The 57,671-nt window shown below is 43.3% G+C and carries 48 protein-coding genes and 1 tRNA gene (2 of these 49 running past the window's edge); 12 read left to right on the top strand and 37 right to left on the bottom strand.

Features of this window, described 5'->3' with window-relative positions:
* The 3 genes from DQQ10_RS13935 to DQQ10_RS13925 form a co-directional block, all read right to left on the bottom strand.
* A protein-coding gene (locus DQQ10_RS13935; RefSeq protein WP_112747486.1) for a RimK family protein crosses the window boundary here: on the bottom strand, positions 1 to 1,290 show its 5' portion. 153 nt of this gene lie to the left of the window's left edge; only the first 1,290 of its 1,443 coding nucleotides appear in the window; it begins with the start codon at positions 1,288 to 1,290; the stop codon falls past the left edge of the window.
* Between the two features lie 99 nt (positions 1,291 to 1,389).
* The gene (locus DQQ10_RS13930; protein ID WP_112747485.1) at positions 1,390 to 2,112 is read right to left on the bottom strand and encodes a C39 family peptidase; all 723 of its coding nucleotides are present in this window, start codon (positions 2,110 to 2,112) and stop codon (positions 1,390 to 1,392) included.
* 3 nt (positions 2,113 to 2,115) lie between these two features.
* Positions 2,116 to 2,907: an RMD1 family protein gene (locus DQQ10_RS13925; RefSeq protein WP_112747484.1), complete on the bottom strand. Its 792-nt coding sequence runs from the start codon at positions 2,905 to 2,907 to the stop codon at positions 2,116 to 2,118.
* Between the two features lie 94 nt (positions 2,908 to 3,001).
* Between DQQ10_RS13925 and DQQ10_RS13920 the strand changes: the two genes are divergently transcribed.
* Positions 3,002 to 3,766 (top strand): S1/P1 nuclease, encoded by a 765-nt coding sequence (locus DQQ10_RS13920; RefSeq protein ID WP_245970410.1) that lies wholly within the window; start codon positions 3,002 to 3,004, stop codon positions 3,764 to 3,766.
* Positions 3,767 to 3,837: 71 nt separating this feature from the next.
* Here the strand turns inward: DQQ10_RS13920 and pafA are convergent, their stop codons facing one another.
* On the bottom strand, positions 3,838 to 5,487 hold the full coding sequence (gene pafA / locus DQQ10_RS13915; protein ID WP_112747483.1) for an alkaline phosphatase PafA: 1,650 nt from the start codon (positions 5,485 to 5,487) through the stop codon (positions 3,838 to 3,840).
* A gap of 280 nt (positions 5,488 to 5,767) precedes the next feature.
* A complete protein-coding gene (locus DQQ10_RS13910) occupies positions 5,768 to 8,245 on the bottom strand; it encodes a WG repeat-containing protein (RefSeq protein ID WP_112747482.1) in 2,478 nt (825 codons plus the stop codon).
* A gap of 191 nt (positions 8,246 to 8,436) precedes the next feature.
* Between DQQ10_RS13910 and DQQ10_RS13905 the strand changes: the two genes are divergently transcribed.
* Complete coding sequence (locus tag DQQ10_RS13905) at positions 8,437 to 9,882, top strand: hypothetical protein (protein ID WP_112747481.1); 1,446 nt, start codon at positions 8,437 to 8,439, stop codon at positions 9,880 to 9,882.
* Positions 9,883 to 10,054: 172 nt separating this feature from the next.
* On the opposite strand, the gene DQQ10_RS13900 is transcribed toward DQQ10_RS13905, so the two are convergent.
* The 12 genes from DQQ10_RS13900 to DQQ10_RS13845 form a co-directional block, all read right to left on the bottom strand.
* Positions 10,055 to 10,462 carry a response regulator gene (locus DQQ10_RS13900; protein ID WP_112747480.1) on the bottom strand — a complete coding sequence of 136 codons (408 nt, stop codon included), beginning with the start codon at positions 10,460 to 10,462 and terminating at the stop codon, positions 10,055 to 10,057.
* A 106-nt stretch (positions 10,463 to 10,568) separates the two neighbouring features.
* The gene (gene amaB, locus DQQ10_RS13895; protein ID WP_112747479.1) at positions 10,569 to 12,110 is read right to left on the bottom strand and encodes an L-piperidine-6-carboxylate dehydrogenase; all 1,542 of its coding nucleotides are present in this window, start codon (positions 12,108 to 12,110) and stop codon (positions 10,569 to 10,571) included.
* A gap of 380 nt (positions 12,111 to 12,490) precedes the next feature.
* Complete coding sequence (locus DQQ10_RS13890; protein ID WP_112747478.1) at positions 12,491 to 13,927, bottom strand: trypsin-like peptidase domain-containing protein; 1,437 nt, start codon at positions 13,925 to 13,927, stop codon at positions 12,491 to 12,493.
* 182 nt (positions 13,928 to 14,109) lie between these two features.
* Entirely contained in the window at positions 14,110 to 14,562 is a 453-nt protein-coding gene (locus DQQ10_RS13885) for an Hsp20/alpha crystallin family protein (protein WP_245970409.1), read from the bottom strand.
* Between the two features lie 327 nt (positions 14,563 to 14,889).
* Positions 14,890 to 15,330: a peptide-methionine (R)-S-oxide reductase MsrB gene (gene msrB, locus DQQ10_RS13880; protein WP_112747477.1), complete on the bottom strand. Its 441-nt coding sequence runs from the start codon at positions 15,328 to 15,330 to the stop codon at positions 14,890 to 14,892.
* A 65-nt stretch (positions 15,331 to 15,395) separates the two neighbouring features.
* Positions 15,396 to 17,621 carry a glycoside hydrolase family 3 N-terminal domain-containing protein gene (locus DQQ10_RS13875; protein WP_112747476.1) on the bottom strand — a complete coding sequence of 742 codons (2,226 nt, stop codon included), beginning with the start codon at positions 17,619 to 17,621 and terminating at the stop codon, positions 15,396 to 15,398.
* A gap of 30 nt (positions 17,622 to 17,651) precedes the next feature.
* Positions 17,652 to 19,025, bottom strand: coding sequence for a glucoamylase family protein (locus DQQ10_RS13870; RefSeq protein ID WP_112747475.1), 1,374 nt, complete (start codon positions 19,023 to 19,025; stop codon positions 17,652 to 17,654).
* A 10-nt stretch (positions 19,026 to 19,035) separates the two neighbouring features.
* Complete coding sequence (locus tag DQQ10_RS13865) at positions 19,036 to 20,685, bottom strand: glucoamylase family protein (protein WP_112747474.1); 1,650 nt, start codon at positions 20,683 to 20,685, stop codon at positions 19,036 to 19,038.
* A 65-nt stretch (positions 20,686 to 20,750) separates the two neighbouring features.
* Complete coding sequence (locus tag DQQ10_RS13860) at positions 20,751 to 21,647, bottom strand: LamG-like jellyroll fold domain-containing protein (RefSeq protein WP_112747473.1); 897 nt, start codon at positions 21,645 to 21,647, stop codon at positions 20,751 to 20,753.
* Between the two features lie 124 nt (positions 21,648 to 21,771).
* Positions 21,772 to 23,277 carry a RagB/SusD family nutrient uptake outer membrane protein gene (locus DQQ10_RS13855; RefSeq protein ID WP_112747472.1) on the bottom strand — a complete coding sequence of 502 codons (1,506 nt, stop codon included), beginning with the start codon at positions 23,275 to 23,277 and terminating at the stop codon, positions 21,772 to 21,774.
* 10 nt (positions 23,278 to 23,287) lie between these two features.
* A complete protein-coding gene (locus tag DQQ10_RS13850; RefSeq protein WP_112747471.1) occupies positions 23,288 to 26,314 on the bottom strand; it encodes a SusC/RagA family TonB-linked outer membrane protein in 3,027 nt (1,008 codons plus the stop codon).
* Positions 26,315 to 26,641: 327 nt separating this feature from the next.
* Positions 26,642 to 28,552 carry a 7TM diverse intracellular signaling domain-containing protein gene (locus tag DQQ10_RS13845; RefSeq protein WP_112747470.1) on the bottom strand — a complete coding sequence of 637 codons (1,911 nt, stop codon included), beginning with the start codon at positions 28,550 to 28,552 and terminating at the stop codon, positions 26,642 to 26,644.
* A gap of 181 nt (positions 28,553 to 28,733) precedes the next feature.
* On the opposite strand from DQQ10_RS13845, the gene DQQ10_RS13840 reads away from it, so the two are divergent.
* Positions 28,734 to 29,621 carry an NAD(P)-dependent oxidoreductase gene (locus DQQ10_RS13840; protein WP_112747469.1) on the top strand — a complete coding sequence of 296 codons (888 nt, stop codon included), beginning with the start codon at positions 28,734 to 28,736 and terminating at the stop codon, positions 29,619 to 29,621.
* An 8-nt stretch (positions 29,622 to 29,629) separates the two neighbouring features.
* On the opposite strand, the gene DQQ10_RS13835 is transcribed toward DQQ10_RS13840, so the two are convergent.
* The 11 genes from DQQ10_RS13835 to ligD all read right to left on the bottom strand — a co-directional run bounded on the left by DQQ10_RS13835 (position 29,630) and on the right by ligD (position 40,418).
* A complete protein-coding gene (locus DQQ10_RS13835; protein ID WP_112747468.1) occupies positions 29,630 to 30,055 on the bottom strand; it encodes a hypothetical protein in 426 nt (141 codons plus the stop codon).
* A gap of 135 nt (positions 30,056 to 30,190) precedes the next feature.
* Entirely contained in the window at positions 30,191 to 30,556 is a 366-nt protein-coding gene (locus DQQ10_RS13830) for a hypothetical protein (RefSeq protein ID WP_112747467.1), read from the bottom strand.
* A 30-nt stretch (positions 30,557 to 30,586) separates the two neighbouring features.
* Positions 30,587 to 31,009, bottom strand: a complete 423-nt coding sequence (locus DQQ10_RS13825; protein ID WP_112747466.1) for a hypothetical protein — start codon at positions 31,007 to 31,009, stop codon at positions 30,587 to 30,589.
* A gap of 288 nt (positions 31,010 to 31,297) precedes the next feature.
* Complete coding sequence (locus DQQ10_RS13820; RefSeq protein ID WP_112747465.1) at positions 31,298 to 33,706, bottom strand: TonB-dependent receptor; 2,409 nt, start codon at positions 33,704 to 33,706, stop codon at positions 31,298 to 31,300.
* A 207-nt stretch (positions 33,707 to 33,913) separates the two neighbouring features.
* A complete protein-coding gene (locus DQQ10_RS13815; RefSeq protein WP_112747464.1) occupies positions 33,914 to 34,303 on the bottom strand; it encodes a nuclear transport factor 2 family protein in 390 nt (129 codons plus the stop codon).
* A 110-nt stretch (positions 34,304 to 34,413) separates the two neighbouring features.
* Positions 34,414 to 34,638: a hypothetical protein gene (locus tag DQQ10_RS13810; protein ID WP_112747463.1), complete on the bottom strand. Its 225-nt coding sequence runs from the start codon at positions 34,636 to 34,638 to the stop codon at positions 34,414 to 34,416.
* 234 nt (positions 34,639 to 34,872) lie between these two features.
* Positions 34,873 to 36,288, bottom strand: coding sequence for a SulP family inorganic anion transporter (locus tag DQQ10_RS13805; protein WP_112747462.1), 1,416 nt, complete (start codon positions 36,286 to 36,288; stop codon positions 34,873 to 34,875).
* A gap of 2 nt (positions 36,289 to 36,290) precedes the next feature.
* Positions 36,291 to 36,782: a hypothetical protein gene (locus DQQ10_RS13800; protein ID WP_112747461.1), complete on the bottom strand. Its 492-nt coding sequence runs from the start codon at positions 36,780 to 36,782 to the stop codon at positions 36,291 to 36,293.
* A 112-nt stretch (positions 36,783 to 36,894) separates the two neighbouring features.
* On the bottom strand, positions 36,895 to 38,259 hold the full coding sequence (locus tag DQQ10_RS13795) for a sensor histidine kinase (RefSeq protein WP_112747460.1): 1,365 nt from the start codon (positions 38,257 to 38,259) through the stop codon (positions 36,895 to 36,897).
* Positions 38,256 to 38,945: a response regulator transcription factor gene (locus DQQ10_RS13790; RefSeq protein WP_112747459.1), complete on the bottom strand. Its 690-nt coding sequence runs from the start codon at positions 38,943 to 38,945 to the stop codon at positions 38,256 to 38,258. The genes DQQ10_RS13795 and DQQ10_RS13790 overlap by 4 nt, the downstream gene beginning before the upstream one ends.
* A gap of 69 nt (positions 38,946 to 39,014) precedes the next feature.
* Complete coding sequence (gene ligD / locus DQQ10_RS13785; protein WP_112747458.1) at positions 39,015 to 40,418, bottom strand: non-homologous end-joining DNA ligase LigD; 1,404 nt, start codon at positions 40,416 to 40,418, stop codon at positions 39,015 to 39,017.
* Positions 40,419 to 40,687: 269 nt separating this feature from the next.
* Between ligD and DQQ10_RS13780 the strand changes: the two genes are divergently transcribed.
* Complete coding sequence (locus DQQ10_RS13780; RefSeq protein ID WP_112747457.1) at positions 40,688 to 43,024, top strand: mechanosensitive ion channel family protein; 2,337 nt, start codon at positions 40,688 to 40,690, stop codon at positions 43,022 to 43,024.
* A gap of 9 nt (positions 43,025 to 43,033) precedes the next feature.
* On the opposite strand, the gene DQQ10_RS13775 is transcribed toward DQQ10_RS13780, so the two are convergent.
* The 3 genes from DQQ10_RS13775 to DQQ10_RS13765 form a co-directional block, all read right to left on the bottom strand.
* Entirely contained in the window at positions 43,034 to 43,750 is a 717-nt protein-coding gene (locus DQQ10_RS13775; protein WP_245970408.1) for a tRNA pseudouridine synthase A, read from the bottom strand.
* Between the two features lie 368 nt (positions 43,751 to 44,118).
* On the bottom strand, positions 44,119 to 45,267 hold the full coding sequence (locus DQQ10_RS13770) for a WG repeat-containing protein (RefSeq protein ID WP_112747455.1): 1,149 nt from the start codon (positions 45,265 to 45,267) through the stop codon (positions 44,119 to 44,121).
* Between the two features lie 86 nt (positions 45,268 to 45,353).
* Positions 45,354 to 46,169, bottom strand: coding sequence for an ion transporter (locus DQQ10_RS13765; protein ID WP_112747454.1), 816 nt, complete (start codon positions 46,167 to 46,169; stop codon positions 45,354 to 45,356).
* 120 nt (positions 46,170 to 46,289) lie between these two features.
* Between DQQ10_RS13765 and DQQ10_RS13760 the strand changes: the two genes are divergently transcribed.
* The gene (locus tag DQQ10_RS13760; RefSeq protein WP_112747453.1) at positions 46,290 to 47,027 is read left to right on the top strand and encodes a hypothetical protein; all 738 of its coding nucleotides are present in this window, start codon (positions 46,290 to 46,292) and stop codon (positions 47,025 to 47,027) included.
* A 68-nt stretch (positions 47,028 to 47,095) separates the two neighbouring features.
* On the opposite strand, the gene DQQ10_RS13755 is transcribed toward DQQ10_RS13760, so the two are convergent.
* The 3 genes from DQQ10_RS13755 to DQQ10_RS13745 all read right to left on the bottom strand — a co-directional run bounded on the left by DQQ10_RS13755 (position 47,096) and on the right by DQQ10_RS13745 (position 49,494).
* Complete coding sequence (locus tag DQQ10_RS13755) at positions 47,096 to 48,214, bottom strand: CPBP family intramembrane glutamic endopeptidase (protein WP_112747452.1); 1,119 nt, start codon at positions 48,212 to 48,214, stop codon at positions 47,096 to 47,098.
* Between the two features lie 411 nt (positions 48,215 to 48,625).
* Positions 48,626 to 48,699: transfer RNA gene (locus tag DQQ10_RS13750), tRNA-Asn, on the bottom strand.
* A gap of 150 nt (positions 48,700 to 48,849) precedes the next feature.
* Entirely contained in the window at positions 48,850 to 49,494 is a 645-nt protein-coding gene (locus DQQ10_RS13745) for a GDSL-type esterase/lipase family protein (RefSeq protein WP_112747451.1), read from the bottom strand.
* Positions 49,495 to 49,585: 91 nt separating this feature from the next.
* Between DQQ10_RS13745 and DQQ10_RS13740 the strand changes: the two genes are divergently transcribed.
* The 4 genes from DQQ10_RS13740 to creD are packed head-to-tail and all read left to right on the top strand — an operon-like array spanning position 49,586 to position 52,566.
* Entirely contained in the window at positions 49,586 to 50,212 is a 627-nt protein-coding gene (locus DQQ10_RS13740; RefSeq protein ID WP_112747450.1) for a hypothetical protein, read from the top strand.
* Entirely contained in the window at positions 50,209 to 50,508 is a 300-nt protein-coding gene (locus tag DQQ10_RS13735) for a winged helix-turn-helix domain-containing protein (protein ID WP_112747449.1), read from the top strand. The genes DQQ10_RS13740 and DQQ10_RS13735 overlap by 4 nt, the downstream gene beginning before the upstream one ends.
* Before the next feature lie 39 nt (positions 50,509 to 50,547).
* Positions 50,548 to 51,105 carry a hypothetical protein gene (locus tag DQQ10_RS13730; protein ID WP_112747448.1) on the top strand — a complete coding sequence of 186 codons (558 nt, stop codon included), beginning with the start codon at positions 50,548 to 50,550 and terminating at the stop codon, positions 51,103 to 51,105.
* Positions 51,106 to 51,138: 33 nt separating this feature from the next.
* On the top strand, positions 51,139 to 52,566 hold the full coding sequence (gene creD / locus DQQ10_RS13725; RefSeq protein WP_112747447.1) for a cell envelope integrity protein CreD: 1,428 nt from the start codon (positions 51,139 to 51,141) through the stop codon (positions 52,564 to 52,566).
* A 71-nt stretch (positions 52,567 to 52,637) separates the two neighbouring features.
* Here the strand turns inward: creD and pruA are convergent, their stop codons facing one another.
* From pruA to DQQ10_RS13710, 3 genes are all read right to left on the bottom strand, one after another.
* Positions 52,638 to 54,269: an L-glutamate gamma-semialdehyde dehydrogenase gene (pruA, locus tag DQQ10_RS13720; RefSeq protein WP_112747446.1), complete on the bottom strand. Its 1,632-nt coding sequence runs from the start codon at positions 54,267 to 54,269 to the stop codon at positions 52,638 to 52,640.
* A 62-nt stretch (positions 54,270 to 54,331) separates the two neighbouring features.
* A complete protein-coding gene (locus DQQ10_RS13715) occupies positions 54,332 to 55,039 on the bottom strand; it encodes a YjjG family noncanonical pyrimidine nucleotidase (RefSeq protein ID WP_112747445.1) in 708 nt (235 codons plus the stop codon).
* Between the two features lie 8 nt (positions 55,040 to 55,047).
* Positions 55,048 to 55,437: an ArsR/SmtB family transcription factor gene (locus tag DQQ10_RS13710; RefSeq protein WP_112747444.1), complete on the bottom strand. Its 390-nt coding sequence runs from the start codon at positions 55,435 to 55,437 to the stop codon at positions 55,048 to 55,050.
* Between the two features lie 74 nt (positions 55,438 to 55,511).
* Here DQQ10_RS13710 and DQQ10_RS13705 point away from each other — a divergent pair, with 74 nt between their 5' ends.
* The 3 genes from DQQ10_RS13705 to DQQ10_RS13695 all read left to right on the top strand — a co-directional run.
* Entirely contained in the window at positions 55,512 to 56,174 is a 663-nt protein-coding gene (locus DQQ10_RS13705) for a carboxypeptidase-like regulatory domain-containing protein (RefSeq protein ID WP_112747443.1), read from the top strand.
* Between the two features lie 354 nt (positions 56,175 to 56,528).
* On the top strand, positions 56,529 to 56,780 hold the full coding sequence (locus DQQ10_RS13700; RefSeq protein ID WP_133259646.1) for a hypothetical protein: 252 nt from the start codon (positions 56,529 to 56,531) through the stop codon (positions 56,778 to 56,780).
* Between the two features lie 140 nt (positions 56,781 to 56,920).
* Positions 56,921 to 57,671 carry the start of a Na+/H+ antiporter gene (locus DQQ10_RS13695; RefSeq protein ID WP_112747441.1) on the top strand. The gene runs 860 nt beyond the window's last position, so 751 of the gene's 1,611 nt are visible here — the first part of the coding sequence; it begins with the start codon at positions 56,921 to 56,923; its stop codon lies off the right edge, out of view.

Below are 57,671 nucleotides of genomic sequence, written 5' to 3'. Positions count from 1 at the left end.
ATACAAACTCCGTCCGATCAAGGCTGTTGCTTTCATGGCCGTACGAATCAAACCTGATGGTGCTTGATCAACGGGAATCGACTCTACCTCCCCTTCTTGCGTTTGTTTATCGGATGACCAGTTTACGATTTGCCAATGTTTTGTGGCCATGAAATACTTACAAACGAAAAGCGGTTTACCATCCACGATACCTACACGCCAATCGAATGGCGTCGGTAAAAATTCTTGCGCGATCAACAGTTCTGACTTTTGAAACATACTTCCACACACCTGTTTATACTCTTCTTCATCATTGATTTTAAAAACTCCCTTACTGAATGCACCATCGGGCTGTTTGAGAATAAAAGGATAGGCAAGTTTTGTCGGCAGCGTTTTGTAATTTGATTTACTGATTACAAAAGATTTTGGTGTAAGAATCTTATTCGCATTCAATAGTTCAAACAGGTAAACTTTGTTCGTGCATTTCAATATAGAATCCGAATCGTCAATTACCGCGAGCCCTAATGATTCGGCCTTCTTTGCAAACTTAAAGGTGTGGTGATTGACAAAGGTCGTTTCGCGAATCAATAACGCATCGTATTTAATGAGGTCGGCAAAATCATTCTTCGTGATTAATTCCACCGTGAATCCAGCTTGATCTGCAGCCTTGATAAAACGTTGAATTGCTTTTTCATCTGAAGGTGGATTCGGGTCGTCAGGATCGACGAGAATTGCAAGATCATACTTCTTTTTATCGGGTTGTTGGACATCGCGCTTTCGAAGCAAAAATTTTTCCACTGCTTTACGCATGAGCGGACGATCATCGTCGGGAATTTCCTCTACACTCACCGGTCGAATACTTTGTAAAACCCATTTTGTCTTTTTAGAAAACACTACCGTAAGGCAAGGAGCCTGAACGTAAAGAAACAATTGCTTTGCGAGTCTATTAAAATGTTCCTTTCGCGCAATGCCGAGATAGATATCAAACTCAACTTTATCTTTGTCTTCATTCTTAAACGTCGTCTGAATTAATTGATCGAAATCTTCAAAGTCTTCTCTCAATATTGAGGGATACCTAAAATTCTGGAGCGTATAAATTTCCGGGAGCACATTGTGTTTGCGCGCCTCGGCAAGCAACGAAACATAGTAGCCAATACTTTGATATTGATAAGACTTACAAAGATTGAGGATACGCAATCCTTTCTCTTGCAATTGAGGCTCTGCAATATATTTGGATGGCGTTATAACCTGCACATCATCGAGTGTGAGGTTCCAAAACTCGGGATTCTCGACTATGATTAGCTTTCTCATTGAGTTATCGGATATCCGTTACCAGTTATCGTTATCTACTCCTCATTCAAGTCAACACCTGCAGCAACGACACGAAATCTTCGTGCGCTACGTTTGATTTCATTTTAAGCTTTTCTTCGGCTCGATTACAAGAAGGTTTGCATCATAGGTAACAATACCTAGCATGATGCTGTTGAGTAGTCTTGTAAAGGGAACGCTATAGTTTTGCCCTTTGCCTAACGGATTGGGTTCCATCGGATCGCTGAGATAAACGCAATCCTTTTCTTCATCGTAACCGCTGATCACAACAAAGTGTCCAGCAGGTTCTCCTTTAATGCTGTCATAAATATCGAATTGGGGAATCTCGCGTGGTGTTCCATAGAGGTAGGTAGCGCTAAGTCCGGTTAATATTGGTGTCGACTTTTTCAGATACTTCTTAATCAAATCCGAATCTAGCTCACCGTATTTCAATTCACCACCAAGTTCCAAGAATTTGATATAGGCATGAGACGCGACCAATAATTTCCTTCGCTTGTTCTTAAACATCATTTGTTCCTTCAAACATTTGATCATTTTTTTGGAAGGATACTTAAACCACGTGGGGTCGAATACATTTAGGTTGTAGGTATAGATTTGCGCCTTATACCCGCGACGAAGGGCGTGATTTCCCAACATAACCGCCAACGTACCACCAGTCTTCAATTGTTTTACTTCCCGGATTACTTGCTTTAACGGAATGTCATCACCGTAGTAATGATAGAGTGCCTGAAGACACGTTGGCCCGCAAGTCACCTCATCGGGCTGTGCTTGAATATCGAAGCCGAGACCAAGTTCTTTCCGCATAGGTCAACTCAAGATCTTAGTAATTAACAAATCAAAAACTTCTACAAGAATTAATATAATGATAATGTATTCTAGTAAGCTACTTTCTCTTTGGTGAATAATTTCTCGAAACACCGTCAAGTTATCCTCAATGATGCGCAGCATGTATTCTACTTCACTGAAGCGAACACGTAGATCGAAATGTTTTATTAAGCCCTGATGTAGCTTATCGAGATATTGATCGTCCCATACAAGGTCGGGTGCGTCAAAGATGTATATATTTTCTGCGATGTCGTTTTGCGTATTAAGGGCCTTCCCTAAAAAACGCATCATGTTTTTCCGGCTGATCTTCAGTTTGCCAGTAAGCTCAAGTTGATTTGCAAAACCTTTCACTTCTGTAAGTAGGCCATCGCTCACATCGTGATAGTGATCGAGTGCAACCGACTGTGCTAAGTTGAACATCGTGATGCGAATTACTTTCACATCCAATTTATCGACGACAACTTCATCGAATTCATAAGCCAAAGTTGCGCCATCCTGACATGAGATTTCATGATCGTCTCGAAGCCAATTGTTCACAGGATTTTTTTGATGTGCTAATACGGCTTTTACCGCCCACTTCATTTCGTCTTCCGTATATCCTGCAAAAACAACGACACCGAAGTTGAAATAATATTGAAATTTTCCGCCGCTAAAACTATAGAACAATTCAGATGATGAATCTGCCAAAGGTTTGATATCGAGAAAACTTTTGATTCCCTTAATATCAAGCTGACTTGCGACGAAGAGTGCAGACAATTTCACGCGTTGTGTCATACATGCGCTTTTACTAAATATATAAATTTAAATTAATGAACGATGCATGGCGGATTCAGTGAAATTTCAGGAAATTCGCACCGATTAATTGATTATGAAGAAAATATTGCTCATTGGTATCTTTTCGATGTACACCCTATCAGCATTTTCATGGGGTGCGACGGGACATCGTGTAACGGGCTGGATTGCCGAACAGTACCTTAATAAAAATGCTAAGAAACGTCTCGAACAAATTCTGAAAGGTCAATCGCTAGCCATTGCCAGTACTTGGATGGATGAAATTCGTTCTGACTCGCTCTATGACCACACGGCGGATTGGCATTGGGTCACTATTCAAGATGGACAGACGTATGCACAAAGTATCAAAAATAAGAATGGCGACGTTGTGCAAACCATCGAGCGAATCATTGCCGACTTAAAAAGCAAAAAGCTCAATATGAAAGAGGAGCAAGAGGCTGTCAAAATGTTAATTCACCTAATCGGCGATATTCATCAGCCACTACATGTTGGCGGTGGTAATGACCGCGGCGGTAATGATATCAAAGTGACATGGTTCAGAGAAGACAGTAATTTACATCGCATCTGGGACAGCGATATGATTGACGACACCAAACTGAGCTATACGGAATTCGCGCAGTCATTGGAACGCCCCGACGCCACCAGACTTGCTGTGATCCAAAAAAGCAACATCAATGATTGGGTTGCCGAAAGTATGAGCTACCGCCAACAAGTTTATAAAACTGGTAATGGAAAACTCGGTTATCAATACGCATACCGGAACATGAACATTGTAAGGGATCGATTGCTATTGGCCGGCATTAGAATCGCCACTGTATTAAACGAGCTTTACGGAAAATAATATCGATTGACATCTCGATAAAAAAAATACCTCAGTGCAAGCTGAGGTATTTTTTTATTTGATTGATGAGTTTATTCTTTACTCCACATCTCTTCGACAGGACTGCCTGTAGCAGCGCTTGGCAATTTGATATTTAACAACATTGACATTGTTGGTGCAATGTCTGTGATCGTATGATACTTCACCGACTCTCCATGCTTAACACCTTTACCAAAGAATAAAATGGGCACGTGCGTGTCGTAGGTGTATGTCGAGCCATGGGTTGAACCCGCCACGCGAGATGATTCGAACCAGCCTGGTTCAAGCACTACAAGGATGTCGCCTGATCGTTTTGGATGGTAACCGCGGATGAGCATTCCTTTGCTTCCGCCTTCTGTGAAAGAACCTTTACGCATATCACTTTCGGAATATACATTGGCCACACCTTCCATGGCCATAAGGTATTTGATGATCAATTCAGTAGCCACCAACAAATCTACGCTGGATGTTTTTGGATCGCCATTGAAGGCATTGACGTTAAGAAATATCTGTTCATTGCCCATGTCTTCGATGATGTCGCGACCTGGAAAAAACTTCAGCAAGTAGGCTTCGAGATTGGCACGAACATTCGCATCGTTAAAGTACCCCGCTGGCGTTTTACTATCGCGAAGATATTGTGGTACTTCGGCAACGGCATGATCGGCAGTTAAGAACACTGTGTAATTCCCTTTTCCTACTTTTTCATCTAGCGACTTAAGAATTGTCTCTAAGTTTCGATCAAGTCTGAGGTAGGTGTCTTCAAGCTCAACAGAATTTGGCCCTGCAGAATGACCGACATAATCGGTCGAAGAAAAAGACAAAGTAACAAAGTCAGTTATTTGATCTTTGCCTATGGCTTCGCCGTCGATGGTCGCGAGAAACATTTCTGTTAGCAAGTCGTTGCCAAATGGCGTACCGATCAACATGTCAAAGTCACCATTGGCTTTTCGAAGCTCCTTAAGATTATAAGGGAATACAGCTTTTGCTTTTCCTTTAAACTTCGATTCATAAGGAGACTCGTCGGGGCCGCTTTCGGTGTATTGTTCGATTGGCAACAACGTGTTCCATTCTTGATTGAGGTACTTATCTGCAAGTTTTCTTCCATTGAACTGATCAACCCAGGCGGGAAGCTTTGTCATGTAGTAACTGCTTGTGATAAATTTTCCAGACTTATCGTCGTACCAATATGCGGCATCGGCCATATGTCCTGCCGGTAAAACCGCGCCGCGATCTTTCGCAGAGATACCAATGACCTTTGATTTTTTTTGCGTAAACAATTTCAGCTCATCCGTGATGGTTGTTGATTGCAATCGCGAGGGCGCCACATCACCATTTCCATTATCGGTTCCAACGGGTTTGTATCGTCCGTCTTCGACGCAGTTTACTTTTCTACGCGCTAACCGGTCGTAGAAGTCATTAGCGATAATACCGTGATTCGCGGGCGTCGTTCCCGTGTAGATTGAAGCATGACCAGGCCCCGTGTAGGTCGGTGCGTAATTATAATGTGCATTCTTCAACATGAATCCTTCACCCATGAGGCGCTTGAATCCGCCATCACCGTATTTACTATAGAATCGATAGAGATATTCTTGTCGCATTTGATCAACCGTGATCCCTACAACAAGTTTGGGCTGTTCCGACATTTGAGCCATCGTTAGCAACGGCATCATCACCACCATACAGAGGATTACAAACCTTTTCATCTTATAAAATTAATAGGGCGTCAAGATAGAGTTTAATGCTTAAAGCAGAAAGCGTCTATGTTTAAGTTTGGGTTAAGCACGGAACAGCGGTAACATGCATGGATTTCCGTTGGAGCTATGTCAAATGGAGTGTGGAAGAAAGCCGCTATAAAAGTATTGAAAGCCCTGTCATAATCGTCGTAAACAGAATGGGCAAGCGATATATCAGCATAGCATTTGAAGATACAAAATGACACGCCAAAAGCCAGCGGCGCGAAACAACAATCAATTGCATCCTTTATTAATTCCCGCAGTATATTTTTTCGTAGTCATCTGCTTCGTAAACTTCCTTGCGAATGAATTTACCGTTTGCATCGTAGTAAATCACAACGAATACTGATGCCTCCTCCACATGCTTCTCAGTAAAAAATACCGGTACATCTGCCGATCCTACATTGATGACGTCGCTGAAGTTAAGGGGAATGATAACACCTTGCGTGCTGGACAACACACCATATTTTTTTTCATGATCGATGATCGCCAGCTTTTCCGTTGCCGTGTTCCGAATGTATTTGATCGATTTAATTCCATGTAATCGCGTTTGTTGCGCGGCGACTTGTATCATCGACCATTGCGTTTGCTTTCTCACAAAAGCGAGTGAATCATTCCAATATTGAATTTCGTCAAACTCAAATTTGCTGATCGGTTTATTATTCATGTCAACAAATCCCCAAGCGCCACTTTTATATGCTGTAAGAAACTTTTTATTGTATTGTGTAATATTCTTGGCGTATTCGGGATTGATCATTTTTTGTGTTTTGATCAAATAAGTACCAAAGCGCGTTCCTTTTAAAAGTGAAATTGTACCGTCGCGAACAGTTCCGATGGCATCGAACGCTATTGGTGTTAGCGCTTTTCCACCAGCACCCAATAAGCCCTTCTTGTCATTCTTGGTGATGATGAAATATTGACCACCGGCATGTTGAATTTTGTCGCCTGTAAAGACGAATTCTTTCTTTCCGCGTTCATTAAAAAGTGTTTTTGTTTTAGGCGTGGCAATGACAAAGAACGCCGAAGAATCTTGCCCTGGAATAAAGGTGAACGCCTCGGTAGAATTAAGTTTAACCTGGCGCGCTTTATTTATAATTATCGTGGTGCTATCGTGGCGTATCGCGATCGCGAAGGGACCTTTCACTTGAATCGTATCATAAGCAGGGGGCAGGATTGTATGGTCTTTGGTGTCGAAGATATGCCATTGCTGAGACTTCTTCACGAGTGCCCAAGGTTGAATCATGTGAACCGCATCGATCGCGTGGGTTTTATCTCCCCTTTCATCGTACAACTGAACGTGATCTGTCTTTCGGGACGCGCCGAAGTAGGTCTGTTCAAGTTTACCCTCTTCGAAGCCGATCACTACCTGAAGGTTTTGATCCATGACACCTTCGAATCTACCGGCTTTCAACCAAACACGCTGCTGTCGCCAGGGCGTACAAGCATCAAATGCATCAGATAATTTTAAAGGTTGCTGGTTGGCTGATCGCGCTATTGTTTGGGTAGTCGCTAGTCTGTACTTTTTATCCTTCTCGAACACTACTATTTCGCCTACGTTGGTGATGTTATCAAACGACTGCCCGATCATTCTTCTTCCATTCATTGCCCATAGCCCCCAGTATCCATTGCTCTTGAGTGCCAGATATTTTCCGGCAATGACTTTAGCATCTTCAACACAAGAATCACCGACCACAAAGCCCGAATGATGAATAACCTTGAAGCAATCGTCATTTCCGGCTAACCAAAATCCGTTACCGACCGGCTCAACAACGTCAATGGATTGGTTGCTGGCCACTACACCCTCGTGAGAAACTGCTTTTCCATCGAGTGCAAGGATCTTATCGGTAATATTGCCACATCTATAGCGCTTATCGATCTCTTCATAAAGGGGTTGAATAACTTCCTCACCCAACGCATTCATGAACCCAAATTTGCCATTGTGAAGTATCGGAACAAGCATCGATTCTCCGGTGTGCAGGGAATCAGCGTCGTTGATGTCAAGGTGATTGACTATGGCTTTTGCTTTTTTGCTTAAAAGATGATCACGGAAAAGCGCGATGAAGGCGAGGTAGTCGTCGCGTTCACCCGAGGCAGTCTGAATTTCAAAGATCTTTTGAATGGCTTCGTCGCGGTGCGGAGAGTTCGGGTAGTGCATCACGAACTGCTGAAAATCTTCGGCTCGCTGAGATTTTGTTTCATCGTCGAAGACCAACTTTTCATAGCGCGCCTGAGCCACCATCGCTTTCTGTGACTGAGGATATTGGTCGAGGTAGTAGCGAAATGCTTCGCGCGTATTTTCCTGAGAAGCTTCTTTGAAGGCTGCTTCATTTCTGAGTTCGACCGCTTCGTTCTTGGATATTGCCAATGGAAATTTTACGAGGAAAGTATTGTATGCAGCCGACGTGTTCGCGCGCTTGGCTCGCTCAAATGCGGCACTGTCAATGCGTTGGCGTAATGTGACCAGCACAACGCTATCAATCGGAAACCGACGCATTCGTTCCTGATTCTTGCTAGTGGCACCGGAAAAGTATTTCCATGAAGTCATGGTATATCGATACGCGGAGTCGATATTGTAGCCGGCATTGGCTGGAGAGAAGAAGTAGATCGCCACGAGGTAGTGTGTGACTGCGTTAGTCGAATCCCTATCGAGGAGCTTTCGAACTTGTTTGTTTGCTTTTTCAAATCGTGACGCGCGAATATTTTTAAGTGCACTTTTTTCGGACATCATCTGAGCTGTAGCCAAGGTTGGCAAGGCAATCAGAAGGTAAACCAGAAGAGATCTTGAAATCAATTTTTAAAACTTGTTTTCTATTCGGGTAAAACTACGAACTTCGCCGCAAGAATTAGTCTCATTAGGGGACATGCCTGTTGTGGGATGTAATAAATTTTGTAAATTTTCAGGAAGGTTAACTAAGTAGCATGGCCAAGCTTAAGAACATTATCAAGCAGCTCTCAGAGAAAGACTTTAAAGCGATATACGATTCGTTAATAGAAAGCAACGCCGAGAAGTCGGCGTATCTGTTAAAGTCACTTCGCGAGCGGGCACTTTCAGACAACAAGATCATGACCGAGCTTGACGTCAATGCCAATGCCTATTACACACTCCGATCGCGACTAAACCTCAAGATTGAAGAATATCTGATGGGCCAATTGGAAAGTCCACGCACCGATGTTCTTCGTAAAGTTGCCAACATCAACGAAGTCCTGTTCACCAAGAAACGCGCGATCTCCGTTGCTACCCTCAAGAAACTCGAAAAAGAACTGCTCGACTACGATCTCGCCAACGAACTCACGATCATCTACAAGTCGCTGAAGAAACTCAACATCAACTCGCCTGACTATTTTCAATACTCCCAGCTCTATAACCGCCACGTAGCCTATATGCTTGCGGTAGACAAGGCTGAGGATCTGCTCGCCGACTACTTCAAGAAATATGGTGACTACATGTTGAATGGTGGCGAGGTGGAGAAACTTGGTCTCGCGCTGCTTATGAAAGAAATGCAGAATGTAGCCAAACTATACGAGTCACATCGTCTGTATGTCTATCAAAGCTGCATGTACATCTTCCATCGCCTTTTCGTAGAGGTCGACGACAACATGCAACAAGACGGCGAATCTATCGAAGACATCTTCGAAAAGGTTCAGAAAATATTCGAAAGCTATCATCTCGACTCAATTTATTATCACCTCAACCTGGTGTTCGAATTCCTGAAACTCGAGTACTACAATCACTACAAAGTATATCGTCAGGCAGAGAAATACTACGAAGAAGTAAATGATGCTTGTGGTAATTTGATGGTGAACTATTCAACGTTTACATTCCCAGCGCAATTCCTTATTTCCAAACTGGAACGTCATCTTCGCACGGGCAACGAGCAAGATCTGTATGCCGAAAACGAAAGCATCTTCCTCGACTACGAGGTAGATATGATGGATATTCCAAAACACATCGTCTATACGATCTATCGCGCTTTATCTTCCTATTACAATGGAAAGTTCGAAGAATCAGCGAAGTTGATCAACGGACTTCTCAATGATGTGAGCTTGAAGAAGTATCCTTACGCGCAGCTCGAGATCAAGTCATTGCTCGCATTACAATACACATTACTGCGCGATTTCGAATTATTCAACCAATTATCAAATAGTATTCAGCGTCAAATCCGGTTATTCGGAAAAGATAGCTGCGAGAACATTCAGTTGTTTTTGAAGATCCTGAAAATCGCCACGAGTGAGGCCAAGAAAGAAAAAGCGAAGAAGATCAATGCCGTTATTCCAAGATTAAATGCGGTAACGGTGAAATACTTTGCGCCAACTAAACTTGTAAAGTTGGACGATCGCTTTGTGAACCTACTCACAGATTTCTAATCGCATTCGCCACGTCTAGATAAGCCTGGAATTCCTAGCGATTAGGAATTCCAAAATCATTACAGTGCGCTGTCGTGGATTCAATTTTTACGAACGCATAATGCCTCATCTACACGATAAACGTGTATGATCTTTTGATCTTGGCGTAGTACTGCAAATTAGGAGATGGTGCCTATACTTCCAGTTTCACGATGCTTTCGTGAGACAGTGGCTTGTTCAGGTAGAGCTTCACGTTCTCGTACTTTTTAGAACGATTAAAGTCCTGCGGATTGATTGACGAGGTGAGCATCACAATCTTACACTTGCGTTTAGCAACGTTAGTGAGTTTTTCGAATTCATCTAAGAATTGGAAGCCATCCATCAGCGGCATATCGATATCAAGGAAAATGACATCAGGCAAAACTTGGTCGGCTACGTCGAGCTTCTCCATGTTCTTTAAGAACTCAATCGCACTTTTGGCGCCGGTGTGTGTGTAGATGTTTTCTGTAACAGACGCCGCTTCAATCATTTTCTGGTTAATGAGATTATCGATCTCATTGTCATCAATCAACATTACCGTGCGATACTTTTTTCCTGCCATAAGAATAAGAATGGTCTATAAAAATACGGGATTGACGGTGATTTGCAAATAAATCTCAATCAAATACAGTTTCCGCTTTACCTTCGTTTTGAATTCGGCGCAGCCATTAGATATGAAACTTAATACCTTGCGCTAACGGCAGCGTGTTTCCGTAGTTGATCGTATTGGTTTGACGCCGCATGTACACCTTCCAGGCGTCGGAACCAGACTCGCGGCCTCCACCGGTCTCTTTCTCTCCACCAAAGGCGCCACCGATTTCCGCACCCGATGTTCCAATGTTAACATTCGCGATACCACAGTCCGATCCTTCGTGCGATAAAAAGTATTCCATGTCTTGCATGCTCGTTGTCATAATCGCCGACGACAGTCCTTGTTTAACACCATTTTGGATCTCAACAGCTTCCTCCAGTGTTTTGTACTTTATTAGATAAAGAATCGGCGCAAAGGTTTCTTGCTGCACGATTTCAAACTCGTTCTTCACTTCGGCAATGGCTGGCTTTACATAACAACCCGACTCGTAACCAACACCCTTCAACACACCACCTTCAATTAAGAATGTTCCGCCTTGCTCTTTCACTTTCTTCAGTGCATCCTTGTAAGATTTCACCGCGAGTGTATCAATCAAAGGCCCCACGTGAAAAGCAGGATCCAATGGATTTCCAATTTGAAGTTGTCCATAAGCGGCTTGCAGCCTATCGCGCACTTCATTGTATACTTTTTCATGAACGATCAATCTTCTTGTTGTCGTACATCGCTGCCCCGCAGTACCCACCGCCCCGAATACTGCACCACGAATTGACATGTCGAGGTTAGCATTCTCTGAAATGATGATCGCATTATTACCTCCGAGCTCTAACAGGGATCGTCCTAATCTCTCACTTACGGTACGCGCCACAGCTTTGCCCATTCGAACAGAACCTGTAGCTGACACCAGCGGTATACGCTCATCTTTCGACATCAATTGACCGATGGATGCATCGCCGTTGATCAACACCGATACACCTTCAGGAACGCCATTTTTTACAAACACCTCTTCTGCTATTCGCTGACAGGCAATACTGCACAGCGGTGTTTTCTCCGATGGCTTCCAAACACAAACATCTCCACACACCCAGGCCAACATCGTATTCCACGACCATACCGCTACCGGAAAATTGAACGCTGAAATAATTCCAACAATTCCGATCGGATGCCACTGCTCATACATGCGGTGACTTGGCCTTTCTGAGTGCATTGTCAACCCGTGAAGTTGTCGCGACAACCCGACAGCGAAATCGCATATATCAATAATCTCTTGTACCTCTCCCAAACCTTCCTGGTAGGATTTGCCCATCTCATAAGAGACAAGTTTTCCCAATGGTTCCTTGTATTTTCTAAACGCCTCTCCCATCTGACGCACAATCTCTCCGCGTTTAGGCGCAGGCCATTTACGCCATTCCTTATACGCTTCTTCAGCTTGACGAATTACTTGCTCATACGCCTTCTCATCGGTAGCAACTACACTGCCAATAAGATTGCCATCTACCGGTGAATACGATTCCAACGTTTTACCGGTAGAGCGATACCACTTGTGACCTGTAGATGTACCCGAATTGGATTTCTTGATACCAAGCGTAGATAACGCTTCTTTGATGCCGAATTTTTTCATGGTTGTTAATGAGTGTGGCAAAGCTAGAAAAATATGAATAGCTTTTTGTAATGATTAATCGTGCTCAGGAAAGTTTTGTTAATCAAGATGATAGTGACGTTAACATTTTTTTTGACAGTCCCATGTTTAGCGTTCGGTGTTAGTCAGCGCGTAGATCAAAGTAACGTCAACACATCAACACGCCAACACCAATGTCGTTGACTTAAGCACCTCCTTCAGGTATGGATTCGTCTCACCCCTGGCCCCTGAAGGGGAACTCAAGTTGCGGGCTGACCCTTTAGGGAATGAAAGGGTTACGGTGGCATTTTTTATGTCTCCGTAACTTAAGTCAATGACGCTGACGTCAACACATCAACACGCCGACACATCAGCACTCCCTCCTACCACTCAACACCATACGTTCCCTTACTACCATCTTCGTAACGTCCCTCGATCAGAATACCACCTTTCTTAAAGTCAAGAATGCTGTTCAGATCCTCCACGTTGTCGACCGGAATCTTATCAACATAAGCAATGATGAATCCCTCCCGTAATCCTGCATCCTTCCACTTGCCTGGTGATACATCCTTCACGCGAACACCGCCCTCAAGTTGCAGTCCCACCAATTTTTTGTATTCAATATCCTCCACAGACACGCCACCGAACTCATAGCGCACATCACGTTTCTCTACCGTTTCGTTGCCATCACTATTTTTTAACCGCGCAGAGGCATCAAGCATTTTTCCCTCATGCAAATACGAAACTTTGATTTTCGCACCAGGTCTATTTCGCGCGACCCACTCTTGTAATTCCGACACAGAATTAACCACGTGTCCTTCAATTCCGATGATTACATCGCCGACAGCAATACCCGATTCCTCCGCGGCACTGCCTTCGGTTACACGCGTAACAAGCACACCTTGATTTACCTGCAAGCCAAGGTCTTCGGCCACACGTGCATCGACATCAGTAATTTGTATTCCTAACAACCCACGCTGCACTTGACCAAACTCAAGCAAGTCATCAACAACTTTTTTCACCAGACTCACCGGAATCGCGAATGAATATCCCTGATAACTTCCGGATGACGTTGCAATCGCTGTGTTCACGCCAATCAATTCACCTTTCAAGTTCACCAATGCACCACCACTGTTTCCAGGATTGACAGCGGCATCAGTCTGAATGAATGATTCAATCTGAAGATTATTTTTATCACGAAGGATACCAATATTCCGTGCTTTCGCGCTAACAATACCCGCGGTAACCGTTGAGTTCAAATCGAAAGGATTACCAACCGCCAACACCCATTCACCAGGGGTAATGCCATCTGAGTTTCCATAACGAATAAAGGGAAGATCTTTTGCACGAATTTTTAACAACGCAAGATCAGTAGTAGGATCAGCACCAATCAATTTTGCGAAGTAGCGTTGGTTGTTATTCATCACAATCTCTATGCTATTTGCATCTTCAATCACGTGATTATTCGTCACGATAAATCCATTGTCAGAAATGATCACCCCAGAGCCCGAAGACCGCGTTGGCGCCTCAAGATAATTTTGCAGTGGGTTGATACTAAATTCACCAGGACCATAAGCGGTTTGAATATGCACTACCCCTTGCGTAACCTGCTTGGCTGGCGCTAAGAAATTTAACTCAGCGGGTATACGCACGATAGAGTCTGGTTTGAAACCCGCGAGTACGAGTTTCTGCCTCGCTTCGATCGATTCATACGTTGGATCGAGATAGACACTCAAAAAACGCATCGTAAAAAGTGACCCGACAATGCCACCCACACAAGCGGTGAGTACAATAATAAAAATGAATAAGGAGCGCTTCATACCCTTCAAGTCTGTTTGTAGTGAAGTTAAGCTTAATTGCCGAAAAAAAATTCCCCCGTATTGAAGGAGAATGTTTGTATAACGAAAGATTCGCCGATCGGCTCACGCGTAAACAAAAAAAGCGCCCCGAACCGAAAAACCGGACGGGGCGCTACACCTAACCCTAACCCTCTTTTAGATGCTTAGTTGACTTTAATAGTTGTCTTCACCACTTTCTTTTCATCTTTAGGAATGGTGATCTCAAGGATACCATTGTTGTATTTCGCCGCGATGTTGTTTACATCTACGTTTTCAGGCAATGAGAAAGAGCGACTAAAAGTGCCATACTGCGTTTCAATGGAATGGAAATTACTCTCCTTCTTCTCCTTTTGAAATTTACGTTCGCCGCTGATGGTAAGTAGATTATCATTCACATCGAGCTTAAAATCTTCCTTGTTCACACCTGGCACGGCCACATGGATTTGGAATTCCTTCTCTTCTTCAACGATGTCTACACGGGGTACGAATGAGTACGCAGATCCTCCCGCGCGACTAACAGATTCGTTGAAGAACCGATCGATCAAATTGCTGAATGAAGTTGGTACATAATCATTCAAAGCGGAGTTGTAACGGACGAGACTCATAGTTTTATTCATTTTTGGGTTTAACATTCATTTTTTGTTTGATGATTACCCTATTATGAAAAACTGTGCCGAGGCATTTTTAATGCCATTACGTCCGATTTCACCAAATTTTCGCTCAAAAAAAAGACATATTGACTTGATTGTGTCGCTAAAACGTGTCATTTTTAACGAAACGCATTGGACATAAGGAGTTTTGGGGGTTGCCCTCCTACCGTCGGGCCGGGCTATCCGCTTATACTCCTCGTGCAAACCCGCATGTCAAACCCAACTGCGGGGTAACGCTACTATCCCTAACCCTCGCTACTGCATAGTACATTTTGAAGTAGTTGTCGAAGAAGATTATTCAACCAGCTTAATCGATGCCGAGTTAATGCAATATCTCAAACCCGTCGGTGCCGGTCCATCAGGGAACACGTGGCCAAGGTGACCTTCACATACATTACACATCACCTCCACGCGATACATTCCGAAGCTATTATCTGCTTCGTACTTGATTACATTATCTTTTACTGGAATTGTAAAACTCGGCCAACCCGTACCTGATTCAAACTTAACACGCGAATCAAACAGCGGCGTACCACATCCACGACAAGCGTATAGTCCAGGGTCATGTGCTTCACAATACTCACCCGTAAAGGCACGTTCAGTACCTTTTTTTCGAAGTATAGAAAACTCTGCCGGCGAAAGAATTTTCTTCCATTCATCCTCTGTTTTTTCAACTTTATGATCGGCCGCTGGGGCTCCCTGCTTTGCAAACGTTAGTACATCAGACCATTTCATAATTCAATGTTTATTTGTCTAATAAACTTACAACGCTCGCATTCAGTTTACGAACCGCAAAGAAATTATTTCAAAACGAAAGTTGTAGACTTAGCATCGCGTGAGTTCGATCCGATAAACACATCGAACTTGCCGGGCTCTGTTCCCCAAGTCATGTCGCGACGATAAAACGACAAATCTTTAACCGAGAGCTTAAACGTTAACACCTTCGATTCACCTGGCTTCAATACAATTTTCTGAAACCCTTTCAGCTCTTTTACAGGTCGCGTTACGCTGCCAACCTGATCGCGCACATACAACTGAACAACTTCCTCACCTGTTGCTTTTCCGGCATTCGACACACTGCAAGACGCAACCAACGTATCACCTTCTTGCATTTCGTTTGTATTTAACGAAACGTCACCATAGTTGAACGTCGTATAACTTAACCCGTAACCAAAAGGATACAATGGCTCATTCGATTCATCAAGATACTTTGAGGTATATTTTTGATTTGGATCCATGGGCCGCCCTGTATTTTTCATGCTGTAGAAAATCGGAATTTGACCTACCGACCTTGGAAAAGTTACCGGCAATTTTCCCGACGGATTATAATCTCCAAAGAGAACATCAGCAATCGCCAACCCCGCTTGCGTTCCCGGAAACCATACTTCAAGGATAGCATCTGCATTTTTATCGAGCGAATTTATCGTTAGCGGTCTGCCGCTAAACAATACCACAACAATTGGTTTACCGGTCTTTTTAATTTCATCAAACAGTTTTTGCTGTACCCCTGGCAAATTTAAATCAGCGCGACTTGCCGCTTCACCACTCATCAATGCTGCTTCTCCCAAGGCCATCACAACAACATCCGATTGGCTTGCTGCACGTACAGCCTCCGAAAAATAACGTGTCGAGTCATCGTTAATATTACACCCTTTTGCGTAGTTGATTTGAACACCTGGAATCGCTTGTCGAATTCCCTCAAGGACAGAAATTGATTTCTGGCCATCGCCGGCTGCCGACCACGAGCCAATCATCTCACGTTTGTTATTCACAAGAGGGCCAATCAATGCAATACGTTTGCCTGTTTTCGAGAGTGGCAACACTTGACCGTCGTTCTTCAAAAGCACAAAAGATTTTCTCGCAATATCTCGGGCGGCATTCAGGTGGTCTGCTGTCATCACACTGCTCTTTTCCCTAGCAACATCGCTATATCGGTAAGGATCTTTAAACAACCCGAGCTCAAACTTCTTGCGTAAAATTCTTCGGACAGCAGCGTCGATGATGTGCTCTTTAATTTTTCCTGACTTGACCAACGCAGGAAGTGCTGCTTCATAAAAGCCAGCTTGCATGTCCATATCGACACCGGCTTCAATAGCCAATGCTGCGGCCGACGCTGTGTCTTCTGCTGCACCGTGTGGAATCATCTCCATGATTGATGTATAATCCGTCACCACAAAGCCATCGAACTTCCACTCGTTTCGAAGTAAATCCGTCATCAAAAATTTACTTCCTGAGGCAGGCACACCATCGTACTCGTTAAACGACGTCATCACAGTAGCAGCGCCTGCGTCGAGCGCAGCTTTGTATGGCGGCAGGTAAACTTCACGCAACATTCTGTCCGACATATCCACGGTGTGATAGTCACGACCAGCCTGAACAGCACCATAGGCTGCGAAGTGTTTTACGCAAGCCATCACGGAATTTAAATCGCCGAGTTTATTTCCCTGAAAACCGCGCACACGAGCCTCTGCCATCTTTACGCCGAGGTAAGTATCTTCACCCGCACCTTCAGCCATTCTTCCCCAGCGTGGATCGCGCGCAATGTCGCACATGGGAGCAAATGTCCAATGAAGTCCTTCTGCAGAAGCTTCAACAGCTGCAATACGCGACGAAGTATAGGCGGCATCTGTATCCCAACTTGCGGTTTCGCCCAATGGAATTGGAAATATGGTGCGATGCCCATGAATGACGTCGTAACCAAAAAGCAACGGTATGCCTAAGCGCGTTTCCTTCACGGCAATTTCCTGAAGTTTTCGTGTGTAGTCGGCACCGAACGCGTTGAAGATTGCCCCTACTCTTCCCTTCTTTATATCGTCTTTATAATTTTCGCGAATCGAAGGACCTGTAACGTCGTAGTCACTGGTATAAAGCGTCAATTGCCCAATCTTTTCCTCCAAAGTCATCAATTGCAGAACGGAGTCAACCTGATGACTGATATTGTCAGATTGTTCGTGTTCTGTTTTAGAACCGCACCCCGATAACATCATGGCAACAATAACGACAAATAAAAATGCTAGTCTCTTCATAACACACGATCTAAATTTGGAACACTACACTTAGTTTGTTTGCTGAACTGTAAATCCAAGTTTTTTCAGTCCTTGCGATATTTCCGGCGCTTGCATAAACAGTTTCCACAATAAGCCTGTCCGATAATTTTCCATCATCACAATAGCTGGGCCTTGATCAATAGCGAGGTACTTCTTCGGATACCAATTATGTTGTTCGCTGAAAGCATCGTAGAATCCATAATCGCCCAAAATCTGGTCGCCTAAATCCTCATAAAAATGACGCAGCACTTTCATCGATTCATCCGGTGTATATGGGAGTGACGACAATGCCGCTGTTGGAGAGATGACGCCTAGGTCCTCCGTTGGACTATGAGCCGCATATCCTTTCACGGAGTAACTCGCGGTAAGTCCCCAGCAGTTTTCTCCGTACCCTTTAAACTGTTTTGGATTCTCAATGCAATACTTCCGATTAATGAGTGTATGGTTTCTGTTGTGTTCCCAATAGTCGGCATAGCGATCGGATAAACCTTTTGGATTAAGGCCTAGAAAAGAATAGTGCGACCAAAAAAGAGGTCCACCAAATTGTTGCGCACTGTTGTGACGAAGGTCGAGGTGAAATCCATATTGCTCATGTGCAGGATCGTTTTTGATTCCGCCCTTTCTTGCCCACCCCTCATGATACACTTCTGCTGGTATGCTGTGCGTTGGTGATGCCGCGGCCAACACATACATAATCAAACATTCATTATACCCTTCAACAGCGAAATTCATTTTCCAGCCATTGTTAGGCGACCAATGCCAGTACAATACGTTCTTGTTATTGCGATGCCAATCAAATTCGATCTCACGCCACAGTTTGTCGATGCGTGAAGCAAGCTTCTTCTCCCCATCACTACCATCCTTAAAATATTCTCGAACACAAAGAAGACCCTGCGCCAAATATGAGGTTTCAACGAGATCACCCCCGTCGTCATTTGGACTGAACGGCTTTACTTTTCCGGTTTCACCATTCCACCAGTGTGGCCATACACCATGGAAGCGATCTGCTTTTTCTAACCAAGAAACAAACTTATCAAGATGCTGATAACCTTGTTCGCGCGTAATAAACTTCCGCTCAATACCAACAAGAATAGCCATCACGCCGAAACCTGTACCACCGGAAGTGATAATATGCTTATCATTTTGCGGATAAATATTATCGGCGTGGAATCTTTCTCTTGCTCCTCCTGAAACGGGTTCTGCTCCATCCCAGAAGTATTGAAATGTTTTATACTCAATGAGTGTCATGAGAGAATCGTTGCTGATTGCTACCGCTGATGAATCTTTCTTCGAAGTGGCATCAACAGTTTCGTGAGCATCACGCTTGCCACAGGCGCCAAGCGTAGTACCAACGAATAGAATGTAAACGAAACGTTTAATCATGATTGTAATCTTAATATGTAAATCCAAGTTTTGTTAAGCCCGCTTGTACTTCGGGCGCAGACATAAATAAATTCCAGAGCAACTGGGTGCGATGGTTCTCGATCATCACGATAATTGGGCCCTGGTCAATGGCCAAGTATGAGTTCGCAATCCAGCCTCGTTCCAAGCTGAAAGCATCATAAAAGCCATAGTCATCGAATAATTTATCGCCTAGTTTGTAGTAGAAAAATTTCATCGCGCGCATTGATTCTTCAGGTGTATATGGAAAAGAAGAAAGCGCGGCAGTCGGTGATATGACACTTAGATCATTTGTCGGTGAGTGCGCTGAGTAACCATTGTAATTATCACTGGCTGTTAGCCCCCAGCAATCTTCACCGTAGCCCGCATAATTTTTAGGATTATCAACGCAGTATGCGTAGTTAATCTTTGAATGATTCACATTTTGCTCCCAATAATCAGCAAACTGATCTTTTAGATTTTTAGGATTTAACCCCAAGAAAGAATAGTGTGTAAAAAAAAGTGGACCTCCATAATCGCTTCCGATCGGCAGGGTAATGTCATAAAATTTCTTCCCGTTTCTAATATTTCCATTCCTCGCATAACCTTCTGTGTAGACATCAGCATCGATGCTATGTTCAGGGGAAGCTGCGGCAAGCACATAAGTAATCAGGCATTCATTCGCTCCCCGAATTTGAAGGTTCATCGACCACGCTTTATCAGGTGACCAATGCCAATACAACACTTTTTCGTTGCCCTTCGTGTACCAGTCCCACTCTACGCCTTTCCATAATACGTTTATGCGATCAATCAATGCCTGTTCATTTTCATTTTCTGGATGGAGGTACTGACGAAAGGCGATCAGCCCCTGAACAAGGAGAGATGTTTCGACCAGGTCACCACCATTGTCATTGGCACTGAACGGAATGACTTTGCCCGTTTGTCCATCAACCCAGTGCGGCCATGCACCATGAAATCGATCTGCTGTTTCGAGGAAAGCAAGAATTTTGTCAAGGCGTTCCACACCCTCCGCTCGTGTTATAATTTCTCTTTCTATTCCTACAATAATGGCCATCAGTCCAAATCCTGAGCCACCAGTCGTAACTGTATTGCCGGAAGAATTTCTTTCGCGCGCCATACCACTGGCAGGATGCGCGAAATCCCAGAAGTACCGAAAAGTTTTTTCCTGGACAAGATCAAACAACGCATCGTCACTGATGGATGGGAACTTATCTGCAGGGTCGTAGGTAGTCACGACTTTAATATCAATAGTACTTCCGTAAAGCTGTTCTTTTTGAGATGCGAGTGCGGTAGAAACGAACAGAGAGTAAGTTGTTAAATAGTTTAAAGGCTTGACCGGTTTGATCACGATGGTACTATCACCTTTCTCGAAGGTGATGTTCAAAGCAAGAGGCCCCGTTCCTCTTCCCATCGTAATATTGGCAAGCGCGGATTCATGATCGATCGGTGCATCGAACGATAATTTGATCTCAGGTTGGATAGACGTACTGGCATACACAAAACTCAATGGCCGACCATCGAGTGAAATATTAGTCAACGCGAAGTTTCTTGGAATCGGGGGCTCGGTGTCATCATTATCCTTGCATGAAACGAAGACAACAAGGAGAGAGATCACAGCAATAAGATATGTTACTAATTTCATTGACAATTCATTGAGAAACAAAAAAGAGGGTACACTGTTAAATGTACCCCCCAACCAATTAAACCCTATCGACCTGCGACACCCAGGTTATAGAGTGCCGTAATTTCAACTTGAGACAATACTGTATTGTAAACGCGTACGTCATCAATCATCGCTGTTGCCCATGGATTCCAGTCTCTCTGCTCCCCGGCTTCTGCAAAACCGATGTCGCTCGACGCGAGGCTACCAAAAACAGCTTTCACAGGCACATCCATGATCATAATGCCACCCTCATTACGCGCATCGTACGCACCATGCGATGATCCATTTGCGTAGAGTTTATACTCATTTGTTGTTGCATTCCAGGTCATCACATAGTGCGCCCATTTTTTAGCACCCATAAACCATTTTCCTTTGTCCGTGTCATCATTGAACATGGCTAGGTTATCATTGGTAATTACACCACCCTCTGTGTGAGATCGCTGAAGATTTTTTAATTCCAATGTATCAGAAGAAGGCAAGTGGCGACTTGTTTCCACGCACGCATTGACATCGCCCCATACATCAGTAGCATTCGTGGGAATTAGCGAGAACAGGGACGTAAACCCTGAGTTAGCACTTCTCTTATTGTTTGTAATATTCACCCAGAGGCTAACGGTGTAATTATTGAGCGCATTGGCAGTATTGATTGCATTTATTGTAGGATAAACAAGTGCACCCTGATCAAGTTTCAATGCGTTTCCAATCTGGCCAGTTGTGTAAGTGACGCTGCCGTATGTATTGGAGGCTGCTGTATTTGAAATACGTTCACTGTTTGTATCATCGAAAGACCAGTGTGCAAGAAGATTTCCGGAGGAAACTTCATTAGAGTTATTATAACCATCGATTGGCGGAAGTGAATCATCGTCGTCACTACCACAAGAAGTGATTGTAGCCATTGCGACCACACCAGCCATTAACCAGTAATTCAGTTTAGTTTTCATTGTTAATTAATTTAGATTTTCGGGTTTATAATTTGATAGCGCTGTGAATTCGTCTCACGCATAACTTTGGTGAGCCACGTGGATCGCAGGTCGAATACATATCATCAGTTTAGGTTTATCAATTTTAGTATTGGTCGTTTTGTTTAAGTTTGTTTCCACTTAACAAAATCTGTGAAATCGGAATTGGCAAACGCTCATGTTTTCCGGCAACGAAATTTTTACCCGCAGCTTGCATGACTTCCGCTGCGCGACCTTGACGAACAAGATCCCAGAAGCGATCATGCTCCATTGCAAATTCGATTCGACGCTCCTGCCATACATCGTCTATATCTACACTTCCCAAGTCATCAAGTCCTGCCCTTTCGCGTACCTCATTTACACGTGCTGTTGGATCACCTTGCCCAAGTTCCAGCCCAGCTTCAGCATTGATCAGTAGCACTTCCGCGTAGCGAAGAATCTTAATGTTCTTGGGAAGATCTTTAGTACCTGGATCAGCGTAATTTTCCTTTGAGTTACTGGCATACGCCTTGTAGTTATAGTATAAATTCTGTACTGAATCGGAGCTGGGTATCCTGAATCCATCCCACAAAATTGTTCCATGATGCTCTCCAGAATTATCGACAAAAATGATCGTTGCATTTTTGCGGAGATCATCGGGTTCGTAAGCGGCGATCAAGCTTGTAGAGGGGTTATTGAAGCCCCAACCGAGATCATCCCAACCACCTTTTCCGCCTACACGCACGCCTTGTGCTGTAGTGTAGTTGTTGATATTGAGATTGGCGTTGTTAAATTCTCCCGTTTGAATTTCAAAAATAGATTCACTACTGTTATCTCCCGCTTGACGCCAAATGGTAGCATAATCTTCAACAAGTTGATACTGGTTGGATTCAATTATCTCTTTCGTAAGATCAAACGCAGGTTGCCATTCTTTAAGATACATATGCACCTTTGCAAGTAGAGCACCTGCAGCTCCCTTATTGGCGTGACCAACCAACGATTGAGATTTAACTTTTAGATTTTCGTAGGCGAAAGTAAGATCCGACTTTATACTCGTGTATACTTGCTCCTCTGTTGCGCGCGTTTGAAAAGCTAAATCGCTGTTCGCATCTGCTGCGTCGCGTGGAACCCGTAGCACCAATGGCACGCCGCCGTACATGCGAACCAGATTAAAATAGAAATAGCCTCGTAAGAAACGAACTTCACCTTTCAACTTATTTTTTTCTTCTTCACTAATAGATGCTGTTTCGAGCGCTTCAAGGGCTTTGTTTGCAGCACCAATAGCTTTGTAGTGTCCACTCCAAAGTGTTTCCGCAAAACGATTGGAGGGCGTCAATGTAAAGTTGTCGATATCGCCGACAGGAATTTGTTGATCACCGGCTGTACTTCCCTTGTCTGCGTCATCAGAAATAATACTCGTTACCGTGAGAAATGCAAACCCATGAACATCGCCATTGCCCCATGAGTCACCTTGAAGCATACTGTTGTACACACCTGTTACCAATCGTTCTGCGAGCTTAGGATCAGAAGATGTTGTTGGACCACCCTGAACAGGCACGTCTAAAAACTGATCACTACATGAGGACGAGACAACCGTGATGAATAGGAATATTGAATAGAAAATCTTTTTCATATGCGTCGAATTAGAAGCTAATATTGACCCCCGCTGAAATTGTTCTTGTTGTCGGATAAGCGCTGAGCTCTATCCCGGAATTGGTTGGATCGCCGGGCAGCTCTGCCGTAAACCCACTATACTTTTTATAGGTCAGAAGATTTTGAGACATCACAAAAACGCGTAGACTATTGATGCGTACGCGCTCAAGCAACGTTGGGCGAAGTGTGTAACCTATCGTGAGATTATTGATTCGTGCAAACGAACCGGATTCGATAAAATAATCTGAGGCGAGAAGATTGCCGGTGTTGGCTGCGGGTTCAGTTTGTGAACGAGATCCACTCGTCCATCGATTGTAAACCATATCACGCTCGATGTTATCCTTTCCATCAATGCGAACACCTTTCTTCCCATTGTAGACTTCGTTACCAACGTTACCATAAATGGATAAAGCAAAATCCCAGTTCTTATAATTCACACCCAAATTCAATCCGAAGTACGCTTTTGGTTGATACGATCCTGCGAACACCCGATCACTGTCGTCGATTGTACCATCGCCATTTTTATCCAAGTATTTAAATGTTCCGGGCTTTGCGGTAGGTTGAATCTTTTCTCCTTCATCATTGACGTAAGCGTTAACCTCGGCATCCGTATTAAATACACCTAAAACTTTCAGCACATAAAAACTTCCGACAGGCTGACCATTATCAGTGTATGTTGTAAAGCCTTGCGCCGCGCCAACACTTCCTCCCCAAATGGCTTGTCCTCCATTTAATGCAACCACTTCATTTTTATTAAAAGTGGCATTGGCACCGATAGTGTATGATAGTTTTGTGTTTATTTCACCTTTCCAATTGAGCACAACCTCTACACCTTTATTTTGAATCGATGCTACATTCGTAATGATTGCGTTATCATCATCACCAATCGTATTAAAGATTGGCACTTTGATCAATGCGTTATCGACTTTTTTATTATAGTAATTTACTTCACCCGACAATCTCGAATTCAACATTTCGAACTCAAGCGCTACATCATATTCCGTTGTTGATTCCCACGTGAGGTTGGGATCGATAAGTTGTTTTAACTGTGCTCCGTTCGTGGCAGGCGAAACACTTCCGTTGAAAGCGTAGGGTGTGTTTAACGTAACGATACTGGTATAAGCATCTGTTGGAACCTGATCATTGCCAACTTTACCATAAGAAGCGCGAAGTTTTAAAAGGTCGAATATATTCTGATCAAGCATGAATGCCTCTCTGCTGGCGATCCATCCCACACCAAATGACGGATACTGTTGCCATCGATTTTTTCCAGGGAGCCGCGAACTTCCATCCGTTCGAATCGTTGCCGTTAGTAAATATTTTTCATCGAACGCATAGTTCAATCTTGCGAGATAAGAGTTACGAGACCATGCTTCACCTTTACCATCGTTTTGTGATGTATTGGCGTCGCCAACATTGATATACCATAGATTTTCATCTGGGGGAACATCTTTCCGAAGGGCCGAAATCCAATGCTGCTTGTACTTCTCTGCTGTTGTTCCGATGAGTAATGTGAATGCGTGCTTGTCAAAGGATTTCGTAATCGTCGCGGTGTTATCCCATACCCAACGAAACGACTGAATCTGTTTTACATTCAGACGACTCAGTGGATTCAATTGATTGCCACCCGCAATGAGGAATGTGTTTTCATCAGCTCTGAACTCATATGCGTAAACACGATTCAAACTATTTTTCCAATCAGCGCCTATGGATGTACGAAGGCTTAGCCATGACGTTGGTTTTACTTCGAGAAAGGATGATCCTTGAAGTCTGTTCTCCAACACTTTTACCCGATTATTACTTACGTCTAGTAGCGGGTTGCCCACATTCTGAAAGGCTGATGTATTTCCATAGCGCCCACCAACTTTACTGGCAATGGTTGGCGATGCACGGTAAGCATTGTTGTATACAGCACCGATATTTCCAAATGCGTCAATGTCGATATTGTTAAACCCATTTTGGTTTTCACTGCTACCGTACGATGACTGCAGTCCAAGTGTAACTTTATCATTGATTTTATAGTCGCTGTTGAGGCGAAGTGTTAGTCGTTTGAATTCATTTCCAATAACGATACCTTCATCTTCCAGATAACCGGCATTGATGAGGAACGTTGATTTGTCTGTACCGCCAGACAATGAAATATTATGACTCTGTTGCAATGCAGTGCGAAGGATGGTATCATACCAATCGGTGTCATAGTCGGATTGTGGAACAATTTCACCCGTCGCTGCCTGAACATAGTTTCTATACTCTTCAGCATTCGCCATCTCCACTAAGTTTGATGCCTGACGAATACCGATGTTATTGTTATAATTAATTTTAAAAGCTCCAGCCTTTCCCTGTCGCGTTGTAATGATGATCACACCATTCGCACCACGTGATCCATAGATGGCAGCAGACGATGCATCCTTCAGCACATCCATACTGACGATATCGGCGGTGTTGATGTTAGATATATCGTCTGTGAGCACGCCGTCAACAACAAAAAGTGTTGTCGTTCCTCCTAGTGCTGTACTTAAACCTCGAATACGGACCTGTGGTGATGTACCAGGTTGTCCGCTGCTGATGATCTGAACGCCTGCCACCTTACCCTGCATTGCCTGCGTTGCTGTGAGCACCGGTTGCTTAGACAATTCTTCTCCTTTTACCGAAGCTGTGGCACCGGTTATATCCGTTTTTTTCTGAATACCGTAACCGACAACAACCACGTCGGCAAGCATCGTAATGTCTGCCTCGAGTGTTACGTCAACAACCGTGCGGTCCCCCACCTCGACAGTACTTGTTTTATACCCGACAAAAGAAAAATTGAGAACGCTTTCTGTGTCGGAAAGATCGATGGCAAAATTTCCATCGAGGTCCGTTGTCGTACCTTTACTTGTGCCCTGAACAACAACGTTAGCACCCGGAATCGGACTACCGTCCTGACCATCCTTTACACTTCCCGTAATGCGACGACTTTGACTGTGCGCATGAAAAATGGTCATGCCGAAAAGAATGAAAAGTAGAAATCTCACCATAAGTTTCACTTGCGGCAGCGGCTGGTTTTAGCTATCCGCAGAAGTGAATTTTGGAGTTTGCAATCGCTTTCCAACGATTTTTTTAAGAAATCACGCTTTTTGCATCGATTTCGGGCGTTTGGCATCACTTTGTTTTTTGCGGATAAAAAACATTGATTTCAAACGTTTTCGGGCGTATTTGCCGCAGCTCTCCTCGGCTCTCTTCTAGGAAAAAAACATCATATTTTGCCGGATAGAAATAAAGTTTCCAAATCAGCAAAAACTTGATTTATGTCATTGCGGTGCCAGCGGAATCCGGTTCAAAAAAATGTGAAGGTTATGTTGAGATTAGGCTGGCTGACCGATATTTCCCTTGGTTTTCTTCGACGAGGTTGACTGATCATGTATCATGATCACCTCTTCCCACCTCGAAATTGTCATCCGTCGGCCCTTCTTTTCTGAGTCCTCGATCCGCTCGAGTACTTTGTGTTTGAAGGCCCAAACCGTATTGACCCGCAAATCGAGTTGTCCCGCGAGGTCGTCTAACGTGTAATCCTTTTTGCCAGCAACGGTGAGGTAGGCTATATAAAACGCCTTTTCGATCGGAAACTTAATGCTATGAAAAATGGTGAAGGCCGTGACGGATTCGTTGTAGCCACATCGTGTGCAACGTTTGGAAAACTTTGTTGCCCCGTCGAAAAACTTCTCATTGCTGCACTTACGACAATGAAATCCTTTCTCCCATTTCAATGTATCTAAAAAACGATAGCACGCGAGTGTATCCGGATACAGCGTTTGAAACTGCTGATAGTCCATCGTCTTTTCCATCAGGCGTTCATTGAGTACTTCCTTGATGCTGTTCTTAAGTTTCCAGTTATCGAGGTCAAGAATGGAATTGATTTGATTGATCTCAAAAGCTTGACGTTCCAGCTTTTGATTACTCTCTTCGAGCTGTCGGTTCTTTTGGTTAATCTCTGTGGTGCGTTCTAAAACTTTCTGCTCAAGCTCACGGTTGACTTTGTCCTTCAACACCATGTTGACTTCTTGCTGATGGATAGTTCTTTTCAGCGCGCGATCACGCATGTCTTTTAAAATGCGAATTCTATCACCCATCGCAAACGTGAGGAAAAGCATTTCCAGCACGAAACTGAAGTGTAAGCTGTAGTGTAATGCCGTGGTGAAGGGCAGTAAGTTAAAATACACCAGGGTACGGACGAAGAATCCCGTGAATAACACGCCATAAGCAATCACGAAAAATCGCGCCGGTCGATAACCTTGTCGCCATACCGAAATAGCCGTGTAAAAAATCATTGACAAAGGAATGATTTCGATGTTTCTGTACGTGAGCAATTCTGGTACGAAGAACAGTTCAATGATGAATAATACCGTTCGTGCGATAATCATCCATTGAAGGATTCGATCAAGTTTAGGTGCATTTGCTTTCGTTCTGAGAAATCGGCGCGTGAAGACGAGGCTCCAAATAATTACAGCGTACAACGTTACCCCTACTGCATAGTCATTCCACTGCGGATGATTGGGCCATAAATATTGAAATCCAATGCCATCATAACTCATGGCGTATGCCGCGACACTCAGTATATACAGTATGTAAAAAATGTTCTTTACTTCTCTGATCGCCAAAAAGACCAAAAAGTTATAAAGACTGATGATCAAAATCATTCCATAAAATGTGCCGAAGAGAAAATATTCATTCAGTGCGTAGTAGATAAATCGATCGACAGACCTAAATGCAATTCGGATATCTGCAAACTCATGCGAACTCACTTTAAAGTAGTAGTACATCACGGAGTCCGATTTCATATCGAGCACCATCTCATAATTTTTATGAAGCACTGATCTGGCACGAAAAGGCTTTTGGTCACCCATTTCAATATTTACGTAGGAACCATCGTGGCGTGGGATGTAAGCATCAATGTGATCGATCGTCTGATCATAAAATTCTAACAGCCACACCTTACGCGAGGCCGTGTTATGTCGGATTGGAAGGCGGATCCAATACGAAGCATCTGGCTTGAAGTCTTTGTTCTGATAGTTGGGATTGATCTTAAAGCGATTAGAGAAACCCGGCGACGAAATTTCACTGAAGGTTAACGAATTCGATTCATCAAGAAAAAAGGGAATTTCAAAAGGCATAAAATTATGCTCCGTCTTATTGTCGTCGACCTCAACGACTTGCTGAGCGAAACTCGCGAGACTGAACGCGCTCAAGTATGCAATGAAGAGTATTCTTCGGAACATGATACAAGGTAAGCAATTGTATTCAAGTGTTCACACGTTTGCAAACGCTATGAAGAAATACCGGCCCATCATACACATTTTACAAATTCACGAAACTATCTACAATCATTCGACGTTGGGAACTGACTCGCGGTATATCGCCGCATCGTTGGTATCTTTCACGTGAATACAATTTAAACACATGAGCACTTCAAATATCGCTTTCATTGGACTCGGCAACATGGGGCACCCGATGGCAAAAAATCTTATCACCGCGGGGTTTCAATTACATCTTTATAATCGTACACAAGGAAAAGTCCAAAAACTTGGCGGCGAGAATGTACAACATTTTACGTCGATCGAAGAAGCGGTTCAAAACGTTGACGTTGTAGTAACCATGCTGAGTGACGATGCTGCTGTGAAAGAAGTGCAAGTAAAGATGTTGCCACATTTACGACAAGGCGCGGTACACGTTTCGATGAGTACCATTTCAGCGGCAACGGCATTGCTACTGGAAGGATCTGCGAATCATTTCGGTGTCGATTATATTGCTGCACCTGTCTTAGGAAGACCACCTGCAGCGGCTGCGAAGCAACTTTTCATTTTATGCGCTGGAAATTCCATGGCCAAAGAGAAAGTACAGCCTGTTCTCAGCGCACTTAGCCAACGCATTTTCGACTATGGTGTTAAGCCATTCACTGCTAACATCGCGAAGCTTTTGGTAAACTATCAAATCTTCATAACGACCGGTATGCTAAGCGAAGTGATGTTGGTTGCAGAGCGAAATGAAATCGACAAAGCAGCACTTTTAGAAATGATGACAAGTACAGTATTAGGCTCGCCGATTGTAAAGAATTATGGTAATATGATCGTTGCCGAAAAAGACAATCCCAACGGGTTCGCTACACGCTTAGCAAGCAAAGACCTAAAACTCGCATTAGATACCGCCGATGCAAGCAACGTTCAACTTCCTTTAGGCGAAATCATGCAATCACATTTTAAAGCCATGATTGATGCAGGATTTGGCGAGCAAGATCTCCCGATGTTAATCAGCTTTTTACGCGAACGTAAAGCAGGACGTCAAAGCTAAGATTAAAATCACAGTGTCTGGTCTTGGATAAGTTCTTCACCGGCTAATCCTTTGTAAAGATTTTGAAGCTGGTGAACATACTGCACAGGAATTTGCACCTTTTTAAAGTTTATAGAAAAAATCCGGCTGTCGCCATGACGTTGGAGTATATCGAACATCGTCATTCCTGGAGCAACTTTTCGCCAGATAATGGCTGTATCATCGCTCTTGTTTTCAAAACCTAGACGGACAAACCATTGATCTGTCAATGGAATACCACGAAGTTGAAAAAGAGGCACACTTCCATTACCCCGATCATCAGGTTTGGAGAAGAGCGCTGAATCATTCGTTTGAAGCGTCTTAATCTGGTCTTCGAACATCGGGGATACAAAAAAGTCCTCTACGGATTGCGGGCGCTTTACCCAATTGCCTACCTGGTATTCAATTGATTTCATAGGCGGTCAATATAACAAATACGCAGAAAACTAATAATGCAACTTCTGCTCGTCTATTACGTCGACCGCAAGAAACTCCTAAAATATACCTCAATTGATAAGCCCTTTACTCCATATTGAACTGATGACGTCCAGCTATTCCAATAAGGGTAACGCTGTGTCATAAAGCTTTAGATTCCATTCAAGCTCCTGCCGAATATTGCGCTCATCTTTGACTGGTAACGGATTTTCGCCAATCCATTTCCGCAGCATCGATATCTCAAACAAGCTCTCAATACCGTAGCGTGTAGATTTTGTTTCCACGAGCATTTCTATCATCCAATCCGCAGGACCGAATAATAGCTCTACTTTCGTTTCCGCACTCCGATATTCAGCTACAATAGCCCAACCTTTTTCAATGACCCGTACGTGTTCCAATCGTCGCAAGTTGAAAGCATGCGTAGTATCAAGCAGTGCTTTCACAAATTTGGCCTTCATCAGTTGATCAAATGACTCTTCCATACAAGATCAAACTCAACGGTGTATCACTGACTACTTCATTTCGTCAATCTGTTTTTGAAGCACTATTACATAGCGCGTGAGTTCCTCAATCTTCTTCAGCAAAACAGTATTCATCTCGCCAATTTTTACGCCTTCACGCTCAACCTCAAGGGCGCTCGGCACGTCCGGGAGATGTTTATGCTCCGATATGTACGCATCAAGAGCCTTCAAGTCCATTAAAGGATAACCCCCATCAAATACATAGTCCGGCCAAGCTGCTTGTAACTTAATCACAACTTCTTCAGCGATGATTCCTCCGCCAACAGCCAACTTATACGGTGTAGATACTTTGGTGGTGCCGATGCTTACTGCGCCTGTGGTATAGTTAATATTCACACCGGCAGTAGTCCATTGCGCGCGACATACATTCGATGATACTCCACAAACAATTAAGACGATCAATAGATTTTTCATAAAGGCTAACGGTTAAAATTGACAACGATTATTCTACAGCGAACCAAATACTTCCACGCAGATATAGTTAACTGAACGCAAAATTTTCTTCGAGATAAAAAGCGTGAATACAATACGAAGGATGAAAATTATTTAAACAAGAGCAACATAACACGCAACGGAAAACCTGATTGTTTTTGAATGATATCACTACAGTATATTCATGTGTTGTGAATCATGTGCTTTTAATCACAAAAAAAAATTCCTCGAGGTATGCCCCGAGGAATTAGTGTTTAAAATATGTTGATACTAAAACTTGTAGGCAAAACTAACTACAAAATTTCTAGGCTTCTGTGGATTCACCGACCAGTAGCCAATGTAGTATTCTTCATCGAATACATTGTTCAAATTAAATCCGATGCGGAACTTCTCGGGATGATAAAAGATGCTAGCGTTAAAAACTTTATAGCTAGGCAAATCGAACACGCCGGTGAGCACGCCGTCAGCGACGCGGTATTCACTTGCATAATTCCCACCAACACCAAATCCTAAATTCTTCAGCTTGCCGAAATTAAGCCGATAAGTTGCCCAAAAATTAAATTGATCTTGTGGGCCTTGTCCTCCCGGAACCGTTCCTGGCTGACTATAAAAATCTTCACTCGCGCCCGCAACATTCAATGTTTCGTTGTGGCTGTAACCCGTGATCAGGCTAAACCCTTGAAACAGATTTGCTGTTACCTCAATTTCAAAACCCTTACTCTCAACCTCACCACCTTGAATTGAATTGTACGGACGAACAGGATCAGTATATAATCGATCAAACACGTTGATGTTATAGTACGATGCCGTTGCAAAAAGTCTGTCTCGTAAAAGATTTGCTTTCACACCGGCCTCCCACTGATTAGCGTGATCTGCTTTGAATGGTTTATAATAATATCCGACTTTACCGTCCGGATCATCGGTTACAAATGACACGCCGTTGTTATGAAAAGCTGTCTGATAATTTGCAAACACCGAAAACTTCTCCGGTACGATTTGATACACAACACCAATTTTTGGAGACAATACAAATTCATCGTACGCATCACCTTCTGTCACTTTATCTCCTTGGGTATAAAAATAATCCGCACGCAAACTTGCCAAAACAATTAGTTGATCAGTAATATTCACAACATCAGAAACGTAAGCTCCGAATGCTGCAAATGATGCGCTATTATTATCCGAACCCGCATCCATCAACACACTATCGACAATGGCTCGCGTTAAATAAATTTCTTCGCCGGGTACTAAGCCTTGCGGTGTCACATTTCGAACGAACTCATACCCTATACCGCGGTTATCAATCTCCTGATGGAGGTAGTCGAATCCTATCAACACGCGATTTCTAACCTTACCAATTTTAAAGTCACCGTTAAAATTCTGCTGAACATTGGTTGTAGTTCTCGACTGTTCAACGTCTGTGAAGCTCTGACTAAAAATATTATCGCCTTCATCACCAGCCCATATATAGGTATAGTATCCATCAGACTTCGCTGACCCACGAGAAACAACAGATTGAGACGTCCACTGATCAGATATTTTATAAATCATCTGCGCTTGAATACTCGCGCGTGGATTCTTAATCGATAGATCATTGGTTGTAAACGAAAGATTTGTATTCAGATCAAGTTCGTCTACCGTTTTAAATGTAAGCGGTTCATATCGATTGCTATGAAAGAACACAGGCGCCACAGCTCGCTCCTCTTCCAAAATTTCCGTATTCACTAAAAACTTCAACCGATCATTTACTTCATAGGCTAACGATGGCGCAATGAACAATGATTTTTTAAAGCCTGCATCTTGAAAACTTCCCTCCGTGTGGTAAGCCGCGTTGACACGAAGTGCAACACGATCTTCTTGGCTCAAAGGTGCATTAACGTCAGCGGTAATACGACTCAATCCGAAGCTTCCAATGCTGTAGGCGATTTCACCACCTTTTGTAAAATATGGTTTCTTGGTGACCACGTTAATGATACCACCGTAACTTGAATAGGCCGTAGCGTTCGCACCAAACAATGTTGCAGACGGTCCTTTCATCACTTGAATCTCTTGAACGTTTGCAGGATCAAGATTTCCGTTGGTAATTGCAGGCAAACCATTCACCAACCCTGATTGTGACTCCAACCCACGTAGCGCAAAAAAAGCTGCACCATCGCCATCACGGCCTGTTGCTTCCCACGTTCTTGATATACCTGGAACGTTTCTGAACGCATCATCGTAATTGGTTATCGCTTGTTGCTTGAGAATTTCGGTTGAAACACTGCTGTAGGTCTGCGGGTTCTCCAACTTCTTGAGTGGCGTTTTCGCAACCATATCTTCTTCTTTGTTTAACTGTGGTCGCGCAGAAACAATTATTTCCTCCAGCGCTGTTGTGTTCTCACTGAGCGCAAAATCCACAATGGTCACGCGACCTGCAAGCACTTCCACTGTTTGCTGCTTAACCTCCAGTCCCACGAAAGATGCAACGACTACGTGGTTTCCTGGCGGGACGTTTTTTATTTCGTAGTTACCCTGCCAATCCGCCGTCGCCCCCTTCGATGTCCCCTGGATACTCACGTTCACAAAAGCAGCCGGATTACCATCGGAAGTTTTGACAGAACCGCGTAGCCCTCCCGTTGTTTGCGACAATGCTGTATAATGACATCCTATGATCATTAGGAAAAAGTAAATGTACTTCATCTTGTTACTTGGTATTTTTTGATTTTTTTAACCGCGCCAAAGATGAAGTGACATGTACAACTATTGCAAAGCCGTTTCAGTTTTTTTGCCGCTAGCGATCCAAAATACCCTGGGCAGGGTAGCCTAGCGAGGGGACATTTCCGGAAGTGTTACTTCTTGCGGGTAGTACAAAATTGGGAGCAAGAACTTCTAAATATTACAAAGGATTCAGGCGCGCTTATTTGAAGTAACATCAGGAGTAATCATTGTTTGAACAGCAAGCCACTGTCCATTTTCCTTCACAAATACGGTTGACGAAATTTCGGCCTCACTGAACTCATGTCCTTTCCACACACCAGCACTAATACCCTGTTGAATGATAAGCCCCGTGTCGCCATAGACACGAACGCGCAAGGTTTTTGATTTCATTTTAGAATGCTGTAAGTCGCCTGATCGGACTTGCTTTAAAAAAGTTTCCTTGTTCGTAAAGTTTCCATCGCCCGAAAAAATAAGCCACTCGTCGTGCGTGTGCTTAGCCATTTCATCGACATTGTTTTCTTCAATTGCTTTATTCCAAAGCAAATCGGTTTGCAGAAGTGATTCTTCAGTAGATGACATGGCGATGGATATTATGATTCATACAAACAAAAAAATATCATGCCGCGAGCAAAAAAAGCGCACGAGAAAAAATTACTTCTTTGCTCGTGCGCCTGACTGTTCTAAAAAGATTAAGCTTCAACAGCAACTTCTTGCGCTACCTCTTCGGTAACATTTTCGCTACCATTTTCTTTTGCCGGCTTCACCTTCTTCACTGACTTGTCGACGATTTTTTCAAGTGCACCGATCGCTTCTTGCACCGGCTTCAATTTCGCCAACAATTCCGCTTCATCTTCTTTCAATTTCTTTAATGCATCCATAACGGGGCTTTCTTTAACAATAATTTCCTTCGCCATAATCACTTTTTGTTTTTTTTTCTGGGGCGCTAAAATACAATCATTTCACGCACGGCAATGTGGAGAAGTTAGAAAGTTATCCACCGTGTTTTCACGTGACAAATGGTGACACACCACTACTAAATGTTTTCATCTGACCAAAAAAACATTAGGATACTCTGACAAAAGAAAGACTCGAAGAAAATTCCCCGAGTCTCCTGGTCTTAAACCAATTATACAACTGAACACTTACTACTAGTCTGCTACTACAGTCGGCTTGATCGTCGACTCTTGCTTTAAACTTGGGAATAATTTGATAGCAACGAAATAAATGATTAACGCTGAAAGCACACCCGTGAGAAAATCTGTAAGCGGAACCATTGCTGCTGTATACACCAACATGGCAAGTTCGAATCTCCCTGCTGCCTTTACTTCCTTTATCTCTGCAGGCTTAATCATGTTTGATGCAACCCATAATAAAATTCCACCGATACATGCCATTGGAACAATTTCCAAATATGGCGCCACATAGAATGCAAGCACCAGTTTCAATACGCCTTTGAAATATCCTGCAAACGGCGTCACAGCACCTGCTTTAATCGATGTCGCTGTTCGTGCCAACGCTCCTGTACATGGAAAACCATTTAACAGCGGCGTTATGATTTGCACCAGACCTTGTCCCCAAAACTCTTTGTCTGCATTGAATGGCGTACGTTTATTATTTGCAAGCTTATCAGCCATGGAAGAGCACAATAAACTTTCAACACCCGACACAAATACAATTGCCGTAACAAAATATACAATATCGACTACCAGCGTTGCCGAGAACTCGGGCATGATCGGCGGCGTAAACACGAAGAAGTTGTTCGGTATCGTTCCATAAATATCACGAATAAGAATAATGCCTTTGTCTTTTAACAAGGTTGCTGAAGCCAATGTAGCGGCTGCGATTGAAATCAGTGGCGCTGGAATAAAAATCGAGACCTTCAACAGATAACGTGTCAGGAAGAATGTTGACAACCCGATCACCACAGACCAGATGTTGATAAAATTTAAATGATGAAGTGCCGCACTGATGTTGTGTAAGAAACCGCCTTTGATATCTTCATCTTGCCCAATCGTATCCGCTACAGTTTCTATACCGAGGATATCTTCAAAATTTGTAAGCGCAATCGCGATTGCAATACCGACAGTAAATCCAACCACGATTGAATTCGGAACAAGCTTAGCGTACTTTCCAAGTCCTGAAATACCCATGATCATCAACACAACGCCGGCAATGATCGACACCACCACGAGAAATCCGTGCGCTTGTTCTGCGCTGCCGGTAATGGCCGTGTACTTTGCAATGAGACTTGCAATGAGCGGAATAAATGCTGCCGTCGGACCATACACTTGATATTTCGATCCACCAAAAGTTCTTCCGATTATACAGGCTAACGCTCCTGCAATTATTCCTTGCTCGGGACGCAAACCCATCGCCATTGCAAATCCCATCGCCATCGGGATTGCCGTCATGGCCACAATCAAGCCCGCACTAAAATCGCGATACAATGTCGTCTTCCAATTATGCTTCTCAAGATCTTCGAAGCGACTATCATAAAGCGTGAAAAAAAGTTTGAGTCGTTCCCGCCACGTGGTGGTGGCCTGACGTTCCGATTGTTGTACCATAGTTATCTTGCTTTATTCAGGTTGTAAAATAATTCACTGAGTATGTTGTCGCCCCAAGGACTACGCTCTTCAACCAGCGATATGACCGTTGACGGCAGCTTACTGTCTTGCATATAGGGAACTGGATCGAAACATTTTTTTCCGTAGACTAAGCGTGCATGCGGAATGAACATCTCATCGACATCGTTGCCCAGTAAGAAATTTTCGAACGCAGCTTGCGTATTCCCGGTAAAGATTTCGAAGCGCATCGACCGCACGCGCTTTCCGTACTTATTACAAATGATTTCGCACGCTTCGTGAAACTCTTCGCTACACAATTCATCCACGAGTTCTTCTTTTGAAAAAAAGAGCATATTGGAAATGTTGTTCGACAAAAACACGCCGGTAAACAATACGACATCAACTACACAATCGGCATTTCGATCGATGGCATGCTTTACTACTTGAAGAGAATAAATGGAACAATCCGTGGGGATTAGAATCGTTTTTCGCACAGTCTTATATGTTTGATACAAGACTAGCAGCACCGCATTAGGCCCGTGTAAGAGCCAGATTAAAGCGCTTTAAGAAGTACATTAAAATGTGTTAAGAATGGGAAACGTTTTGTCATCGGCCCACTGGGAAAGATAATTCTACAACGGTGCCGTAACCAAGCTTCGATTTCACGCTAATCGTGCCTTTATGAATACGCACAATATTACGCGTCAACGGCAAACCAATACCATAGCCTTCGAAGTCAATCGTATTGGAAGCTCTGAAAAATGGATCATAGATAAATCGGATTTCATTTTCCGGGATACCAATGCCGCGATCCGTCACCACTACAATGACGTGTGTATCGGAAATGCCGACAAAAATCTCGACGGGTTGGTGATTCGAATATTTACATCCGTTACTCACAATGTTTGATAACGCCAAGTGAAGAAGTTGCTCGCTGCCATTAATGGTGAGTAAATCAGGATTTTCTGGCATGAGCTCAATGTTAATCATCACTTGGCTCTTCGGATTCATTTGCTCAATCGTAGATTTTACATCCCAAAGCAATTGGTCGACGCGCACCGACCTGAACTTTTGTTTACTTCCTTCGAATCCCGTTTGTGCTAAAAACAATAGCGATTTCGTGATGCGCTCCAAACGCTCCGCTTGATGCGATATTCTTTTTAGAGAATCACGATATTCCATTTCGTTTCGCTCTTTCGATAACGCGACTTCGGATTCTCCGATGATTGCTGTTAGCGGCGTCGCGAGTTCATGCGAAGCGTTACTTATAAAATTATTCTGCGTGGCAAAAGACGCTTCGAGACGATCAAGCATGGTATTAAACGTAACCTTCAACTCCTTGATATCGTCGTTTACACCTTCCACATCCAATCGCACATGCAAATTATCTGAGTTGATATCGCCAGCCTGACGTGTAATTTGTCTGACTGGTCCAAACACGTAGCGTGAAAACAAAAATGAAACATAGAGCACGATCAGTGAGATGAGCACAAAAGCAGCGGTCATAATCGTGCGCAAGTTGGCCACGTGGTGAGAATAATAGTAACTCTCTGCAGAAACGATTACGATGTATGATCTTCCTTCTTGCTGGTGACGAATTCCGGAATAAAAAATTTCATCACGCCGATATTCAGCAGCACCCTGCTCAATTACATTTCGAAAAAATGACGCAGGCAATCCCAACGTATCAGCAAGCGTTGCGTTGAAATCGGATTTCACTTCAATGAAGTAATCGATTTCATTGGGGAGTTTCTCTAGGATTCGATCACGCATCTCTTGGTAAGCCGAAAGCGATGTACGCTCATCCTCCAGTTTGATTCGAGCGGCAAGTTGCGCACGTGTTTTGAGTCGCTTATAAAAATCCGCGAAAGTATATTGCATCGCGAAATAGTAAACTGCAGCACTCAACATAATCATAACAGAGATGGTGAGCGAGAAAAATACCAGTGCGATACGGGTTTGATTTTTCATTCGTTCTTTAAGACATATCCCATTCCGATCACAGTATGAATCAATCTTGGGAGCCCATTTACTTCCAATTTCTTTCGCAGATAATTTACATATACATCCACGACATTGGTATTCATTTCAAAATTTACGCCCCACACGTCTTCAAGGATTTCAGCACGAGAAAAAACCTTTCGTGGACTTTTCATCAGCAACAGCAGCAATCGATACTCCGTGGATGTACACGTAATTGTCTCGCCATTTCGGATGACCGTTTTGGTAGTATCATTCAGTTCGACGTCTGCGAAGCGATATACATCAGGATCTTCTTCCGTCGCCACACCGCTTTCCGATCTTCGAAGCAAGGTTTTGATGCGGGCCAAAAGTTCGATAAACTTGAAAGGCTTTACCAAGTAATCATCCGCACCCGTTTCTAACCCAAGCACGACGTTCTCTGCTGTTCCCAGCGCGGTGAGCATGAGAATTGCAACCTTCCTGTTCTGCTTTCGAATTTGTTTGCATACTTCGAGACCATTCATCCCCGGAAGCATGATGTCAAGAATGATCATATGATAGTCGCCTGTGAGCGCCATCTGCAAACCCTGATTACCATCGAGGGCAACGGTGACGGCATATCCCGCTTCTGTAAGCCCTCGCAGAACAAAGGAAACGACGCTGCTTTCGTCTTCTACCAATAGAACTTTTCTCATTCAAATGTGAATATAAGTGTAAGTATATCGCACGAATCTCCATTTGTCAAGTTCGTGCGCATCCACGCATCAAAATAGAAACCCATAATGCGTATCCATACGATCCACAACTTCGTTGGCGTTTAGCTTCTTCTTCATAAAGTTGTCCACTGGATTTCCAATTTGTTTTAAACGGTCGGATATTGTTTCACTTCTTGCATTATCAATCATCGTCACATCATCAATTTCTTCCCATAGCAATGGCGTTGCAACAGAAGCCGTTTCTCCCGATGTCAGTGAATACGGTGCGATAAATCCCTGCCCCATGTTGTTGGACAAAAAGTGCAGCGTCGCTTTACCATAGGTATAATCTTCGGCACCCTCTAAGGTTACGAGATCTGGAATTTTTAAGTGAACGAGCTTACAAATGTATTCCGCGACAAGCATACTCGACTCAAATTCAGTTTTTCCATCGAGCGGCAAATAGATATGCACGGCAGAACCGCCATTTGTCATCATGTATGACGGAAACTTTAAGCCGTTGAGGACAACTTTCAGCACGCGCGCAACTTCGATCGCCTTTGCGATATTATAATCGGGTGAATCAATTTGAATAACAATGTAGTCGGGCGCATCGATATTTTTTATTCGCGAAGGTGTCGGACAGAATTCTATACAGCCGAGTTCCACACACGCTAACAAATGCTCTCGATCGTTCACCAATATTACTGGTTGATCAGAAATTTCAACGTGCGCGGACTTAATCCAAGACGGCACTTCTCCAACACCATGTTCTTCCAATAATTCAGTTGTTAGGATAACCGGCTTGCGGAATGCATCATGATAAAGTTTCACCGATATCGGGCGATCTTTTAAAAATGGAAGAATGTAGTCTGACATGTCGTTATAATATTTCAGCACATCTTCCTTGTTCAATTTTGCTTGCTTAAAAATAACGGTGTCAAGCGACGTAAACGTGAGTTTATTCTTCAGTTTAAAATTAGGTTGCGCCGGGACTACCGCATACTTCTTTAAAGTCTTCTTATCAGTCGGTTTCGTTTTTTTTGACACAGGTTTTTCCGACGTCAACTTGGGCATTGGCAAATTGATTTTGTCTACCTTCTCGCGCTTACGCGTGGCGGGCAAATTCGGAATAGACTTGAACTCTTTCGCTACAGCGTCATCAAATTCAAAAGGTGACTCATCCCACGATTTGCTCAACCCACTTCTGAAAAAGTAGATCCCAGGAACATCATCACTGGCGTGTAGCTGGTGGGTGGTCGATTCTAAATTACTCAACACCGTTTCGTACCCCATCTCGTAAAACACTGCAGCATCACCCGGAATAGCCTCGACATTGATGCGTTCTTCGATGGACTGCCCTGCTTTGGTAATGTAAATTCGAATGAGTTTTTCGCGATCATTTCTACGTTCACATTCTTTCACAATATGGAGAATGGTCTTAAACGGCTTGGTATTTTTACGGAGTAGCATGATTTCTAACCGACGTAAGTTTAACGCGTCATCTCGCAGTAATTAAAAAAATTCGGAGCGATTTATAAACTTATCGGCCGACTTTATTGATTGTAAACCACATAGAATTTCACCTACAACAGCCGTATCACGCGGCGGTGTTTGCGTGATTTTGTAGTTCAACGAACGACCTCAATATTTTTAAATTCATCGTCAAGCTTCACACGCGCGAAGCACACTAATAAAAACCACATGCCACCAGTCGAAATAAAGTTCCGTATTCTTGCGCCATGAAATCGAAATTCTCGGCATTTTTTGTAGCCTTCGTTTTACTCCCGCTTCTTTTTAACACCCACACAGCACTAGCACAACGTCAAGCGCGTGGCAACGCCTTCTCAGATTCTGTAGATGTGTCTGTTGGTGAGTATATGCTACACGTTACCTCGTTATTTCACAAAATCGATTCCATTCGCACGATGGCCAGAACCAATGGCCAAACCCGCGACACAAAAGCGAACATAGCCGAAATCGAAAACGTATTACAGTTTGTGGACGGAAGCCTGAATCGCTCGAGTGCGTCGTTTAGTTTGAGAAATTTGCAGCTTTTAGAACTTATTCTGGCCAACGCACACGCCGAACTAAAAATCGAGAATGAAAAGTTAAATGTTAGCTATCAGATATTGAGCAAGCTCAAGACCGAGCTTATTAGTATAAGACAAGACTCAATCACCAAGCGTTTAATTCGCGACAAAGGCAAATTAAAATCCATTTACCCGCAACTGGCGGAATTAAAAAGAAACTATAGCCGCACTGATAGTCTGGTAAAAGTAAAACTCAATACCATAAGTGCCATCAAAGTTAGTGGTGCGAGTCATGAGATCACCGCTACCCTGTTGGCATCCGATATTCGAAAAGAGAAACGTAACGCAACACAGCGACTCTTCGGCAACGAAAAGCCATCACTATGGGCAGCTGGCAGCGACACCACTGACATTAAATCTGAAATTGAAAGCGCTTATGATACAGAACGAAAAGCTTTGCACTACTACTTCAAAGAATTTAATGGTGAAATCTTCTTCCTCCTGCTCTTCACCACATTGTTCTATTTTTGGATACGACAAAATTTAAATCGTGTAAAACGTGCACAACAACTAGATACCCTGACTGGCAATGGCGTCTTCATCATCGTGAACCATCCATTGCTAGCCATCGTCGCCGCTACCCTGTGTCTCGCACCTTTCTTTGATTTACATGCACCGGCATCATACATCGAAATTTTGCAATTCTGGTTGCTCGTCACGATGACAATTCTATTCTACAAACAATGGCCAAAAAACAAATTCAAAGAATGGATTTACGTTGTGGTATTGTATCTCCTGGTCATTTCTAGCTCCCACTTATTTCCTTTGGCGGCGTTGCAGCGTTATGTCATGGTTGTTCTAAACGTGCTTGTGATATTCCTTGGACTATCATTTGCCAAGCACATTCCAGACTCTTTCCCGATGAAACGTTTTACACGTTTTGTTATGATCGTCGTTGTAGTACTCAACGTTATCGCTATCCTCCTAAACATCTTTGGACGCGTTTCACTATCACAAGTATTTGGAACTACCGCGATGTTTGCTTTCACCAACGTGATCGCGCTATCAGTATTGGTACAAGTTTTAACGGAATTTATTACGCTTCAAACACAAGCACAGCGGATTAAACATGAGATCCCTGGAACCATTACGCCAGCTACAATATACAAGAGCTTTCGCATTCCGTTTCTTGCAACCGCGATCATGTTGTGGCTTATCGTATTCACAACCAACTTGAATATCTATGATGGGGTGCATCGGTCGTTAACGAAAATATTTCAATACAACATTTCATTCGGCACAAATGCTATTTCACTTGGAAGCATTATCCTGTTCGCGTTAATCATTATGATGGCGCATTTCATGCAACGTAACATCGGATACTTTTTGGGCGACATCGGCGAAGATGATGGCGATGTATCCGAGCAACGCTCAAAACTGATTATGACGCGGCTGATTCTACTCATCTGCGGCTACCTTTTGGCAATTGTTGTATCGGGCTTGCCGATGGATCAAATCACCATCATCATTGGCGCATTGGGTGTAGGTATTGGTTTGGGTTTGCAAAATATCGTCAACAACTTCGTCTCCGGTGTCATCTTAATTTTCGATCGACCATTGCGCATCGGCGATACGATCGACGTTGGCGGAAAAGAAGGACAAATAAAAGAAATCGGCATTCGCTCAAGTACTTTACTTACGTCGGATGGCGCAGAAGTTATCATCCCGAATGGCGACATTCTTTCGCAACAAATCACCAACTGGACGCACTCGAATCCTTACAAACGAATCAATCTGACTTTAAAAATCATGACAACTCAGGAAAAAGATTTCGTTATCGATGTAATCGACAATGCGATCAAAGATCAAGAAGGGATTTTACCAACAAGGCCCGCGACGATCGTACTTGAGTCCGTTAAAACAGGTGAATACAACTTAAAGTTATTTATCTGGGCATCGAATGTGTCGCATTCAGAAAATCTGAAGAGTGAAGTTCGATACGCGCTATTTAAAGCTTTCAAAACGCTTAACATTGAAACGCTTTAAGCGCTTCATTTAAATCTCTCGCCACGTATTCTCTCGGTTGACCAATTGATCGAAGCGTGTACGTGGTTTCATATCGAGAAATGGATAGGTGACTTTCGACAGATATAATCCTTGAGGAAATGCCGATCTGACATCCTTTGGTGTTGCTGTCGTCATGAGGTAACTTTCAAATTCGTCGACAGATAAATTATTTCCTCCAACCTCTATCAATCGTTTTACGATAATCCTTACCATGCCCATCAAGAATCGATTCGCCGAAATTGTAAACTTCAGCCTTTCACCGCTATCATCAACTACAAGATTCGCATAAGACACCTTGCAGATTGTAGTTTTTGGCTTTGATGTGGTTCTGTAAAATCCGCGGTAGTTATTGTACTGTGACAGCAGCATGGTGGCAGCTTTCATTTTTTCAAGATCAAGTTCTGGTTCCTGATAGAATGAACTGACGCCATGCAAGAACGGGTCTTTATATCGGTGAATAAAATAATCGTACGTGCGCTGAATCGCATCAAGTCGCGCATTTGGTCGGCCGTGTACGGGAATGATATCGAACACTGCGATGTCGGCGGGAAGGTGTTTATTAACCCTGAACTTCAATTCCTCCACATCCAGCGGTTCTAGATCAATGTGAAAGAAGTATTGACTTGCATGTACACAGGCATCCGTTCTTCCGCACCCAAATATGGCGACGGGTAGTTTTACAACGCGTGCGATACACGTCTCCATAACGGATTGAACACTGGTGATCTGTGGTAGCTTCTGCCAACCACTATATTGTGTACCGTTATAACCGATATGAAAGAAATAGCGCAGCGTTAAATCGTTAAAAGTATTAAGGCAAATGAATTCCCACGTCTGAATCGTGAGGCAGCAATTCAGCCTTTCCCAAACATAGTGATTTTAAATCATTGATGATTGATCAAGTTGCGTCTTCGTGAATGAGTTTGGATAACAGGGGAGTCATTTCATGTTCGGCAGGTTTAGGAGCATTAACGCTGAACAATCTTCGTATAAAATATCCCAAGTATCAAAACGATAATGCACAACTTTTGATGTGCCGCAAGCTATTTCAATAATCCTGATACCCGGAACTGTTATTTTTCCGCTTTCCAGATAAGCTTGAATGAGCGATCGTAATAGGCGAACGTGTTGGTATTCAAATTATCCAAATATGTACCGCGTGCAGTGGTAACCAAAATAACATCGTTGTCAAAAGCTTTCATGTGTTGAAAAATACCCACCGCCATCACCGTATTATTTTTATCAATGATCGCATCCTTCCCATCCATCGACACAACAAGTGCATATCCATTTTTAAATTCTTCGGCGTGCCAATATGTAGCAGGAATCAACCATTGATTCTGCAAGTTCACATAGCCTACTGCACGACCTTTTTCATATGTTCTTTTTGCAATCAGGTTGTCGCTATATCCACCAATGAAAACACTTCCCTGACGATTCACCACAAATTTTTCATTCTCCATTTTTCCACCCTCGGGTTGCAATACCCATTCACCTTTTTTATTGATGTATCCGCAACTTCCATCCTCCTCTGCAAGACATGCTCGCGCAATACCATCTTGAAAGTCGTTAACACTATGGAATGTTGCTTGTATTACGACTGCACCTGTCTTGTCCATAAAACCCATTTTGCCATCGTGCGTCATAAAGCGCGCAAGCCCTTCTTTGAATTTAGGTGTTGATAATTTCGCACCCATGTAGCTGGTCCCACACTTAATAACCTCTTTTCCTTGCGCATTGATAAAGCCTATTCCTGAGCGCTCTACCGCCGCAAGTCCTTCGGAGAAATCATAAATGGCATAGTACGTTGGTTGTAACACGATCTTAAATGACTCATTCATCAAGCCATATTCTGGCAATTGAAATTCGCCCTTCTTCATGATAACAATTAAATTATCCGTCATCCGGAGAGGTGTGATGTCTGACGGAAACTCATGCACTACTTTTCCCTTTTTATTGACAGCGAAATATGTACGTTGTGTGCCTTTGACTTTGTAAGGAAAAATATATTTCGATTTAAACACCTCGAAGTCATCAAGATGAAGGGCCGTATCTAAGCTGATGACTTTTTTACCAGAGACGTCTATGAAAGCATGGTGTTGACGCCCTGCCTTTTCATAAATGGGATAAAGATTACCTTGCGCACTTGCCTCGTGTACGACTGTGATGATGATACAAAAGCAGAAAAAAAATAAGGACTTGATCGTCGATGGTATTGTCATGCCCAAATCTAGGGAGAATCACCGACATAAAACTTTAAATCGTCGGCCCGATCTTACTTCTATCTGCTTTCAGAATCTCGATGCGATCAGTTAAGCTTTGAACTGCAATATTTACAATACACGGCATCGCTGTCATGTCCGTCGCGCATGCAAGCAGGGCAAACTTGCGTCGAAAGCTTATCGTGCGATTTCATCTGGATCATTTCCGCAGACACGATACCGGTTGGAACGGCGAGAATACCATAGCCGAGAATCATAATCAAAGATGCAATCGTTTGGCCCAAAAAAGTTTCCGGCGCAATGTCGCCATACCCTACCGTTGTGAGCGTAACAATTGCCCAGTAAATACTTCGCGGGATACTGGTAAATCCATGCTCAGCACCCTCAATAAGGTACATGGTTGTCCCCGACACGATTACGATCATGATCACCGTAAGCAAAAATACACTGATCTTATGACGACTCGCCAACAGCGCTGTGCGGAGCGTGTTTCCGGCGCCGATGAATTGCGCAAGCTTCAAAATTCGAAACACTCGGATGAGCCTCACGATTCGAATCACTAAAAACACTTGCGCACCCGAAATGAAAATACCGATGTATGCCGGTAGTATCGACAAGAAGTCAATAATTCCAAGGAAACTAAAAATATATCGCCGCTTCTTCCTTGCCGCAATAATGCGTAGCACATATTCAACGGTGAATACAATCGTAAAGAACCACTCAAGTTTATAAAAATAATGGCCGAATACCTTTGGAATCTCTGGCATGGTCTCGATCATGACCGTTAGCGTACTCAGCAAAATAAGCACTAGCAACGTGAGATCGAACAACTTACCCGCACGTGTATCCGCCTCGAATACAGTTTCGTAAAGTACAGTCTTCCAACCTTTTTTGTTAGTCATAGCGCATTGTCTTGCTCAAAGATACAGTTCCCAACAATATATTAAAGACACACCCGAATGGCGGAGCGAACGCACCGGCTATGAATAGATTACAGGCACATGATTTTTAGTATCAAGCATATGAAAAAACTCATGGTAACATGGTTGTTGATGGTCAGTGTAGTCACTGCTTACAGCCAAATCAGCATCGACCTCGAAGGAAATTATGCATTCTCCATTCCTTATAACGTTGTTCGAATTCCTGCTAGCGGAGGAACTGAAATCGATCTAGCGAAAGATCTCAATGCCACCAATCCCCTCACATTTCGCGCACGCATAAATTATACACTCAATGAGCGGCACGTCATCTCAGCACTTGTTGCACCACTCCGCGTAAAATCGCAAGGCACGCTATCGCAAGACGTGGTCTACTCCGACAACACCTTTCAAGCAGGACGAAAAATCAATGCAACGTATACATTCAATTCTTACAGGCTTACCTATCGATATTTATTTATCGCTAATGATAAAATCAAATTTGGCGCTGGACTCACAGCCAAACTGCGTCAAGCCAATATTGAACTTACCAATGGTGAACGTTCCGCAGACTATCCTGACCTTGGCGTCGTACCATTAGTAAATGTTTACTTCTCGTGGACGCCTGTACAGCGATGGACAATGCTCATTGAAGGCGACGCACTTGGAACAAATCAAGGTCGAGCCGAAGATGTTTTTGGTGGAATTCTGTACAATGCTTCCGAAACCACGTCGATCAAAATCGGTTACCGCGTGCTTGAAGGTGGGGCAGATGTAGAAGATAACTACAACTTCTCGTTCTTCAATTACGCAGCAATCGGTGTCGTGTTGAATTTTAAGTGAGCACACGTACATGTGCGCATCAAACAACTGCGATTTTATAATTGCGTCACCGCCATGAATTGAAAGACCTACCATCGAACTTCTCTCTCTTCTACTTTGCTGTTAGCGGAGAACTCCCGTTGAAGGAACAATAAACAGATGAATGCGACTATCGCACAGGCAATAACAACTAACGACGCACTTGCCGGATCATCCAACAAATCAACCATGGACCTGTGTTTATTTTCATTCATCAATTGCATCGTGATAAATGCGAGCAAGTTGTTTGCAAAATGGATTATGATACACAACAAAAGATTATTCGTTTTAAAATAAATCCACCCGATAAAGACGCCGAGAATTGTCGCTGCAACAAATTGCCATGGATTTAAATGAATAATTCCGAAAAGCGCACTCGACAATATGATAGCCTTTCGTGGTGAGTACCTTTTTAGAAGGCCATCCAAAATCACACCTCTGAAAATCAGCTCTTCAAGAACAGGCGCTGCGACTACAACTAAAAGAAAGGAAAATATTCCCCCAGCTTCCAACCCAGTGAAAAAATCTTGAACACGCTCTGGCATCGGTATAAGGTCCACCAACGGAGAAATTACGCCTAACTGAATTGCTACTGTCGCTACAACAATAAGCAACAACATCTTAAAAGAAGCACCGTGAAAAGAGTACGTTCCGTTCCTCATCGAATTGCTCTTTTTTTCATGGCCATACCCAAAAGCTGCGCCCGTACCGACGACGTACGCAAAGAACAAGGCCGCATCGGCTTTTACACTAAAAATAGCGATCAGAATACCACTCACGAAGGCTCCCGCTAACTGGAACAAAAAGGCGATGCCCAAAAATCCCCAGGCCTGCCCTATCGACGGATAGGCTTTCGCTGGACGCGCTTGCATGGATGATTCCCCTGAATCCCAGAGCAATCGCTTAACAAATATTTTATCGTTATGTAATGATATGCCCAGTACATCCAACTCACTTCCCGTCTCTACATCGATCAGTTGAAGTGGAATGGTTTTCGACAAGTCGATGATTGACTCACGAGCTTGATTTGCTTTAATAAGATCTTCAAACGCGAGGGCTTGATCAGTTCCGTTGTTTATCCAATTACCCTCAATGTAGAACATGTCGGGAACTGTATTGTCCATCTGTCCTACTTCGGACGAATTCCAAAATATCTTGTATCTGGTCATGACCGCTAAAAATACGACGGCATGACTAGGCAGCGGTGCTGCATGAAGAAAGAATCTTTGCGATACTTTAAACCTTCACGCGTCGTGCTGACAAAAGCTTAATAATCACTCCAGTGTTGGCTTCCCGATCATTCTTTATCGCACTCCAAAGTGCTTTTTTTAAACGCTTTCTGCTCATACCAATTTAAGATTTCACCTATATACGTGGGATTGACAGAAGGTGGATTTCAAAAAATAGACAAAATCTCATAAATAGATCAGCAACCGTTTGCATTGTGTTGTCGCGCACAAATTATTTTTTCACACTTTTTACCACTTGATTGAATTTGTTCAGGAAGGACTATACATTCAGCGTCGATTATACAAAACGGCCAAAATGCAAAAAGCCACTATCAATAGTGGCTTTTGTTGCTCCTCCTCTAGGGCTTGAACCTAGGACCCCCTGATTAACAGTCAGGTGCTCTAACCAGCTGAGCTAAGGAGGAGTGTTACCTTTTTGAGGCGTTCCTCAAAATTTGGGAGTGCAATATTAATGAGTTGAACCTTAATTTGCCAACGCAGACCAATAAAATCCTGGAATTTTTCTCAAAAAGGTGCTTATCAGCAAGTGAATCCATCATTTTGATCACTTTAACTCATTGCTGCGGCTTTATTGCCTGGTAGACAACATCAGCAATCAGGTTTGCACCCGCTGCATTCGGATGGATGCCGTCAGGAAAATATTCACCTTTGCCCAAAAGTGGTGTGTAAAGATCAATCAAAAACACTTCCTCTTCCTTGGCAACACGTTCAATGATGGGAACAATCTCTTCCTTGATCACCTTGTCGCTAATTCCCCACGCCGATTTGAACGCTGGTACTGGTGTACATACATAAATCTTCTTCTTGCTTGGAATCTGATTCTTGAAAGCCTGAATAAATGCTCTATAGTCCGCCTCGAATTCATCTTTGTATTTCCAATTGTGTGGCTTCGAGTCGTTGGTGCCAAGCTTAATCACAATGATTCGTGGCGACCAGCTCATCACCTCTTTAAAATACTTTTCATTCCAGTAAGGCGCTTCACCTCTCTTTAATAATGTACGGCCTCCCAAGCCAAAATTCTTTACCTGAAACTTCTCCCCCAACAACTCCTGAAGTTGGTCGGGATAACGTTTACCAGCTTCAATTTCAGATCCTTCGGTAATACTATTGCCAACGCAGGCTACACGAACGGTGGTTTGACTTTTGGCTACGATGATCATACAACAGCTGATGACGATGAGCAATAACATGATTTTCATGAGAAACTTTCTTTTTTGTGAAGATGATTAGGACGAAACACTTGTGCAAGTCATTCCGTTGAGTAGCTTTGTATCACAAAGTACTTTTCAAATGAAGCAAATACACGAGTACGAACAGGATATCGCCTCCATACGCAACATCATGGAGAAATCCTTTAAGTTTTTGTCCCTCAGTGGACTATCGGGCATGCTTGCCGGATGTTATGCATTGGTTGGCGCCGGTGCCGCGTACTTTGTAATCCACGCCGAGAATCGAAATTACAGGCAATATGTTTTTGAATCGATGCGCAATCCAAGCGTGATGTGGAAATTGATCGGTATAGCGTTGGTCGTTTTAATTGCTTCCATCGGAACGGGAGTCTGGCTGAGCAGTAAGAAAGCAAAAAAATTAGGCATACCATTCATGAACACTGCCGGAAGACGTCTTGCATTCAATCTCGCTATTCCACTGATAACGGGTGGGCTATTCACATTAATCTTATTGTACTACGGCTTCATCGGTTTTGCGGCTCCTGTCATGCTGATGTTTTATGGACTTGCATTGTTTCAGGGAAGCTCTAATACCTACGACGAAATCCGATACTTAGGATTATGTGAAATTGTTCTCGGACTTATCTCTGCTTTGTTTGTTGGATACGGGTTGATATTTTGGGCGATTGGTTTCGGCGTACTACACATTGTATACGGCGCAATCATGTATAAAAAGTACGACAAGTGAAAAATCCGTTCGACAACCTTGATAAAGTGCTGGAGCATCGCGTGCGATTGCAGATTATGTCTGCGTTGGTCACAAACGATGCTTTTGATTTCAGTGCACTCAAGGAAATGCTGAACGTAACCGATGGCAACCTGGCTTCGCACATCAAAGCACTGGAAAAAGAAAAGTATATATCTGTGAACAAGACCTTCGTAGACCGTAAGCCAAACACAAAATACAAGATCACCGAAAAAGGTAGAAATGCATTCCGTAAACACCTCGATGCACTAGAGGCTGTTATTAAACAACAGAAATAAAAATTTTACACTACAACTTTGATTTTAAAAGTACTTTCTATGAATAAAAACATGATCAACAAAACCGCATTTTGGTTCGTCGCAACGGTAGCAACAGCCTTTGCCCTAAAGTATGTACACGCCCTCAGCGAGACACAAGATCTCCTGATGATGATTAAACCCGCGAGCAAAATATCGGGATGGATAATGCAGACGGAAACATCATTTTCTCACGCCGGTTTTTACTTCCCTTCATTTGATATCAATGTGAGCAAATCATTTTCCAGCTTTCACTTTTTCCTCGCTGCCTTCGTCATCATAGCCTGCACCATTCCTTTTCATAAACTTAAGAGTCACTCGGCAGTCGTAAACTTCATCGGTGCATTGGGTGTAGCCTACATGCTTACTACCGCCGTCATGGTTATTCGCATCGTCGGTTTAGCGACATTCATCAAGCTAGACACCTTCGCGCCGTGGCTTACATCTTATGGCTTTCTCATTGTCACCAAAGCCATCTTATACATCGGCGCATTGTTCATCACGTACCATGTTGTGAAGCGAATTGTACTGCTTCGGTTCCAAAGTAAATCGTTGATGGATCATTACCCTTCATTCTAATTTTTTCTTTACGTAATTTAAATTTTCATTGATATGGAAACAACACCTAGTCCGCTTGGCTTTATAGAACGCTTTAACAACTGGATCCGCGAGTCTATCATGATCAAACTATTCTCGATTGGATTCCTGATTATTGTATTACTCATTCCGGCCAATCTCATTGAAGAGCTTATTCAGGAAAGGCATTCACGTGCAGATGAGGCTGTTCGTGAAATCACCAGCAAATGGTCTGCCGACCAACGCGTCACCGGGCCCATCCTTGTAATCCCTTACAAAAAGTGGAAGCCATCGCTTGCACCTGGCGGCGCCCCTATGGAGACAATTGCAAAAGCATATTTTCTTCCCGAAGAATTGGCCATCAATGCTGCCATCGATCCTGAACTACGCCATCGTGGAATCTTCGACGCCGTGGTTTACACTTCGAAAATTGAACTCACTTCCACATTTGTAAAACCAAACTTTACAACACTTGGTATTCGTGACGAAGATATTCGTTGGACAGACGCTCATCTCGTCGTAGGCATCAACGATCTTCGTGGCATCAGCGACAATCCTTCGCTGTTGATTGGACCAATACCGCATCAGGCAGAACCCACCAGCGATATTGGTCTATCCGCTGACGACGAAGATGTAAAACAAACTTCAGAGAGTACCTATTTGGTTGACGATCCGCGCAAGATACCCGGCATTGTCACCAAGCTAAACTGGTCAGGTCCGGAAAACTTCCAAGAAAAAATGGCGCTTAAAATTTCCTTACGTGGAAGTGATCGCATTGCCTTTACACCGACGGGAAAAACAACAGATGTTAAAGTATCCGGCCGTTGGGGAAGCCCGAGTTTCGACGGTTCTTTTCTTCCTAAAGCCACGAACATCACGGATACGGCCTTCGATGCATCTTGGAAAATTTTACACTTCAACAGACCTTTCTCGCAACAATGGGTGCAGTCGAAAAAATCAGGCGAAGCATTAGAAGGTGCTGACTTCGGCGTGTCTCTCTTTATTCCTGCGGATCAATATCAACAAACCACGCGCACGGCGAAGTACGCCATACTCATGATCTTATTAACATTCATGTCCTTGTTCCTCGTTGAGATTACGCAAAAAGTTCGTATCCATCCATTCCAATATATTCTCATCGCGGCTGCGCTAATCATCTACTACACGCTCTTGCTGAGTTTCTCCGAACAAATGGGATACTACATCGCTTATATTATCGCATCGATATCGACGATTGCATTGATCGGATTTTATAGCAAATCATTCCTACACGGCAAACTCAGTGTGTTGCTCAGTGGATTACTCGCAATATTTTACGCGTTCATCTTCGTAATCATCTTCGAACAAGACTACTCGCTGCTCATTGGTAGTATAGGCTTGTTCACAATCGTTGCAATGCTGATGTACTTCTCCAGAAAAGTAAAGTGGTATGACGAAAAAAAATCTCCCGTAGTTGAAGCTTAATCTAAAAAGAAAACAGCAGGTGTAATGCCTGCTGTTACTTCTTAATTCTTACTACTTACTTCTAAAAGAAACTATTCCTTATCCAAAAATGGATACTTATAATCTACTGGCGGAACAAAAGTTTCTTTGATCGACCTTGCCGACACCCAGCGCATCAAGTTCATCTTCGCTCCCGCTTTATCATTTGTACCCGAAGCGCGTGCTCCACCAAATGGTTGCTGTCCAACAACAGCGCCCGTTGGTTTATCGTTGATGTAAAAATTACCTGCAGCGTTCGACAATTTCTTCGTTGCGAGTTCAATTGCATAACGATCGCCGGAAATGATCGAGCCCGTTAATGCATATGGCGAAGTTCTATCCACGAGCTCAAGTGTGTCTTCGAAATTTTCAGCATGATAAACATAGATCGTTAACACCGGGCCGAAAATTTCTTCGCACATCGTTACAGACGATGGATCTTTCGTTTCAATGACCGTTGGTTCTACAAAGTAGCCTTTAGACTTATCAACTTTTCCGCCGGCAACAATGGTATTCATTGGGTTCTGCTTCGCTTTTTCGATGTAGCCTGCAATAGAATCAAAAGCTTTTTCATCGATCACCGCATTGATGAAGTTTCCAAAGTCTTCCGTACCGCCCATCTTAAAATCTTTCAAATCTTCGACGAGATATTTTTTCACCTCATCCCACAGGTTACTCGGAATGTAAGCACGTGAAGCGGCAGAACACTTTTGTCCTTGGTATTCAAATGCACCACGCGACAACGCTACGGCTACCTCTTTTGGATTCGCACTTTTGTGTACCATCACAAAATCTTTTCCACCAGTTTCACCCACAATACGCGGATAGGTTTTATAACGATGAATGTTCGTTCCAATCGTTCTCCACATATTCTGGAATACTTTTGTGGAACCTGTGAAATGAATGCCCGCAAAATCTGGATGATTGAACACGACATCACCCGCCGTCGGACCATCTACATAGATCAGGTTGATCACACCATCAGGAAGACCAGCGGCTTTCAATACTTGCATGATGACGTTTGCAGCATATACTTGCGTATTGGCAGGTTTCCATACAACAGTATTTCCCATCAACGCCATACACGTAGGAAGATTTCCAGCGATGGCTGTGAAGTTGAAAGGTGTTACGGCAAAAGTAAATCCTTCCAGCGGACGGTATTCTGATCTATTCCAAACACCGGGAGAAGACTCTGGTTGTTCTTGATAGATCTGCGTCATGAAATATACGTTGAAGCGCAAGAAATCGATGAGCTCACACGCCGAATCGATTTCTGCTTGGTATGGACTTTTTGATTGACCGAGCATCGTTGCCGCATTAATGGCATAACGATAAGGTCCTGCGAGAAGGTCTGCAGCCTTCAAGAAAATAGCTGCACGGTGTTCCCACGAAAGGTCTGCCCACGCAGCTTTAGCACCCAACGCCGCATTGATTGCTTGCTCAACATGGCTACTATCCCCTTCGTGAAAATGCGCCAACACATGTTTATGATCGTGTGGTGGAGTAATGGTTTTCGTATTTCCTGTGCGAACCTCTTCGCTTCCGATATACATGGGTATATCGAGTACTTTGGCACGTGCATCGGCAAGCGCTTTTTTTAATGCCGCACGCTCTTTGGTGCCAGGTGCATAACTGAGGACGGGTTCGTTTTTAGGATAGGGGACGCTGAAGAAACCTTTGGGCATAGTAGTAAAAGCAGTTTTGGTTAATGACTGAGTTATTTACGAGCGGCAAAGGTAATGCAAACTCAGAGAATCTGAAGCAGTTCTGAAAGACTTGTGATTTCGCGAAACGGCCGTTCTTCGTGGCTTAACTTCTCCGGGTTATAAAAAACACCGTCGATTTGCGCATTTCGCGCACCACCAATATCTGTTACCAGGTTATCGCCAACCATCATGGCTTCATTTGCGGAAACTTTATTAAGGGTTAGCGCAAAATCAAAAATTTCCCGTGCGGGTTTGCGATGCCCCGCTGTCTGCGATGTTATAATATGATTAAAATACTGATGAAGATTGCCGGCGGTTAATTTTCGCTGCTGGATCTCTTCAAAACCGTTCGTAATAATGGTCAGTGAATAACGTTGAGACAGATACGCCAACGTTTCATGCGCGTGAGGCATCAAGTTTCCCTTCAACGGACATGTATTAAGATAGTCATGCGATAAGTCTTCGCAAAGTTTTTCTTCGTGCGCATCAAACGCTTCCAAAATTTGTTTGAAACGCTCTCTCCTGATGACTTCGCTTGTGATGGCTCCACGATCGAAATGATACCATAATGCAGCGTTTACTTCTTGAAATTTCTTGTGAAAGGCATTGAATTCGTGTACACCTTTCGCCAACAATTCATATTGTAGATAAAGCTCTTGAAGCGTGATCTTTGCATTCGTTTCATAATCCCAAAGTGTATGGTCCAGGTCGAAGAAAATGCTTTTATACTTTTTTGAAGGGGCGCTCATACTGTCGTTTAATTATTTTTCTGCCACTCGATAATCTGCAGCTTATTGGCCGCGAGTTCACGATTGGATGACAATGTCTGATAAATCTGTTGATCTTTTTGAAGTTGAACGTCCTTGCGCAAGAATTGGAAGATTTGCTTGATGATATCGCCCACCTCATCTTTGATTTGATAAAAAACCCAATGGTTGTAGCGTTTGTAGCTCAAGATGCCCGAATTCTTCAGGTATATCAGGTGACGGGATGTTTTTGCTTGTGTAAAGTCTAAAATTTTTTCCAGGTCGGTGATGCACATTTCACCGTTCATAAAAATTAAATGAAGAATCCGCAGACGGGACTCATCTGCGCACGCTTTGAAAATTTGTGATCCGAGTGTGAGGTTAAAACTTTTGAGTCGCATCGACCATCTTTACTGTCAGTCGTCAAATGTATACAATTAGGCAGTTATTGGGCTTATCCCTATCTTTGAAAATTATGACTAATCGTCGCGCTGTGAATAGCATTGTGAAGCAAGCAACTTTATCGGTTGCCCTGATCTTATTATTTTCTTGCTTAGCCTACCATGCAGAAGCACAGCAGAAAAAGCGTGTCATTCAGTTATCGGGTGTTATCATTGGTGAAGATAGTACGTCGGGGACAGGCCTGCCTGGTGTTCACGTGTACGTACCGAAAGCCGGCCGCGGAACTACAACGAACGGCGTGGGATTTTTTTCGATGCCAGTATTGGTTGGCGATAGTATCGTGATTAGCTACGTCGGATATGAAGCACAGTATTACAAAGTTCCCGCGAATGCACCCGAATATCAAACGGTGATTGTACCCCTTGTCGCCGATACAACATACTTGAAGGAAGTAGTCGTCTATGATTTCCCGACAGAGGAAGTTTTTAAAGAAGCAGTGCTAGCACTGAACATTCCACTCGATCGAAATGGTGCTATCGACGACAAAAATTTCAACTCAGAACTCCTTGCGTTAATGCTAAAAACAACGCCCATGGATGGCTACCAAAATCAACGATACTATTTGAGCCAATGGTCTACCTCTCATGGCGATCACTACATGCCAGTGACCAATCCCTTCTTAAATCCATTTAATTGGGTGAAGTTTTTTAATTCTTTGAAAAAGAAAAAGAAGTAATCAATGTTTGCCTGCATCGGGTAGGCTCATTCTAAAAATGTGGATATCGCCACGAACTTCCTTAACACCCGCTCTGTAACCATTATCTTATGCGTATAGGTCTTATGATGATGGCCTTATACTCCCCTTATTAAGGCCTGATCCATGGTATTATTTTAGTCTAATACAAGTCCCTGAAAAGGATCGCGTGAGCTTGCTTCTTTCCCTTTTCGGTGACGGATAATTCCGGTTTTTTCCCAAAGATGGAAGACTATTCCCAGCGGAAGGGCTAATCACGACTGAATTAGCGGTTTTCGCTGAGTGGCGCAGAATTGGCTCCAATTGACGGCATAACCCAAAACTCTCTTAAAGAACATGATACGCAAGTTTTTCTTCCGCCAGATGTCGCTTGAAAAGCAGATTAAATTCCTCAAGCGCAAAGGCATTGGCCTCGGCACACGCCTTAAGGACGGCAGAAAAATCTATATCTACATGGTGAACGACCTATTCGTTGAGGTTCACTATCAAAACGACAACAGTGAAGAACCTGCTGAAAAATTAAACATGATCACAGGCTTGATGAACTTGACACAATATCTCGAAAGAGATTTCAGAGCGACCTTTTAATTACAAGTTCGATATTCCACCGATGACGGAACCCAATCGCGGGGATGAGCTACTTTGACGAGTAGCTTTTTTCGTTTTATAGATTTCTAAAGAAATTCTATTTCCAATAAGTTCGCATATTGGAAGCTTCACCTCATACTATGCATTCAGCTATTCTTTTATGTCTTGGACTTGTCTTTAGTGTATCGATCCTCGTTTTGATCGCTCAAAAAATAAGAATAGCCTACCCTATTTTCCTCGCTATTGCCGGCATTGTTGTTGGCTTTATACCGATGCTTCCTACTATCGGCATCGATCCTGAGCTTGTCTTTCTGGTAATTCTCCCACCCATTCTCTACGAAGCAGCGCAGAGCATTTCTCTCAAAGAACTTTGGAAGTGGCGCCGGATCATCAGCGTGATGGCAATTGGTTTTGTGTTCTTCACGACCGTAACGGTTGCTTGTATTAGTCATTGGCTCATTCCGGGTTTCAGTTGGCAACACGGATTTTTGTTAGGCGCCATCATCTCTCCGCCCGATGCGGCCGCCGCTACGACTGTGTTGAAATACGTTAAAATTCCAAAAGGTATTGTCTCGATTCTTGAGGGTGAGAGCTTACCCAATGACGCTACCAGTCTCACCATATTTAGATTTTCACTCGCAGCCATTGCCACTTCTCACTTCACATGGCACGAAGCCGCAGGTGGATTTGCATTTGTCGTTGTTTTTGGTGTCGCGATCGGACTCGCGTTCGGATTTATCTTCAACTTTCTTTTAAAAAGATTGCCTGCAAATTCCGAACTTGATATTGCCTTTTCTTTGGTGATCCCGCACGTCATGTACATCACAGCAGAAAGTTTGCACTCCTCTGGCGTACTTGCTGTCGTTAGTGGTGGCCTCTTGATAGCCTACA

The organism is Pseudochryseolinea flava, from assembly GCF_003286915.1.
In the GTDB taxonomy this organism is placed as follows: domain Bacteria; phylum Bacteroidota; class Bacteroidia; order Cytophagales; family Cyclobacteriaceae; genus Ohtaekwangia; species Ohtaekwangia flava.
This window is presented reverse-complemented; position numbering and strand designations above follow the sequence as displayed.

Excerpts from the sequence above, each read along its gene's own strand:
- DQQ10_RS13930 (WP_112747485.1), bottom strand. The coding sequence starts at position 2,112 with ATGCGGAAAGAACTTGGTCTCGGCTTCGATATTCAAGCACAGCCCGAT.
- DQQ10_RS13925 (WP_112747484.1), bottom strand. The coding sequence starts at position 2,907 with ATGACACAACGCGTGAAATTGTCTGCACTCTTCGTCGCAAGTCAGCTT.
- DQQ10_RS13920 (WP_245970410.1), top strand. The coding sequence starts at position 3,002 with ATGAAGAAAATATTGCTCATTGGTATCTTTTCGATGTACACCCTATCA.
- pafA (WP_112747483.1), bottom strand. The coding sequence starts at position 5,487 with ATGAAAAGGTTTGTAATCCTCTGTATGGTGGTGATGATGCCGTTGCTA.
- DQQ10_RS13910 (WP_112747482.1), bottom strand. The coding sequence starts at position 8,245 with ATGATGTCCGAAAAAAGTGCACTTAAAAATATTCGCGCGTCACGATTT.
- DQQ10_RS13905 (WP_112747481.1), top strand. The coding sequence starts at position 8,437 with ATGGCCAAGCTTAAGAACATTATCAAGCAGCTCTCAGAGAAAGACTTT.
- DQQ10_RS13900 (WP_112747480.1), bottom strand. The coding sequence starts at position 10,462 with ATGGCAGGAAAAAAGTATCGCACGGTAATGTTGATTGATGACAATGAG.
- amaB (WP_112747479.1), bottom strand. The coding sequence starts at position 12,110 with ATGAAAAAATTCGGCATCAAAGAAGCGTTATCTACGCTTGGTATCAAG.
- DQQ10_RS13890 (WP_112747478.1), bottom strand. The coding sequence starts at position 13,927 with ATGAAGCGCTCCTTATTCATTTTTATTATTGTACTCACCGCTTGTGTG.
- DQQ10_RS13885 (WP_245970409.1), bottom strand. The coding sequence starts at position 14,562 with ATGAATAAAACTATGAGTCTCGTCCGTTACAACTCCGCTTTGAATGAT.
- msrB (WP_112747477.1), bottom strand. The coding sequence starts at position 15,330 with ATGAAATGGTCTGATGTACTAACGTTTGCAAAGCAGGGAGCCCCAGCG.
- DQQ10_RS13875 (WP_112747476.1), bottom strand. The coding sequence starts at position 17,621 with ATGAAGAGACTAGCATTTTTATTTGTCGTTATTGTTGCCATGATGTTA.
- DQQ10_RS13870 (WP_112747475.1), bottom strand. The coding sequence starts at position 19,025 with ATGATTAAACGTTTCGTTTACATTCTATTCGTTGGTACTACGCTTGGC.
- DQQ10_RS13865 (WP_112747474.1), bottom strand. The coding sequence starts at position 20,685 with ATGAAATTAGTAACATATCTTATTGCTGTGATCTCTCTCCTTGTTGTC.
- DQQ10_RS13860 (WP_112747473.1), bottom strand. The coding sequence starts at position 21,647 with ATGAAAACTAAACTGAATTACTGGTTAATGGCTGGTGTGGTCGCAATG.
- DQQ10_RS13855 (WP_112747472.1), bottom strand. The coding sequence starts at position 23,277 with ATGAAAAAGATTTTCTATTCAATATTCCTATTCATCACGGTTGTCTCG.
- DQQ10_RS13850 (WP_112747471.1), bottom strand. The coding sequence starts at position 26,314 with ATGGTGAGATTTCTACTTTTCATTCTTTTCGGCATGACCATTTTTCAT.
- DQQ10_RS13845 (WP_112747470.1), bottom strand. The coding sequence starts at position 28,552 with ATGTTCCGAAGAATACTCTTCATTGCATACTTGAGCGCGTTCAGTCTC.
- DQQ10_RS13840 (WP_112747469.1), top strand. The coding sequence starts at position 28,734 with ATGAGCACTTCAAATATCGCTTTCATTGGACTCGGCAACATGGGGCAC.
- DQQ10_RS13835 (WP_112747468.1), bottom strand. The coding sequence starts at position 30,055 with ATGAAATCAATTGAATACCAGGTAGGCAATTGGGTAAAGCGCCCGCAA.
- DQQ10_RS13830 (WP_112747467.1), bottom strand. The coding sequence starts at position 30,556 with ATGGAAGAGTCATTTGATCAACTGATGAAGGCCAAATTTGTGAAAGCA.
- DQQ10_RS13825 (WP_112747466.1), bottom strand. The coding sequence starts at position 31,009 with ATGAAAAATCTATTGATCGTCTTAATTGTTTGTGGAGTATCATCGAAT.
- DQQ10_RS13820 (WP_112747465.1), bottom strand. The coding sequence starts at position 33,706 with ATGAAGTACATTTACTTTTTCCTAATGATCATAGGATGTCATTATACA.
- DQQ10_RS13815 (WP_112747464.1), bottom strand. The coding sequence starts at position 34,303 with ATGTCATCTACTGAAGAATCACTTCTGCAAACCGATTTGCTTTGGAAT.
- DQQ10_RS13810 (WP_112747463.1), bottom strand. The coding sequence starts at position 34,638 with ATGGCGAAGGAAATTATTGTTAAAGAAAGCCCCGTTATGGATGCATTA.
- DQQ10_RS13805 (WP_112747462.1), bottom strand. The coding sequence starts at position 36,288 with ATGGTACAACAATCGGAACGTCAGGCCACCACCACGTGGCGGGAACGA.
- DQQ10_RS13795 (WP_112747460.1), bottom strand. The coding sequence starts at position 38,259 with ATGAAAAATCAAACCCGTATCGCACTGGTATTTTTCTCGCTCACCATC.
- DQQ10_RS13790 (WP_112747459.1), bottom strand. The coding sequence starts at position 38,945 with ATGAGAAAAGTTCTATTGGTAGAAGACGAAAGCAGCGTCGTTTCCTTT.
- ligD (WP_112747458.1), bottom strand. The coding sequence starts at position 40,418 with ATGCTACTCCGTAAAAATACCAAGCCGTTTAAGACCATTCTCCATATT.
- DQQ10_RS13780 (WP_112747457.1), top strand. The coding sequence starts at position 40,688 with ATGAAATCGAAATTCTCGGCATTTTTTGTAGCCTTCGTTTTACTCCCG.
- DQQ10_RS13775 (WP_245970408.1), bottom strand. The coding sequence starts at position 43,750 with ATGGAGACGTGTATCGCACGCGTTGTAAAACTACCCGTCGCCATATTT.
- DQQ10_RS13770 (WP_112747455.1), bottom strand. The coding sequence starts at position 45,267 with ATGACAATACCATCGACGATCAAGTCCTTATTTTTTTTCTGCTTTTGT.
- DQQ10_RS13765 (WP_112747454.1), bottom strand. The coding sequence starts at position 46,169 with ATGACTAACAAAAAAGGTTGGAAGACTGTACTTTACGAAACTGTATTC.
- DQQ10_RS13760 (WP_112747453.1), top strand. The coding sequence starts at position 46,290 with ATGAAAAAACTCATGGTAACATGGTTGTTGATGGTCAGTGTAGTCACT.
- DQQ10_RS13755 (WP_112747452.1), bottom strand. The coding sequence starts at position 48,214 with ATGACCAGATACAAGATATTTTGGAATTCGTCCGAAGTAGGACAGATG.
- DQQ10_RS13745 (WP_112747451.1), bottom strand. The coding sequence starts at position 49,494 with ATGAAAATCATGTTATTGCTCATCGTCATCAGCTGTTGTATGATCATC.
- DQQ10_RS13740 (WP_112747450.1), top strand. The coding sequence starts at position 49,586 with ATGAAGCAAATACACGAGTACGAACAGGATATCGCCTCCATACGCAAC.
- DQQ10_RS13730 (WP_112747448.1), top strand. The coding sequence starts at position 50,548 with ATGAATAAAAACATGATCAACAAAACCGCATTTTGGTTCGTCGCAACG.
- creD (WP_112747447.1), top strand. The coding sequence starts at position 51,139 with ATGGAAACAACACCTAGTCCGCTTGGCTTTATAGAACGCTTTAACAAC.
- pruA (WP_112747446.1), bottom strand. The coding sequence starts at position 54,269 with ATGCCCAAAGGTTTCTTCAGCGTCCCCTATCCTAAAAACGAACCCGTC.
- DQQ10_RS13715 (WP_112747445.1), bottom strand. The coding sequence starts at position 55,039 with ATGAGCGCCCCTTCAAAAAAGTATAAAAGCATTTTCTTCGACCTGGAC.
- DQQ10_RS13710 (WP_112747444.1), bottom strand. The coding sequence starts at position 55,437 with ATGCGACTCAAAAGTTTTAACCTCACACTCGGATCACAAATTTTCAAA.
- DQQ10_RS13705 (WP_112747443.1), top strand. The coding sequence starts at position 55,512 with ATGACTAATCGTCGCGCTGTGAATAGCATTGTGAAGCAAGCAACTTTA.
- DQQ10_RS13700 (WP_133259646.1), top strand. The coding sequence starts at position 56,529 with ATGATACGCAAGTTTTTCTTCCGCCAGATGTCGCTTGAAAAGCAGATT.